The sequence below is a fragment of the Paenibacillus oryziterrae genome (genome assembly GCF_042610485.1).
Lineage (GTDB): Bacteria > Bacillota > Bacilli > Paenibacillales > Paenibacillaceae > Paenibacillus_AQ.
In genome coordinates, this window is record NZ_JBGJZO010000030.1 from 1 (window position 1) to 45,466 (window position 45,466).

39 protein-coding genes are annotated in these 45,466 nt (G+C 47.6%); 7 read left to right on the forward strand and 32 right to left on the reverse strand.

The features are described 5' to 3' along the window. Nucleotides 1-473: 473 nt before the first annotated feature. The 3 genes from ACAN55_RS21440 to ACAN55_RS21450 form a co-directional block, all read right to left on the reverse strand. Nucleotides 474-1,676, reverse strand: coding sequence for an Acg family FMN-binding oxidoreductase (locus ACAN55_RS21440; RefSeq protein ID WP_379137726.1), 1,203 nt, complete (start codon nt 1,674-1,676; stop codon nt 474-476). Continuing rightward, nucleotides 1,673-2,341 carry a TetR/AcrR family transcriptional regulator gene (locus ACAN55_RS21445; protein WP_379137729.1) on the reverse strand — a complete coding sequence of 223 codons (669 nt, stop codon included), beginning with the start codon at nt 2,339-2,341 and terminating at the stop codon, nt 1,673-1,675. The genes ACAN55_RS21440 and ACAN55_RS21445 overlap by 4 nt, the downstream gene beginning before the upstream one ends. A 107-nt stretch (nt 2,342-2,448) precedes the next feature. Further along, entirely contained in the window at nt 2,449-3,144 is a 696-nt protein-coding gene (locus ACAN55_RS21450; protein ID WP_379137731.1) for a pseudouridine synthase, read from the reverse strand. Nucleotides 3,145-3,240: 96 nt separating this feature from the next. Between ACAN55_RS21450 and ACAN55_RS21455 the strand changes: the two genes are divergently transcribed. Further along, nucleotides 3,241-3,369, forward strand: coding sequence for a DUF4023 family protein (locus ACAN55_RS21455; RefSeq protein ID WP_379137734.1), 129 nt, complete (start codon nt 3,241-3,243; stop codon nt 3,367-3,369). A 174-nt stretch (nt 3,370-3,543) separates the two neighbouring features. Here ACAN55_RS21455 and ACAN55_RS21460 read toward each other — a convergent pair whose 3' ends face one another. Further along, nucleotides 3,544-4,248 carry a stalk domain-containing protein gene (locus tag ACAN55_RS21460; RefSeq protein WP_379137737.1) on the reverse strand — a complete coding sequence of 235 codons (705 nt, stop codon included), beginning with the start codon at nt 4,246-4,248 and terminating at the stop codon, nt 3,544-3,546. 106 nt (nt 4,249-4,354) lie between these two features. Continuing rightward, entirely contained in the window at nt 4,355-5,218 is an 864-nt protein-coding gene (locus tag ACAN55_RS21465) for a gamma-glutamylcyclotransferase family protein (protein WP_379137740.1), read from the reverse strand. A gap of 499 nt (nt 5,219-5,717) precedes the next feature. Between ACAN55_RS21465 and ACAN55_RS21470 the strand changes: the two genes are divergently transcribed. From ACAN55_RS21470 to ACAN55_RS21480, 3 genes are read left to right on the forward strand one after another with little or no spacing between them, the layout of a single operon-like run. Next, nucleotides 5,718-6,017 (forward strand): lasso peptide biosynthesis PqqD family chaperone, encoded by a 300-nt coding sequence (locus ACAN55_RS21470; RefSeq protein WP_379137743.1) that lies wholly within the window; start codon nt 5,718-5,720, stop codon nt 6,015-6,017. Further along, entirely contained in the window at nt 6,014-6,472 is a 459-nt protein-coding gene (locus ACAN55_RS21475) for a lasso peptide biosynthesis B2 protein (RefSeq protein ID WP_379137745.1), read from the forward strand. The genes ACAN55_RS21470 and ACAN55_RS21475 overlap by 4 nt, the downstream gene beginning before the upstream one ends. Before the next feature lie 29 nt (nt 6,473-6,501). Further along, nucleotides 6,502-6,831 carry a helix-turn-helix domain-containing protein gene (locus ACAN55_RS21480; RefSeq protein WP_379137747.1) on the forward strand — a complete coding sequence of 110 codons (330 nt, stop codon included), beginning with the start codon at nt 6,502-6,504 and terminating at the stop codon, nt 6,829-6,831. Between the two features lie 157 nt (nt 6,832-6,988). Here ACAN55_RS21480 and galE read toward each other — a convergent pair whose 3' ends face one another. The 19 genes from galE to ACAN55_RS21575 form a co-directional block, all read right to left on the reverse strand. Further along, nucleotides 6,989-8,023: a UDP-glucose 4-epimerase GalE gene (gene galE / locus ACAN55_RS21485; RefSeq protein WP_379137749.1), complete on the reverse strand. Its 1,035-nt coding sequence runs from the start codon at nt 8,021-8,023 to the stop codon at nt 6,989-6,991. Further along, nucleotides 8,024-9,574: a lipopolysaccharide biosynthesis protein gene (locus ACAN55_RS21490; RefSeq protein ID WP_379137752.1), complete on the reverse strand. Its 1,551-nt coding sequence runs from the start codon at nt 9,572-9,574 to the stop codon at nt 8,024-8,026. A gap of 17 nt (nt 9,575-9,591) precedes the next feature. Beyond that, nucleotides 9,592-10,776, reverse strand: a complete 1,185-nt coding sequence (locus ACAN55_RS21495; protein ID WP_379137827.1) for a glycoside hydrolase family 88 protein — start codon at nt 10,774-10,776, stop codon at nt 9,592-9,594. 19 nt (nt 10,777-10,795) lie between these two features. Beyond that, the gene (locus tag ACAN55_RS21500; RefSeq protein WP_379137755.1) at nt 10,796-11,986 is read right to left on the reverse strand and encodes a glycosyltransferase; all 1,191 of its coding nucleotides are present in this window, start codon (nt 11,984-11,986) and stop codon (nt 10,796-10,798) included. Between the two features lie 13 nt (nt 11,987-11,999). Continuing rightward, complete coding sequence (locus ACAN55_RS21505; protein ID WP_379137758.1) at nt 12,000-13,196, reverse strand: glycosyltransferase; 1,197 nt, start codon at nt 13,194-13,196, stop codon at nt 12,000-12,002. A 7-nt stretch (nt 13,197-13,203) separates the two neighbouring features. Further along, nucleotides 13,204-14,361 carry a polysaccharide pyruvyl transferase family protein gene (locus tag ACAN55_RS21510; protein ID WP_379137760.1) on the reverse strand — a complete coding sequence of 386 codons (1,158 nt, stop codon included), beginning with the start codon at nt 14,359-14,361 and terminating at the stop codon, nt 13,204-13,206. A 16-nt stretch (nt 14,362-14,377) separates the two neighbouring features. Next, complete coding sequence (locus ACAN55_RS21515) at nt 14,378-15,409, reverse strand: glycosyltransferase family 2 protein (protein WP_379137762.1); 1,032 nt, start codon at nt 15,407-15,409, stop codon at nt 14,378-14,380. Further along, on the reverse strand, nt 15,399-16,622 hold the full coding sequence (locus ACAN55_RS21520; protein ID WP_379137764.1) for a glycosyltransferase: 1,224 nt from the start codon (nt 16,620-16,622) through the stop codon (nt 15,399-15,401). The genes ACAN55_RS21515 and ACAN55_RS21520 overlap by 11 nt, the downstream gene beginning before the upstream one ends. Next, nucleotides 16,619-17,806, reverse strand: coding sequence for a nucleotidyltransferase domain-containing protein (locus tag ACAN55_RS21525; protein WP_379137767.1), 1,188 nt, complete (start codon nt 17,804-17,806; stop codon nt 16,619-16,621). Before ACAN55_RS21525 ends, ACAN55_RS21520 begins: the two co-directional genes overlap by 4 nt. 96 nt (nt 17,807-17,902) lie before the next feature. After that, complete coding sequence (locus ACAN55_RS21530) at nt 17,903-19,057, reverse strand: glycosyltransferase family 4 protein (RefSeq protein WP_379137769.1); 1,155 nt, start codon at nt 19,055-19,057, stop codon at nt 17,903-17,905. Continuing rightward, nucleotides 19,054-19,929, reverse strand: a complete 876-nt coding sequence (locus tag ACAN55_RS21535; RefSeq protein ID WP_379137773.1) for an NAD-dependent epimerase/dehydratase family protein — start codon at nt 19,927-19,929, stop codon at nt 19,054-19,056. The genes ACAN55_RS21530 and ACAN55_RS21535 overlap by 4 nt, the downstream gene beginning before the upstream one ends. Further along, a complete protein-coding gene (locus ACAN55_RS21540; RefSeq protein WP_379137829.1) occupies nt 19,930-20,556 on the reverse strand; it encodes a sugar transferase in 627 nt (208 codons plus the stop codon). Between the two features lie 31 nt (nt 20,557-20,587). Further along, nucleotides 20,588-21,322: a glycosyltransferase family 32 protein gene (locus tag ACAN55_RS21545; protein WP_379137776.1), complete on the reverse strand. Its 735-nt coding sequence runs from the start codon at nt 21,320-21,322 to the stop codon at nt 20,588-20,590. 14 nt (nt 21,323-21,336) lie between these two features. After that, entirely contained in the window at nt 21,337-22,410 is a 1,074-nt protein-coding gene (locus ACAN55_RS21550; protein WP_379137779.1) for an EpsG family protein, read from the reverse strand. A gap of 5 nt (nt 22,411-22,415) precedes the next feature. Continuing rightward, nucleotides 22,416-23,312, reverse strand: coding sequence for a glycosyltransferase family 2 protein (locus ACAN55_RS21555; RefSeq protein ID WP_379137782.1), 897 nt, complete (start codon nt 23,310-23,312; stop codon nt 22,416-22,418). Nucleotides 23,313-23,331: 19 nt separating this feature from the next. After that, nucleotides 23,332-25,164, reverse strand: a complete 1,833-nt coding sequence (locus tag ACAN55_RS21560) for a polysaccharide biosynthesis protein (protein WP_379137785.1) — start codon at nt 25,162-25,164, stop codon at nt 23,332-23,334. Between the two features lie 22 nt (nt 25,165-25,186). Next, the gene (locus ACAN55_RS21565) at nt 25,187-25,870 is read right to left on the reverse strand and encodes a CpsD/CapB family tyrosine-protein kinase (protein ID WP_379137788.1); all 684 of its coding nucleotides are present in this window, start codon (nt 25,868-25,870) and stop codon (nt 25,187-25,189) included. Then, entirely contained in the window at nt 25,836-26,591 is a 756-nt protein-coding gene (locus ACAN55_RS21570; protein ID WP_379137790.1) for a YveK family protein, read from the reverse strand. Before ACAN55_RS21570 ends, ACAN55_RS21565 begins: the two co-directional genes overlap by 35 nt. A gap of 87 nt (nt 26,592-26,678) precedes the next feature. Then, a complete protein-coding gene (locus ACAN55_RS21575) occupies nt 26,679-28,802 on the reverse strand; it encodes a right-handed parallel beta-helix repeat-containing protein (RefSeq protein WP_379137794.1) in 2,124 nt (707 codons plus the stop codon). A gap of 318 nt (nt 28,803-29,120) precedes the next feature. Between ACAN55_RS21575 and ACAN55_RS21580 the strand changes: the two genes are divergently transcribed. Then, nucleotides 29,121-32,408, forward strand: a complete 3,288-nt coding sequence (locus tag ACAN55_RS21580) for a right-handed parallel beta-helix repeat-containing protein (protein WP_379137797.1) — start codon at nt 29,121-29,123, stop codon at nt 32,406-32,408. A 30-nt stretch (nt 32,409-32,438) separates the two neighbouring features. Here ACAN55_RS21580 and ACAN55_RS21585 read toward each other — a convergent pair whose 3' ends face one another. Both ACAN55_RS21585 and ACAN55_RS21590 read right to left on the reverse strand, forming a co-directional pair. Beyond that, nucleotides 32,439-33,320, reverse strand: a complete 882-nt coding sequence (locus ACAN55_RS21585; RefSeq protein ID WP_379137799.1) for a beta-1,6-N-acetylglucosaminyltransferase — start codon at nt 33,318-33,320, stop codon at nt 32,439-32,441. A 139-nt stretch (nt 33,321-33,459) separates the two neighbouring features. Continuing rightward, complete coding sequence (locus tag ACAN55_RS21590; RefSeq protein ID WP_379137802.1) at nt 33,460-33,831, reverse strand: hypothetical protein; 372 nt, start codon at nt 33,829-33,831, stop codon at nt 33,460-33,462. A gap of 240 nt (nt 33,832-34,071) precedes the next feature. On the opposite strand from ACAN55_RS21590, the gene ACAN55_RS21595 reads away from it, so the two are divergent. After that, nucleotides 34,072-35,775: an ABC transporter ATP-binding protein gene (locus tag ACAN55_RS21595; protein WP_379137805.1), complete on the forward strand. Its 1,704-nt coding sequence runs from the start codon at nt 34,072-34,074 to the stop codon at nt 35,773-35,775. 142 nt (nt 35,776-35,917) lie between these two features. Here the strand turns inward: ACAN55_RS21595 and ACAN55_RS21600 are convergent, their stop codons facing one another. The 5 genes from ACAN55_RS21600 to ACAN55_RS21620 form a co-directional block, all read right to left on the reverse strand. Further along, a complete protein-coding gene (locus tag ACAN55_RS21600) occupies nt 35,918-36,052 on the reverse strand; it encodes a paeninodin family lasso peptide (protein WP_379137808.1) in 135 nt (44 codons plus the stop codon). A gap of 175 nt (nt 36,053-36,227) precedes the next feature. Next, entirely contained in the window at nt 36,228-37,136 is a 909-nt protein-coding gene (locus ACAN55_RS21605) for a hypothetical protein (protein ID WP_379137811.1), read from the reverse strand. Then, nucleotides 37,129-39,141: an asparagine synthase-related protein gene (locus ACAN55_RS21610; RefSeq protein WP_379137815.1), complete on the reverse strand. Its 2,013-nt coding sequence runs from the start codon at nt 39,139-39,141 to the stop codon at nt 37,129-37,131. The genes ACAN55_RS21605 and ACAN55_RS21610 overlap by 8 nt, the downstream gene beginning before the upstream one ends. 62 nt (nt 39,142-39,203) lie before the next feature. Then, nucleotides 39,204-40,286: an acyltransferase family protein gene (locus tag ACAN55_RS21615; RefSeq protein WP_379137818.1), complete on the reverse strand. Its 1,083-nt coding sequence runs from the start codon at nt 40,284-40,286 to the stop codon at nt 39,204-39,206. After that, entirely contained in the window at nt 40,279-42,048 is a 1,770-nt protein-coding gene (locus tag ACAN55_RS21620; RefSeq protein WP_379137821.1) for a class I adenylate-forming enzyme family protein, read from the reverse strand. Before ACAN55_RS21620 ends, ACAN55_RS21615 begins: the two co-directional genes overlap by 8 nt. Before the next feature lie 368 nt (nt 42,049-42,416). Here ACAN55_RS21620 and ACAN55_RS21625 point away from each other — a divergent pair, with 368 nt between their 5' ends. Continuing rightward, a complete protein-coding gene (locus ACAN55_RS21625; RefSeq protein WP_379137832.1) occupies nt 42,417-43,949 on the forward strand; it encodes an acetate--CoA ligase in 1,533 nt (510 codons plus the stop codon). 93 nt (nt 43,950-44,042) lie between these two features. Here ACAN55_RS21625 and ACAN55_RS21630 read toward each other — a convergent pair. Beyond that, nucleotides 44,043-45,466, reverse strand: a 1,424-nt coding sequence (locus tag ACAN55_RS21630; protein WP_379137824.1) for an S-layer homology domain-containing protein, incomplete at its 5' end; no start/stop codon positions are given.

Genomic DNA, 45,466 nt, shown 5'->3' on the forward strand with positions numbered 1-45,466 from the left:
AGTTATTGAAAAGAGCGATAGCTCATTTTGAAACATCTGACGAGAATAGTTATATTCTCTATTTTTGGATTTTACTTTCGTAAAACCCCACTCACTCGTTGTTCAGTTTTCAAAGATCAAGTTCTCGTTGTCGGTGATCATCTCGTCACCAGCAACTCTTATAATATATCACATCCAGCCGTTCAATGCAAGCTCTTTTTTTCAAGTTTCTTTCGAGCGAAGCATCCGTATTTCTTGGCCGGAATAAGAATATACCATGTATTCAGATCTTGTGCAAGCTTTTTTCTTAAAATAATTATTCAGGCTTTATCGGATGATTACATCCATAACATCCCGTCTCATTGTAAGCGGAGTATCCTTGGCCGGTTGGCCTAAACGAAGAAACATTTGAATGGTTGTTCCCATCATAGCGTACTCACTGTGTATGCTGCTGTATTGCTCATTCATCTCCNCTTAAAATAATTATTCAGGCTTTATCGGATGATTACATCCATAACATCCCGTCTCATTGTAAGCGGAGTATCCTTGGCCGGTTGGCCTAAACGAAGAAACATTTGAATGGTTGTTCCCATCATAGCGTACTCACTGTGTATGCTGCTGTATTGCTCATTCATCTCCGGGTATTCTTCCAACACCTGACTCACCGGCTGCATAACTAAACCCATTTCATGAGCTGTAAGCACAAGCCTGCTGTAAAGCATACCGGCTCCAACCTGTTCTTCACGGCTATTCCCTTTCGATATGATCATAGCGTATGCAGGCGTATGTTCTATTGCAGTCCGGGTTGATTGTACGAAAAGATCCGCTGAAGCTTTCTCGCTATTTATAGAAGGAACGATTGTAATGAGCCCTTGCATGATATGCTTCATGAAACCTGAGGTGCCCTGTCCTTCCAGTGAAAATCCATAGCGATACTTGTTTTTCTGAAATTCGTTCGCTCGAAAAATAGCTGCGGATTCTTCATTGATCCGGTGAACCCTAGATTCAATGTTCGCTCCCTCCAATACGTAGTTCTCCAATTTCCTTATATCCTTCGTATCTTGGTATACCCTTATTGTCATTGTAATATCACCAACACCCGAAATCCCCGCGATTTGGCTGACCTGCTCATTAGTAAGTCGGGCATCGAGGTAAGCATTGCGGTTCGTGTCGGGTAGAAACATATAACTATACAGCGGACTGTTCAGGGGGGTTGTCTTCGTAAGGATTATTTTAGCCACCGGTTTGGAATCCATACTTCCGGTTAAGTTCTTTTCGTCATAGTCCCCCTCAGGAAATAGCTCTATAGCAGTACTGTACCCGAGCTTCTCACCCGCCACTCTAACATACTCCAGAAAGGTACCTTGTGAAATCATGGTTTGTCTGGCCCAAGGATCAACCTCCCTCGCCAATCGCCGGCTGTCGGCGTACAAATAAAATACCTTGGGATCTTCTTTATCCAATCTGATATGCCAGGGCTGTAGATTATGTCCATTCGCGGAAAGTAATCCGTGTGCTGCAAGTTGTATTCTGGGATCATCAAATTGCTGTGAATAACCAGGCGTCCAAGGCTCCAGGTATTTGGAGGCGGTAAATACACCGCTTGAAGTAAATATCACAGCAAGAATCAGCAGGGATATTGCGGTAATGCTTGCTAACAGCAGAAACATGATCTTTTTAATCCCCCTCTTCCTCATGCTCTGACTTCCCCCTTCGTACTTGCGATGGATTTGATCAATAACTCAAACGCCTCGAACACAAGTTTCTGCGAGTCTCTCTGGTGAACATTCTTGATGTATTCCTCTTTTTTTCTGACGGTACCGAACACACCTATAATGCACGCCCACAAAATCAGCGTTGTACCTGCCACATCCAAATCCTTGCGGATCACGCCTTCGGCAATACCCGCGGTTAAAGCGCCGGATAAGAATTCCGACAACCTTTCTCCCAAAGCGTAACACTCCTCCCGGGATTGATCAGGTATAGGGCTGTTGAAGTCCAATTCACTGTTCTCATAATCTACTATGGCTTTAAAATAGTCCGGGTGGGCGATGCTGAAGGTATAGATCGTGTTGCCAATTCGTCTGATTGTGTCCAGCGCATTACGGGGAGTGGCATCTGCGAGACCAGCCTCCACCTCTGCAATTAATAACTTATATCCACGCATCATAATTTCAAATAATATCTGTTCCTTACTATTGAAGTAAACGTACACCGTTCTCTTGCTGAAGTCAGCTTCTTTCGCCACATGATCCATCGTCGCGGCTGCATAACCATCCCTGAAAAATAGTCTTTCCGCAGCGTCGAGGATATCCGTTCTCCGGATTTCCTTCTCCCTCGCCTTACGCTCCTGATTTCCCATAGTTCTCCTCCTCAAAAATTACACCACAGTGCACGAAAGTAAACTATTAGTTTACCTAAAGACATCATAAAAAATATCCCTTTTTCAGTCAATGCTCTTTCTGACAATTAAGCTTCGTTAAGCCGCAAAAGCAGCTCCTTCAATTCTTCCGGGGTAAGATTACGCCACTGCCCCTGTTCAAGCCCCTCTGTGGTAATATTCATAATCCTCTCGCGTTCTAGCTTCAATACTCTATATCCCAGAGCCTTACACATTCTGCGGATCTGAAGGTTCAATCCCTGGGTCAAGATGATGCGGAATTCACATTCATCTAAAAAGAAAACTTCGCACGGTTTTGTCGTGACCTCGAGAATCTCCACCCCTGCGGACATTTGATGCAGGAATTCCGGTGTCACCGGTTTATCCACTGTTACCCGGTACTCCTTCTCATGCCCATTCTCCGAACGCATCATTTTATTGACAATATCACCATCATTAGTCAGCAGAATGAGTCCTTCTGAATCTTTATCCAGTCTTCCTACAGCAAATATCCGGGAAGGGTAGTTCACAAAATCAATAATGTTGCCCGCAACCTGCCTTGCAGCCGTACAGACAATACCCTTGGGTTTGTTCAGGGCCAGATATACTTGTTCTGTTCTGCGGGGAATCTCGTTACCATCAATAAGCACCACATCTTCAGACTCCACTTCTGCTCCCGCAAGGCAAGCGACGCCATTCACCGTTATTCTCCCGGCTTCAATTAACCGGTCCGTTTCCCTTCTGGAGCAAAAGCCTGTCTCACTGATATATTTATTAATTCTCATACTCTCCTGCTTTCTTGACCCATGGTCACACATGATTTATGCCCGATATGGTTACATTAACAACCAGATGATCTATTTAAGGGAGGATTCACTTTAATGGATAATACCCATGAGTTTGTTGAGAAGCTGCATGACACCCAGAAGAAAGCCGAAAAAAACAAACATTCGGGCAAGGGCTCCCAAAACAAAGTATTGCCCACCAAGCAACACGGTACTAATAAATAGTACACCGAAATAGCGGGAAAAGGTAAGATTGCACACCACAGCCTCTATTGGATGATTACACGGTAAAGAGAACAGCCCGCCGATCCCAAGGGATTGGCGGGCTGTTTGCACGATGTTAGTTAGAGCTTTGTTATTCGGGACAAGTGCTGATCTGAGCTTGAGCTGTTCCTAGTTTTACTTAGCCATCTTCGCAATGCTCACTGCTACTTTTTCCATCTGCGCTTTAGTCAGAGCTTTGTCAGGTGAGCTGATGGTCACAAAACGGTCGTCCAGACTGAAGCCCAGCATTTGAGTATCTTCCGATGGGCTGTACCATTTGGCTTTGGTGCCATTTGATAACTGCACAGCCTGACTTGGATAACCTACCGAGTAATCACGCGGTGAAATGACTACTCTCATATGGTCGAACAGGAAATTCACTCCATCCTCGGATGCGCCAATTTTTTGGAAGGCATCGCCTTTTACCATCTGGGTTGGTGCATAGGCTGTTGTAAACCCGTCAAATTGTCCAAATGCTGCGATGATGGCCTGCTTCTGTGCCGTAGTATATTCAATCGCCGTCAGAGCATTTTGGGATACTCCGCTGCCGGTAGTGCCGATAAGCACTTGGTTGCTATTCTTATCAAAAGTTACCGGTACATTCAGAGCACCTGAAACAGAGCGGATCGGCAAGTAAGTTGTATCATTGTAAGTAATAGGTGCTAACGCCTTTCCATTAGCGTCAACCAATGTGTAGGCCGCTCCATTTACTTTAATATCAATACTGTGATTAAGGTATGCGCTGATCTTCTGCATATTGGTGCCTGCATAAACCCCAGCTGAGCCTGTTACCGCCATTCCGAACACCATTGTGGATATGATTAATTTTTTGCTTTTCATTTATCTCGTCTCCTTATAAGTAAGTTGGTCTTGTGTGGCTTGGTTCTATTAAAACATCAGGATGTTTCCAAGTTGTATCGTCATTGTAAATAAGTGTGCACATAACTTAAAACGATGATTCAACATAACCGTAACTCGTCACAAACCGCGTTAGGAGAGCTTCATGATACTCTGCAGAGACCACTGGACGGGCACCTCGCAAAATTTCCTTCATATAATGTGCGGGAGGCGCTATCTCGGATTGCTTGTCCACCACAATAAAAGTTACTGCCGGTACGCTGTCCCCATTATCCAGCCTGACTGGAATAACCGCTGGGCGGTATTGGTTGCTGTCGACCCCTTCGCGGAGATAGAGATATTGTTGCAGACATTCGGCGGATATGCGATAAAGTTTACCTTCTGTACGGCCCCCACACTCTACCAGGTCGGCACGTCCGCCGTCCTCCATAACATACGTGAATTTCAAGCTGAACCCTTCGGCTACGCCTCGGCCCACAACCATTTTGAAGTGATCATGCCATCCCGCTTGCGAAATCCGCTCTGTATCCATGCAGCTTCCATAAGCAAAATATAGTACATTTCCCGTACGCTGCATCTGACTTAGCCGCCAATCTCCGTGTACAGCCGCTAAGCCAGTTTCCCGGTTAAAAATGTAGGCCCAAGCCTGAAACTTTCCTTTATCTGTCCACACTTCGAGTTTTACCCGCTCATATTCATTATCCAAATGTCCGAAGCCGTAGAAATCCTCAAACTCGTCGATTTCTCGAAGTGTCTCTGCTGTCATAGAATATAGTTCACCGTTTACGGTACCAGTCTCTTCTTCTCTCAGCATGGCTGGATAGCCTAACCCTGTATCTATAAGTCTTCCTTGCGTCCAAGCCAATGCTGAAATTCTTCGGGCGTCCCGCAAATATCGATTATTCTCTTCACTCCATAAGAGTGAGCCATATACAAATACTAATTCCTCCATAGGTCCCTCCGTACACTGAAATATCCCCCTTCAGGAGACCCTTCGCACCTTCTCTTGTTGATCCGCTATCAATTAATGCGATCATACATGCCATGGGCTAAACTTTCAATTAACGTCTGTCCACTACAAAGTGACATTTTCTCATAAGATTGAACAAAAATCTCTTAAGTAGGTTGACAATAAAGCGAAAGAAGTGTATTTTAAATTATGACTGTATGTTCTTTATTGAGAACATACAGTCCTATGGATCTCGTAACATTATACGCAATCGTTCTTTCGTAAGAACGGTATTAACTATGAAGGTATTGCTTAATCAGGTGTTATGTTTTAAGGTCTGATTTCCCGCAGATATAGCCTGATTATTCCCGAATATTTCAAATAAGCTTTGCTTCCTCCTTCCCTCATCGATTGTATTCAGCGAAAGTCTGGCCTTCCTTTATTTTTAGTAGATTACTTTCTTCATACATGTTCAATTCATTTTCTTAAGGAGAATACTCAGATGACAAAAAACTCGGTTATATTCCCAAATACCGTGCTGGCTCAGTGCGAAGGAAACGTTGTCAGTGATATGGACGGGGAGAAAGTCATGTTCAGCCTGCAGCAGGGCAAATATTACAATCTGGGACAAGTTGGCGGAGATATCTGGACCTTGCTAAATACACCTAAATCACTGCAGGATTTGATAGCCTCCCTGCAGCAACAGTATGACATAGAACCTGAGGCTTGCGAACAGGATGTAGTACCATTTCTACAGCATTTGCTGCACGCAGGCTTGATTCGAATCGAAGTGGCCCCATGAGCAGCGTTGGCGGTAAACTTCGAACACTACTGCATCTGGAACACCCTTATCGCCGGCTATACCTGGAAGCCTTCTTCCAGTTGGGATGGTCACGAATTCTGATTACCTTCAAATTTTCGAGAGTGGCACCTTCTCTAGGAGAACGCTGGAAAGAAACAGATGCTGAAGTCGCCCACGATCAAGTCCGGAACATACGTGATATTTCTCAGGCCATTCAGTTGATGAGCAAGTATACCCCATGGGAGAGCAAGTGTCTTGTTCGCGCGATCTCTGGCATGAAAATGCTGCAGCGGCGCGGAATCGAAAGCACACTCTATCTAGGAACCGCCAAGGATGAGAACGGTGCTCTAATTGCCCACGCATGGCTGCGCAGCGGTCCTTACTATGTATCGGGAGCAGAGGTCATGGAGAAATTCGTTACAGTTGACAAGTACGCCAATACCATTAAGGCATAGTTGGGCAAGTCATTTTTTGGAGGTCAGAGATGATCGGTGAACGAATTCAACAACTTCGCAAGAAGAAAAACTACTCTCTGACAGAGCTGTCCGAGAAAGCAGGCGTAGCCAAATCCTACCTAAGTTCCATAGAGCGAGGCATTCAACAGAACCCATCCATTCAATTTCTTGAAAAGGTCGGTGGGGTGCTCGGTATCTCTGCGGAAGAATTTCTACAATCGGAGCATTCTTTTGATAAAACAAATGCGCTGGACAAGGAATGGAACGACTTGGCGCAGGAAGCGATGCTGTCCGGAATTAGCAAGGTTCAGTTTAGAGAATTCTTGGAATATAACAAATGGAAGCTTAAAAAGGAATAACTTCTTCTCCCAGATGCCGGATCGCTTGCGATTCGGCTTATTTGTATTCTCCAGACTACTTCTATAGGCAAAACAAAACGGCGACCTGGCTCCGATACATTACCGGGAACAGGTCGCCGCTAAGGGACTTGCGGCTGCAGACGACGTTCTATACTCTCTATGGGAGAACTCTGATCTCACTGTCTTTGTACCCATGGGGATTCAATTGTTGCCAACGCCACGTATCCTCGCACATTTCGTGCACACCCCGAATTGCCGCCCACTGCAATTCCCGGACCGCTTTCGACGTATCCGCATAGCAGACCGCAATGTCGCCGGGCCGCCGGTCAGTCAGCGTATACGGGATGACCTTGCCCGTTGCCGCCTCAAAGGCACTAATCATGTCCAGAACACTATAGCCTTGACCAGTTCCCAAATTGTATTCTTCAACGCCTCTGTGCTCCTCAAGACGCTTAAGTGCCTTCAGATGGCCTTCAGCCAAATCGACCACATGAATGTAATCGCGGACACCGGTGCCGTCAGGCGTGGAATAGTCACTGCCAAAGACCGCTACCCGCTCAAGCTTGCCGACAGCAACCTGAGAGATATACGGCATCAGATTGTTAGGCGTCCCATTCGGATCTTCACCAATCCGACCGCTCTTATGGGAGCCGACAGGGTTGAAATACCGGAGAATCGAGATTCCCCAGCGAGAATCGGAGACTGCCAGATCACGTAAGACTTCTTCAATCATTAACTTGGTGCGCCCGTATGGATTCGTCGCTCCAAGCGGAGACTCCTCTGTTATCGGTACCTGCTGGGAGTTGCCATATACAGTGGCCGAGGAGCTGAATACCAGACGAAACACCTCATGTGTGGTCATCACCTCACAGAGGTTCAGTGTACTGAGAAGATTCGTTTGATAATACTTCAACGGGAGCCTTACCGACTCTCCTACCGATTTCAAACCGGCAAAATGAATAACAGCCTCGATATGATGCCGTGTGAACACCTCTTCCAGAGCTTCCCGGTCTAGCAGATCCAGCTCATAGAAGTCAAAGTTCCTGCCCGTGATCTCCTTAATGCGTGATATCGCCTCCGGATGGCTGTTCGAGAAATTGTCGACCACCACAATCTTATATCCAGCCTCCAGCAACACGACTGCTGTATGACTGCCTATGTACCCCGCGCCGCCAGTGATTAGAATAGACATTTAATGAACCTCCCTTTTCTTGACCGGACTCATTTTGGTACTCACCCTGCCTAGAATACCTTTTGCAACCGACGCCAGATAAGTAAACTCTTCTCTCCGACGGAAGATTAGAACGTACACTAAATTTACCACAATAAAGGACAGCAACGCTTTAAGAACTACGCCTGCAAAACCGCCCGGAGTAATCCATTCACCTGCATACCATGCAACTCCAAGTGCGGCAAATCCAGTTGCCGTATACCCCAGATACGCCCGGTAATAATGGGACACCGGGAGCCGGAATACTTTTGTGTAGACGAGATAAGGTGTTGTCCAGAATGGCATCGCTAAGGTACCCATGAGAGAGCCTGTAAAAACGCCTGCGATTCCGATCTGCTGAACCAAAATAATGGACACCGTTAACCCGATTCCTGCCTGAGCAAGCGGGACAAACCGGTCTTCATGAAAAATTCCGGCCGTTGTCTTGATCGTCGTAATCGGATTACGCATTCCGCGTTCAAAGAAAAGTAACAGAAGCAACATCAATACATAAGAAGGCAACAGAAATTTCTGTCCAATCCAGACTTTAATAAACGGCTCTATCGTAACAAACAAAACGATTGCAAGCAGAGAATATAGCCAAAAGCTGAGCAACTGCATAACTTTATACACACTATAGACCTTTTCCTTACTCTCACTAGATACGAGATTCCCGACGCTGTGATAGAGGTTCTGAAACACCTGGTTAATGAAGGTTCTGGAAATATCGATCAGCATCTTGTAATTCGAGTATAATCCGACGGCGGATACACTGACAAATATAGAGATGAGAATACTCTCGGTTTCCAGAATCAAAAAGCTTCCAATGTTCTGAATAACAATCGCTTTGACGTTCTTGACAATATCACTCTTCGTCTCCGGATCCAGCTTACCGGCCGCTTTCTCCTTCAAGTACGGGTACTTGCGGTTGGCAATCATATTCAGAATGGCTGCCGTTGAGATGGTCATGATGCTGTCCACAATCAGGAATAAAATATAATTGGATGTAAAATACAGGATGCTGATCTTGATCAAGGCGGACAAAATGGAGTTGATGGAGAAGGCGGCGGTTACGATATAGTTTTTCTGGTTAACACTCAGGAAGGCGTTTTTGTAAGAGAAGAAATAAGGTGCGACTGTATTTACGAGAAATATCAGGTAGATCACGTGCAGATGCTGTACGCTCTGATCTCTGACAATATCATTCAGGAAAGGCAGAACAGAGAGTCCGAGCAGCATAACAACCAGTGCAATCACCATGTAGGCATTGCGATACAGACGCATGAGACGTTTTATTCTCTCGGTGTCATTCTCCGCTACCGGTTTGTACAGGCTGTACATAATACTGGCACCAATACCCGCCTCCGACAAGGTAAGCATCATGAGGATATTGGTGAACAAACTGTTGACGCCCAGGTATTCAATTCCCAGACTATTAATGAATACGGTTCTGGAGACAAAGCTCAGCAGGGTAATAATAAGCTGGTTGCCGATCCCCGTTATGATGTTGATGATGGAGTTTCTGACTCTCATGCGTATCCCCGCCTTACCTATTTCTGAAGCATAGCCGCTATACGGATGCAGAATCCTTGAGTAAAGGGAAGAAGCTCGAACAACGTCGAGTAGACGCCGATATCCTTGGTGTCACCCTGGGAGAAATCGACTGCACCATTCCTGCGTGTTACGGACATCAAATAGGTTACTGCCCGGTCGAAGCTGGCCTCACACATCTGAGAGATTTCCGGTATTTGCGAGGCCAGACCCATAAACCAGGCCAGCATTGCTGTAGCAGATGAGTCTGCTCTGGACTCAGTCCGGGTGACCGTCCAATTCCATTGGCCTCTCTCCCCTTGAACGGAGACAGCGGCATGTGCGAATCGAACAACAGCATCCTGAAGTACCTTCTTGGCCTCATGTTCCTCGGGGAGTTCGTTCCAGGCATCAATGAGTCCAATCGCGTACCATCCGAGACCTCTACCCCAGCCGTGCAGCCCCAGCAAATAGTTGTGCTTAATAGAATAGGCATGAAAGGGAACGCCGAGTGTTGGCAGCATCCCGTGTTGCTCATACTCTAGAATCTGACGAACTGCCAGATCCAGGCACTCCGGTTTGTTATAGTCAAGGCCATAACGTACGAGAAACGGACAGATGAAGCCAATAGTATCTACATACCGGTAACCAGACATCGCCTTACGGTACTGAACGGTACCCTCTTCGCCGATCCGGCTGCGGAGGAGCTCCCAGACCTGATCCATGGCCGGCTGGCAATTGACAGGCTCCAAGCGATTCCATTTCAAAATGGAATAGGCCAAAATCGCTCCGTCTACCTCCCCGGGAGCCTTCTTCCAGTCTCCTGAAGCATTTAAATGTACGGAGAGCTTATTCTTTGCCCTTTCCCGAATCTGAATGTCATCTTGATTGTTGCCGCGAGACAATTGTTCCTGCATGCCGAGCAGCAGCGCAGCTTCCTGCCAATGCTGGATCGCTGAGCGGGAATAATTCCCTCTGAGCATATCCATAACAATCAGCCTTGTATTGTCAGTCACCTTAATAGTAGGCGTTCTCCGAAGCCAACCGAGGCCGATTCCGGTAATTGCCTGGCTCCAAACCCGCCGGTCGCCATAACGGCCAATATGTATTCGTGCCAGCCAGCTACCAAAGACGGGCAATACATCTATAAGCACGACAACAAGAATTAACGCGAGAACGGCAAGACTAAATATTTGAAAAAAAATAAGATCTCCCCCCTCCGCTCTAGCTTATCCACTGATACAGTTTCCCGATTTCCGCTTCAGTTCCGAGTTCTTCCTCCGCCAGATGGCGGGACAGCCTTTCCTTCAGCCCGTTCTCTTCAATTAGTCTTCGGATACCTTCATAAATGGAATGGCCATCCTTCCCCACTACAATTCCGTTAAGACCGTCGGTAAGCTGATCATAAATGACTTCAAAATCGGTAGAGACAATCGGTTTGTTCAAAATCTTGGCTTCCGTAATGGTTAGACAGCGCCCTTCAAACAACGAAGTCTGAACGTAAATATCACACTGTTTGATGTAGGGGTAAGGGTTCTCTTGCAAGCCGGCAAGGATAAGATGGTCCTCCACCCCCCGTTCCTTAATCAAACGCTCCAGCTTTGGCCGTTCCTCCCCATCCCCTACGATGTACCAGCGTACGTCATAGCCGTTCTCTACTAGCAGGGAGCATGCCTCTACCGCCAACGCGAAACCCTTTTGATAGTTTAGCCGGCCCACTGAGACGATCGTCGTCCGATCTTTGCGCGGAATGGAAAGCTCTACGTTCGAAAGACCGATGATAGCTGAAGGAGAAACGATATTATGCATAAGCTCGATTTTATCTTCCATTTCCGGAAAACGGCGCTTCAAGATCCTGACACATTCCTCCGAGACGGTCGCAATCCGATCCAATCGCTCAAATACCGGACGATCCAATTCCGGATTCATTCCCAGCTTGTCATAATCATTATGAATAAAACCAATTTTGACGCGCGCCTGCACTTTATCCATTACATAATAGATTGGCGTCTTTTCCAGGAATCCGATTGCTGCATCATAAGCTACAGGTAAAGGTCTCAGAGCCTTCGCGCTGTATTTCCATAAAGCCTGTTCGCGGGTCCCCGGATTATGATCGTTCCTAAATAACAATCCAGTACGAATCCGTCCTATGGCAAGATCAACTCGCCCAGCCGACAGACAGTTCCTCAAAGCCTCTCTAATCGGCATATCGAAATACTGATATTGGGGCGGCTCCGGCAGTAGCCGGACTTCATCGGGAATTTGACCCATGAACATTCCTGTATGGCTAAGCAGCATTAAATCCACTTCATAGCTGGAATAATCCAAGGATTGGAGCAGTGATATCAGCGATTTCTCTGCCCCGCCGCATACCAGGCTGTTCATAACAAACAATAGTTTCTTCTTGTGTATCATTTCGGTCTTCCTCCTATCCTAGGAGATCGTAGAATTTATACACTTCATCCTCAGTTCCCAAATCCAGCCGTCCGAGATTGTCAGACAACTGCGTGCGCAGCTTTCTGTCTTTGATCAGAAGCGAAACCGCCTCCGCAATTGCGGAAGGATTCATTTCGGCAATCAAGCCATCCACCCCGTGGCGGATTTGATCGGCAGCCGTTGTGAAATTAGTGACGACAATTGGCTTACTCAAAATTTTGGCCTCATCAATCGCGATTGACTTCCCTTCGAACCGGGAGGTCTGCACGTACAGATCTGCCTGTTCGATGTAAGGGTACGGATTTGACCGGAGACCGAGCAGACGAAAGTGTTCCTGAAGGCCATAACGGGTAATAAGCTCTGTTAGCTTCTGCCGTTCGTCACCTTCTCCAATCACGCTCCAACGGATATTGAAGCCCTTGTCGACCAGCTCTTTGCATGCCTCAATCGCCAGATCGAACGCTTTTTGAGAATGGAGTCTGCCAATCGACAATATAGAAATCTCATCTTCTCCGGAGGAAGAGGTGTCATCTACCTGGATTTGACCGGCCAATTGCCGAATCATAACCGGCGATACAATATTATGAATGATCCGCACTTTATGCTTCTGCTCTGGAAAGCGCTTCGTCAGCTTGCTTGCGCACTCATCGGATACGGTTATCAGGTGCAGAAGCTGTTCAAAATAGGGCTTATCGAACGCCGGGTCCATCCCCAATTCGTCGTAATCGTTATGAATCCATCCCACCTTGCTCGCCGCTTGAACCTTATCTACACAGAAATAGATAGACGTCTTCTCCAAAAAACCGATAGCAGCATCATAGGTTTCAGGCAGCTCATCTAAGAATGGCGATAGATGCTTCCAGCTGTACTGTTCCTTAACTGAGTCGTTACCTCTTCTCCGGTTTGTTAGGCTGAATAACATCCGGTGACAAGCCAGAATCGGCTTGCCTGCCGCGATCAAGCCCACCATGGCTCTTGGCAGAGGAAGCGCAAAACGTCGGTAACGTTCAGGTAGCGGGAGAACTCGCACTTGCGGAGGAATGAACTCCATGAACATCCCTTGATGATTCAGGATAAAGAGATCTACTTCATAAGCGTTATAGTCAATCTGGCTCAATAAGTTGACCAAGCTGCGTTCGCCGCCACCGGAAGTCAGGCTGGGGATGACAAAAAGAAGTTTTTTCTTCATATCGGCCTCATGCCAGTTCCCTGAGATAGTCAGCCGCCTTATACGACATCCGCTGAATGCGCGGAATAGCCTCTCTCAGTCTTGCCGTGATATCTTCTTCTTCTGCCCGCATTTCATCGAACTTGGAGATGAGGACATTGCCGCTTGAAATATCGCCAATACCGAGCACCAGCTTCTCCTCACCAAACAAGTCCTTGGCGATTCCCTTGGATTTCACACTGTATCCGAGTACCAAGGTTGGAACATGATTCGAATATGCTGCAATCGTGGCATGGGTACGCGCTCCGATAAAGAATCGCATCCTGGCGATATAGCCTTTATACTGGATAGCCGTCAGGTTATCAGGCAAGAGAATGACTCTTCCGGTATGCTTATATTCCTGATAAAAAGTCTCCAGCAGTTCATGATCGTTATTGCCGTCAACCATCACATGCGGGGTTAATGCGATTGTCATGTCCGTCTGGTCCAGAATATAACGGATGAGTTCGTGCACCGCAGCATGAGCCAACTTGTTGCGCCCGCTGACCAGCGGACTGAAATTTAGGCCGATGGTGTTACCCTCCTGCCATCCATCCGGAAGGGCCAATTCTTCCTTCTCCATCGTAAACGCCGGGTCAGCACATAGCTTGACGCTCGTGAGTCCCTTAGCTCTCAGCATTTCATAGGTAAGACTTTCCCGCGCCAAGATCAAATCAAATTGTCTCAGATCTTCAAGCTTGGGATCGGACATATCCTCTTCACCGATGGAGCAGCCCCAAAGTACCAGCTTTTTACCCTGCTTCTTAATTCTCCTGTCGATTTCATACCAGTTAGGCTGTTCGCCATAACAGTAATTGTCACCACCAATGGACAAGCACACGTCGACATCTTTGATTCTGCTGATCGTCCTCTGTTCCACCCTGGATATCGCATAAGACTCATCCTTCAGCAGCTTATAACGTAGTGCGGATATGAACCACTCTAGGGACAGTCTTTTCAATTCTTTTTTGGATCCGTCGTAAATGCCATCCAATGTGGTAATCACAGTGTCGGTATCCGGTCTTTCCGAAGCCAGGTATACACGGGCCTCACTTATCTCTTTCTTGATAATACCCGCAGAGGAACGCACAATGGCCTCGCACCCCCGGTTTAAGCTTCCGCCATGCGCAAACATCATAATCTTCATTGCAGATCCCTCCAGTTTACTTATTACGGATACGGCTATATAACGTCATCAGATAAATGCCACCAATATTTCTACTTCTCATAAAATCGGTCATTAACCGTTGATAGCGTCCCAGCTTGGGATATTCAGATTGATAAAAGTGAGGAAGAGCCGCCCGCACCTGCGGGCTGTTCAACATGCGGCGAACATAAGCGGCTCTGGTCCGAAAGTTCAATTGGGAGTGCGGCTCCATGTACATGTGGAGAATCGCCGTAACGGTACGAATGAAACGAACCGCCTTAAGATCGTGAAGATTCAGTTCCCGAAGCCGCTCCTCGAACTTGTACGGTAATGGCGACTCCAACACTTCAACCGCCCGGGCAAAATAGTCGCTCGCGGCAATATTCCGGGTTGCACTCCCCTCGCTCTCCCGGTAGTGGTAGCCGGTGTAATCCACATATATTACGCATTGCGCGTGGCTGAAGACTTCCATATTGAAAATCCCGTCCTCACCCAGTGCAACACGAAGCGGAAATGACAGTTCATGCATGGCTAACATCTCTCGGCGATACAGCTTGTTGCAAGAGGTATGACAATCGTCAGATCGGACGAAATGCGGCAGAATCACGGCATTTATCTCTTCGCTGAATAAGACTTTCCCTGCTTCAAAAGGATATTTGACCACCACTTTATGTGGGCCGAATTGACTTTCAAAGTTAGTGATCACAATATCGCAGCCGCTTTCAAGCGCAGCTTCATACATAATTTCATACATGTCTGAATCTACCGTATCGTCAGCGTCGACAAAAGCTACATACGTTCCTGAAGCAGCCCTGATACCCGCATTGCGTGCGCTACTAACCCCTTGGTTATCCTGATTCAGCAGAATAATCCGGCTGTCCGTCTCCATGTAGGATTCAATAATCGCACGGCTGCTGTCGGTGGAGCCATCATTGACAAAGATAAACTCGCATCCCCGCATCGTCTGGGACAAAAGTGATTCCACACAGGGTTTCAGGTATCGGGCCGCATTGTAGACGGGAATGACGATGCTTACATTAGAGGGCATTCCGCACCGCATCCTCCCCGCTGTTCATTCGGCTGTACAATTTACGCAACTCGTCCGTATTGACGTGATTGTAATTCGCGCAATAATCGGCAATTCTCCGGCGGAGTGCTTCGTCATGATAGAGCCTCTCGATCCCATCTGCGATCCCCTGCACCGACAATTCCGCGATGCACCCGTCTACACCATCTTCAATTTGACTCGGAGCCGTAGCATAATTCGTAATTAATACTGGCTTGCCCAGAATTTTGGCTTCAGTTACGGTAACAGCCTTTCCTTCATACCTGGAGGGCTGCACATAAAGATCACAGGCCTTCACGAAAGGGTACGGATTAATATGCTTACCTAGCAGAATAAAATCTTCCGTTAAGTTGTTCTGTGCAATGAGATCGCGAAGAGCAGCCTCATCGCCGCCGTAACCGACTACATACCACCGGATATCGGTGTATCCTCTGTCATGAAGCAGGCGCAGTGCCTGAATAGCTTGATCAAAACCCTTTTGATAGGAAAGTCTCCCCACGGTGGCCAATTTGAAGGAATTGTCGCTGTTCATCGGGTTGTCCATATTCTCTTCTGCCATGGAATGAATAAACTCAGGAGAGGTAATATTCTCAATTACAATGACTTTGTCTTTTAGTTCCGGATACTTATCCAAAAAGGAAGCTTGACATGCATCCGAAACGGCAACAATCCAGTCGAATCGGCTCCACATGGCATAATCCATAGCTTTGTCGGTTTCGATGGTGGAATAATCGGTATGAATCCAGGCGATTTTGACTTTGGCCTGCACCTTATGGGCTACAAAATCATGCGGCCACAAATAGCTGATTGCAACATCGTAGGAACGCTCCAGCCTCGGCAGATGGGCCAAGGTATACCGCCACATCAGCTGCATTTGATAATAGCCGGACTCCGGCATATTCCGGGTCAGCCGTACGTACTCTCCGTGCACTTTAGCCAGAATACGTCCCCAAGCGATTCCATAATGTTTTTGTCGGATGATGGCGGGTATGGACTGCCGGAATGTAGCATAGGCCGGGTTCTCCGGCAGCAGGTTTACTGCATCGGATATCAGAGGAAGCAAATCCCCTTGATGCCGATACAGCATCAGATCAACGGCATAACGCGTATAGTCAAAATGCTCCAGCATAGCGGCCAAACTTCGCTCAACCCCGCCGACTTCCATATCATATGAAGCAATCAGAACATCGCTCATTGCGGACCTCCTATCTTCCTCCACATCCAAAGGACAGGTCTTAGGGGGAAATATAAAAAATGAAGTGATTTAGGAAGCGGCAGCCTCTCCGCATCTTCCGGGTAAGGAAACAGGGTACTCAGCAGAAACAGAATTTTGCGGCTGGGATCAAGAAGAGCGTACTGATGTTTTTTGTGATAGCGATCTTCCTCTTCTGGCAGCGGACCGGAATGCAGGTTGATCATCCGCTCCACGTAAAACATGGCCTCTTCCGCAAGTTTCATTGATTTCTCACTTTGACGCATCGGCTTGAGCCCCTGGTCAATTGGTGCCGCCAGCAATTCCTCCGCCAAAGTCAGCGCCTGTCCTCCAATGTGAAAAAAATGGTTATCTTTCAGCAGTTTCATAAGTTTGCGGGCGTCCAGACTCTGCAGCAGCAGTTGCTTAATATCCAGCAGCCAGCGGATCCGGGACCAACCATGTCTTGCCCCATGTGCGACGAGAAATAGAAAGAGATCCTCTTGTCCCAGATAGTAGATCGGATATTTGAATAGCGTACTGGTACGTCTGCGGCTCCACAATTCTCCAAAGGACGGTTCAAGTGACGGAGCCGGGTTAAGTCGCCAGTGTAGTTCAACTTTAATCCCCTTGTCTGGATGATTGTAGACAAAATGATGATGCCGCCATTTCCAGTCATTTAACACCGTTCGGATATATTCGTCCTTGATGTACCCTTGCTGTAGCAAAAGCGCCTCTGCCCTCTCAAGTAATTCGAGAGGCAGCAGCAAATCCAAATCGCAAGAGGTTCGCAGCGACAAGTCGCCATATAAATCACGCGCGAGTACAGGCCCTTTTAAAAATAGACACTGGATGTCATTTTCCGCGAACATACGCCCGAGAAGTTCCATTTCACCGGAGAAATACAGCATTTGAAAAGTGTTCCGGGTATACAGTGCCTGAAGCTCCTGCATAATCTCCACAGGAACGCCAAGTGACTCTCTATTCTTCTTCAAGAGCGGATACAAATAAGGATAGATGCGGTGATGCACAGTAAGTTCGACAAACAAATCCCAATTTATATTCCGGGTATCAGTTGGCCGGTCTGCTGCTTCCACCATATAGGAAGAATAGTTTGACAACAGATTGAGCAGAAGCCTCATTTCTCCGGACAAGGTCTTCATTCTGCTTTCCAATGTAATTTCCATTATTTTCCCCTCACCCAGAACAATAACGAACGATTTTAATGTTTTTGTTCTATTTAACGAACGCATCTAAAGCGTACCATTCATTCGCAAGGATTGTCAAACACTTCTGGCAGGACTTTGATAAATATTCATCATATGAGATTTTACCGTGTCTACACTGAAATGATTGGCGTATTCCCGATTGAAATCACCGAATTTCTCTCTCGTAACCGGATCTGAGATCAACCCTTCAAGGCTTTCTCTAAATCCGTCTACATGTTTAGAATCAACAAGATATCCACCTTGTGCATCCCGGATTAAATCTACATTGCCCCTGATTTTGCTGGCCACACACGGCAGTCCTGCAGATAATGCCTCCATCAGCGCTACAGACAATCCTTCTCTTATAGAAGGAAGACAAAATACATCCGCCGCCTGCAAGATATGCTGAACATCGTTCCGGTACCCTGCAAAAACTACCTTGTCTTGAACTCCGAGTCTTTCCGCAAGCTGCTGCAGCTCCGCTTTTTTATGACCGGTTCCACAAATGACATATTTATAGGGCATCTCGATGGAAGCCAGTGCTTTAATCACTACTTCGTGATTTTTGTTAACATTGAGTTCACCAACAGACACAATCATGCACTCTTGGGGTTCAACCCCAAATTCACGCCGGAGAGGTTCTCGAAGCTCCCGCTGAGCCTCGCCCCCACTCTTTTCAACACCGACCCCAGGCACATAAGAAACGGCACCGGCCATAAACCGCTTAGCCCGTTCATAGTCTTCCTGATTGATGGTGATCAGAACATCCGTGAAGCTGGCACACAACCGTTCAATGGGATAATAAATCATCCAGTTAGCAAGCGGAGCGTTCTCATAAAAATGGAATCCGTGAGCGGTATAGATCATCCGCATCCCCTGTCCCCGATGACTCCGGCCGGTCAGCCGGGCGATTACTCCGCCGATAGGAGAGTGACAATGCACAAGATCATAGCTATTATCAGAGAGTAATTGCCGGGTCATTTGATAGGACGTTCGAATATCCTTAATGGAATGGATTTTACGGGGAATGGGGATATGGTAGGTTGATACACCGCTCGCCTCCAGCTCTGAGCGTACCAGCTCTACACGCTCTTGCGAAGTCGTGCTTCCGAATTCAAAATTACAGGCGACATCAACCTTGTAGCCCAATTCTTGCAACCAAAGAATATGATTCCGATTAAACTGATCGATCATCGAGGCGACAGAAGCCAGAATCAATGCACGTTTCATAGTCTGCTACCTACGCTTCCGTTATACTTGGGGAATCCTGTAACACAGTAAGCCTGGTCATTATATAGAGACAAACTTTTATCATACGTCAGATTCCCGAACATTTTATGAACCGTACCCACTTTAAGGCCGAGCAGCCGAATTGCGGGATTAAACAGCCGGACGAGCCTGACCGTTCTGCCATTGACCTGTGCAAGCAACCGGACCAGCTCACTGGTCTTCACATACTCCCTATCCTGGGGAAAAAAGAGGCCTTGCTCTCTGTTATCCACCAGCATCCGGATGCATTCGCAAAGGTTATCGACATGCAGCATGCTCCGTTCATTATCGATGTCCGGAAAGATCGGTGTAATTCTTGCGATCGATTCCAGTCTGGAGAAATTCCCTTTGGATCCGGGACCATAAATCATCGGCGGGCGGATAACGGCCACCCTGAAGCTATCGCAATCCAGCCGATTGATTCCTTCTTCTGCCTGCAGCTTGCTCATTCCATAGAAATTGGCCGGTTCGGGAAGCGTATCAATCGTAATGGTCTTTCTTTCATTGATTCTGCCGCTGTCTCCATAGACAATGATGCTGCTAAGGAAGATAAATTGCCGCACACCATCCTGTTTCGCTTTTTCTGCCACCGCAATGGTCAAATCCCGGTTCACCTGATAGTACAGCTGTTCCAGCTTGGGATCTGTCGACACGTGGGCGATTCCAGCAACGTGCAGAACGGCATCATAGGCGGAGAAATCAACTTCCTTCCAAGCCTCGCCCCGTACAGACAATTCATCAACTCTGTATTTACCAGCCCATTGCCCGACCCAGTCTTTAAATCTAGTTCCGATGTAGCTGTTAGCGCCGGTGATTAGAATCCGCTTCCGCATTCAAGAACCAACTCCTTTAGCCTTAACCGCCGTTTCGGTATTTCCCCCTTCTACAACCCCTTCGGATCGCAGAACATTGGTAATGGTCTTGAAAAAGATTCGAATATCCAGTCCGAATGACATACGCTTCGTATAGTCACCGTCGAATTCGGCCTTAATGGCATTCGGCAGCTCGTCACGCCCATTGATTTGCGCCCAGCCCGTCAAACCCGGCTTGATGTTGTTAGCCCCATATTTATCGCGTTCCGCAATAAGATCATACTGATTCCAAAGAGCGGGGCGCGGCCCGACGATGCTCATTTCGCCTTTTAGAATATTAATGATCTGAGGCAACTCGTCCAGACTCGTTTTCCGGAGCAATCGGCCTACTCTTGTGATAAAGATTTCCGGATTCTGCAACAGATGCGTCGGCATATCTTTGGGCGTATCGGTTCGCATGGTTCTGAATTTTAATATAAAAAACTCTTCCTTATACCTGGCGATCCGCCGCTGTTTAAAGAAAACCGGGCCTTTGGATTCTACTTTAATCGCAATGGCGATAATCAGAAAAAACGGCCATAAGAGGAGCAGAGCGACAAACGCAACACCGGCATCCACAACCGTTTTTAGTTTTATGTAAGCTTTCATTGCCACACCCCGCTCTCCTTTAATTCTATATTCAAGTGAATATTTTTCGTATTTTGGCAATTCCTTCGACCCCAATGATCCGGCTGATTCTCCGTTTCAATTGGCTTTTGAGGCGCGCCTTGAGCGGCAGCCAGGACTGGGCGAAATGATGAATCGTATAGCTGTCATCCGTGATATAATTCCCGCCATTGATATAATCAAAAGGGCTAAAATACTCTCGTGGATAGAACGCTACTCCATTAGATAACAACTGAAATTGACCGTTAAGCGTAAGACCGTGTTTCTCGCAAATCTGGCTGATCACCATCGTGTTCGTCGTCGTGTCGTAAGAACCGTCTGGCCTGATAAAGCTTCGGCCCTCATAATAATCCAGCAGCTCCCTGATCCAGGGATGTCCTTTAATAGCTCCCATTGTCCCGGATTGCAGAAAGCTTTCGTCTTCAAAGCCAGAGAACGCTTCATGAGTCAGAAAGGAATCCAGAGGCTTCAACACCTCAACATCCGTATCCATATAAATACCGCCCTGAGAATAAAGTGCGTGTAACCGTACATAATCGCTGACAAATGCATATTTTCGGGCCGCGTATGCTTCCCTTACATAGGGATTGGAATTGATGTCAAAGTTGTCTTCCGTCCATTCCACAAATGTATACTCAGGCAGCCGCTTCGACCAGCTTGCAAGACACTTAAGCGCAATCTTGGGCTTCTCCCCCCGGCCGAACCAGCAATAATGTACTACTTTGGGAATCGTCATAGGCTCTTCCATCTTTTATTCCCCCCTCACCAAATCCAGGTTAAATAGTCGCTTCGATACTGAATATTCAGCACCAGTACATTCTCGTAAAAAAAGTAGAGCAGATACACGATCATAATAATATAGTAGACAAGCTTCCGGTCCTTCTCCCTAAAGATGTTCACCAGCCATGTGGTAAGGATGATCTGGTACATGGAAAAGTAAATGGCCAGCCGAGCAAAAATCCAGTTCTGGGTAGAAATGATCATCAGCGCCAAACCGATCAAAGAAAGATTAACGAATATATCGATTTTCGGTGACAACTCGCGCAGTTGGTGCCGTCCAAAATAAGCAAGGACAATCGGGAAGGCATAAAACAAGACGCGGATGATATTGGCTCCGCCTTCAGTGAAGCTGCTGTAATCTCCGTACTGGGTATCCTTGATGGTCTCAAATAGCAGCGTTGAGAACTGGTGGAAGCCGAATACAATCGCAATGGCCAGACCAAGCAGAGCAAACGTGGTTCCCGTCCAGGCTTTGCGGCGTACGATAAAATAGATTGGAATCATAATCAGTACGCTCTGATGGAACAGGGAGGCAAAAAGAATGACCGCGATATATCTGTTCCGGTTGCCCTTCAGCAGATAGCCGATTGCCGCATAGACTATAGACGCCGTAAAATATTGCCGTACCCCGTTCATGGATACGATGAATGCACCCGACGTAAAGTACAGAAATAAGCCCAGTTCAAACATCCGGGAATATTGATAGAGCAAACGGATCAGCAGCGCGTTGGTTATTAGTGCGGTAACTAGAATCAGAATTTGAGGATCGTCACTAATCATCTTCAAAAGCTTTTGCAGCACATTGAAACCAAAATCTTCGCTATTCAGCGTTTCCTGCCAAGTAAAATCATTAATGATGTAGGAATGAATGTAGAATACGGTGTCGCCGATATTATTACGAAGTCCGGAGCAGATGATTATCGTTACCGCAGCAAGTGCCGCCATAAAGGCGTTCGGTCTGATCGTAATGAAGCTTCCGGGTACGGACACGGAAAAATATCTGGCGAAAAACGCAAACAGAAAGCTTGCAACCAGTGTCAGCCAGATGATCTCCATGCAGCCTATCCCTTTCTGTTCATATTCTTGGTCTTATAAAGAATGTATAAATGAAGCAATAATCCCGGCGGGAACGCCAAAATAGTTAGCAGCTTCTCAGGTGATTCTGTGAGCATGCGTCCATTCCTGGAGAACATAGAACTGGAATTGTAATGAATCGCCTGCCTGTACTTAAACTTCAAATCCGCAAAGGGCAGTTTCATCAACTCCGTCCGGTAAAAGGCAAATCCTCTCGGATTTTTTCGGTACTGGCGGAACATATTGCGAGTCGATCCGTCATCAAGATACTCCACACAGCAGAGAACCTCATTTAAAATAAGCAGTTCGAAATGAGTGTCCAGCCAAAACCACTTATAGGCCAGTCCTACATAGTTCTCTCCTTCAAACAGCGGATAGGGATAGTCCTTAATGACTGCTGTTCGGTAGACCAGCTTCTTATCTCCCCAGACTCCGTGCTTGTAATAGAGATCGAACAATGTGGCCTTTTCCAAATTTTCAGGAAGGAGGTTACCAATGATATCGCCGTTGAAGTAGCTGTCCAGAGCAATAAATCCGCTGACTTCCTCACTGCCCTTTTCTCTCCAGAATGAAATGATTTTTTCGACGGCGTCATCCGGCATGTAATCATCGGAGTCGATGCATACATTTAACTCGGTATGAATGTTCTCGAAAGCCGTGTTGTGGGCACCATGCATTCCCTGGTTCTTTTGCCGTACGTAGCGGATTGCTATCCGTGAATCCTTTAACCAGGATTCCACCAGCTCCGGGGTATGGTCAGAAGATCCATCATCCACGATGAGCCATTCGAAATCCTGATTGGTCTGCCGAACCAGACTGTCATAGAGCACATTCAGGCAATAAGCCCGGTTATAGGTGGGTGTAAAGACGGTTAAGGTTGTCATCGTCGCCCTCTCCTTCATCCTACTTGCCAGACACAAGCGGCATTTCCAGGTTAAACCGGTTGTTGGCGATATCCAGCAGCATACTTCTCAATTCTTCAATTGAAAGCGCGTCATAGACCTGCAATAAATGATCAATACTTTGAATGTTAACTTCGTTCGACTTACCTACATAGATCTTCGGATAGATTTGCACATCCCCGACCTCAGTATCCTTAAGGAGTTCCTCGTACAGCTTCTCCCCGGGACGCATTCCGGTGAATTCAATACCGATTTCTTCAATGGAATAACCCGACATTTTGATCAGGTTTTTAGCTAAATCCACGATTTTAACGGGCTCTCCCATATCGAGGACGAATATTTCTCCACCTTTGGCCAATGCTCCCGCTTGAATTACGAGCCTGGAGGCCTCCGGAATAGTCATGAAATAACGTACCATCTCCGGATGCGTGACCGTAACCGGCCCGCCGTTCTCAATTTGTTTGCGGAACAGAGGAATTACACTTCCGCGGCTTCCAAGCACATTTCCGAAGCGAACCGCCACAAACCGTGTCTTGCTGAACCGATCCATATGCTGAATAATCATTTCTGCGATCCGTTTGGTAGAACCCATGACACTAGTTGGATTCACCGCTTTATCCGTCGATACCATGACAAACGTGCCTACACCGGCTTTATCAGCAGCATTTGCCGCATTCCAGGTGCCCAGTATATTATTTTTGACAGCTTCTTCCGGATTGCGCTGCATCAGCGGCACGTGCTTGTGGGCTGCAGCGTGGTAGACGACATCCGGTTTGTGGAGCTTCATCAGATTAAGAATCTTTTCTTCATCCTGCAAATCTGCAATCTCCGTATAAAATTGAATACCCTCATCCCGATACATCGCTTTAAGTTCGATTTCAATCGAATAGATACTGTTCTCGCCATGACCGAGCAGAACCAATTTCTTAGGATGGAACTTGGATACCTGCCGGCATACTTCGGAACCAATCGATCCTCCTGCACCCGTCACCAGAACAACTTTTCCAGTTACATAACCTGAAATTCGATCCATATCCAGCTGTACCGGTTCCCGGCCCAACAGGTCCTCCACCTGAACATCACGGAATTGACTGACGGAGATCTTCCCGCTTGCAATATCTTCAAGCATAGGGATGATTTGCGTCTTTGCTGGAGTTTTGAGACACTCATCATAAATTTTTTTGAGTTGCAGCTTGTTAAGCGAAGGAATCGCAATAACGATATGTTCGACTTGGTATTCCATGACAATCCGTTCAATCGAAGTAGTGCCTCCAAGCACCGGCAGACCCATAATGTCCAGACCGCGGATATTAGGATTGTCATCGATGAACCCGATTGGCTTCAATTCTTTGACTCTTCCAGTGAGAAGCTGCCTGGCGATCATCGTGCCTGCAGCGCCGGCGCCAACAATTAACGTTCTTGTGCAATTCTCGACCGTCTCTTTGTGTAACAGGCTGCCGCGAACAACCCGCCAGCAGAAACGTGAGCCCCCGATCAATAGAATGTGGAGCATCCAGGTTGTCATCAGCAGCCGAAACGGAATCTGACCCGAGATCACGTATTGTACGATTGAGACCGTTATGATGGAGTAAGTAACAATCTTCGCAATCAGCATCATTTCGTTAACGCTGGCATACTCCCATGCTTTTTTGTAGATGTGATAAACAACGGCAAAGACATGATGACTAAGGAGCAGGGTAATTGATCCGGCAACAACGGGCACCGTGAACACATGCAATGACGCATTTACCAGAAAAGAACTAAAGAAAATGGCCGTCAGAACAATAAGCGAGTCCATGATCATCAAAATTGGTAAACGACGTTTTTTAATCAATGACTTCTCCTCCTTCAATAAATCATCTATTTGAGCGGTTGAGTACAGTTCCAAGCAGATTAACCTTGGCGAACTCCAACCGTCTTACGGCTTCCTTTACTGCTTTTTGTTTCGTCTTACGGCTGACCACCAGCAGGGTGCCATCGGCTTTACTGGCGAGTGATATGGCATCTGCTGCAAGCACCGACGAACAATCCAGCAATACTGCATCGTAGCTGCCAGCCGCATGTTCCAGCAACCCGGCCATGGCCCGGGAGTCGAGCTTGTCGATTGTATTAAAGACAGTCGATCCGCTTGGCAACACGGAGAGGTTGTCGATCACGGTGTTCTGAATGACCTCATCCAGAGTATTGTGGTTCGACAACACATCGGAGAGTCCCGGCCATGACTTGATGTTAAGAATCATATGGATTAGCGGATTCCTCATATTGGCGTCTATGATTAATACCCGCTCACCCTGCAAAGCCAATGTAATCGCGAGGTTAACCGCTACCGTCGATTTCCCGTCCCCCTCAGCAGCGGAGGTAATGGCCAGCATCCCGATGCTTTCACTGCCGGAAGCGAAACGGATATTGTTTCGGATACTGCGGTAATGCTCAGCAACTTCCGATTGCGGATTATTGAAAGAGAGCAAGCCTGCATTCCTGATACTTTCCTCGGGTCTTTTTTCTCTATGAGCCAATGCTTTCACCCCGCGTGTATTCATTTTTCCGTTTGTTTTTACTGAACCAATCCTTCCTGCGGATGGAAGGAACTTCGCCGAGACACTTGATACCAAGCTTGCTTTCTAGGTTTCTGCCTGATCGTACAGAATCATCCAGGGAGTCCACCAAGAAAATAAGTCCAATACCGAGAGCGATACCGCCCAGAATCCCAAGATACAGCGCGCGATTGCTCGCTGGATTGATCGGGAGAGCACTCGGATCAACGGTTGCGGGGCTCATTAATTTGGCTCCATCGTAATACAGCAGGCCCTTTGCTTCCTCGATGAAGGCATTCGCAACCGCGTTGGCCAACATCGCCGCGGCTTCGGGATCGCTATCTATAGCCGAAACTAATGTAATAACCGAAGTATCCACACTCTGCACCGCGATTCGGGCCCGAAGCTGATTTTCGGTCATTTGCAGTCCAGACTCCTGTATCGCACGTCCCATAACCACAGGCTCTTTGATTAAAGCCCTTAAAGTTCCTATCAGTTCGGGAGTTCCGGCTGTCAGCATAATTCTGGCGGATGCGCTATACATCGGAGTCACGGGAATTGCACTAATCAATCCTCCTAAGCTACCGAGCAGGATGGTTGATACAATCAGAATCCACAGCCTCCTGGTCACGGTGCCGACTAGTTCTTTTAGATCAATTTCTTTCGACGGCCCAGCTGCTACTGTGCTTCCACCTGACTGCAGTTCCTTCACCATTGGTTCACCCATTTCAACATTTTATCTTCTATAAAGAACATTATTCGTCAATTTTAGTTCTTTATATAGAACATGTCAACCTTGACTTCATAGCCTCTCCTATGGAGTAAGCTTATTGTTTTGATTAATGTCATTTTCCTTCAACAAGATCTTGGCTTTAACAAGTGTATTGTCTTCCACTCGATAAACCGGCGCTCCCAAGCCTGCATACTGAAGACTAATTCCATATGCCTGGAGGTTGCTGGATATCGAATTTCCGCTGATTACCGCATTCAGAACTTTCGCTACAGCTTCCCTTTTCCAGTAGGTACTGATCCGGATCAGCTCGACCCCATTTTGGGTCTGACTGAGCGCTTTCACCTCATTGTTACGAATGGATACGCTTCTTGCGGATTGAATATCCACGGCTGTAGCATTGCCCTGCACCTCGAACGTCGAGTTCTTGATTGCCACGTTAGCCGTTTCCTGTTCGATATAAACTCCACCTGCACCCAGCTTGTTTGTGGCAAAATAACTTCCGTCAAACACATAGTTGCCGGCTAGGAGCGCGCTGACCGTCCCGTTCTTACTGGTTTCCGACGGAACAAATCGGCTATTTCGGTATGTTCCCACCGGCAACTGAAGGCCGTAGGCCGAATTGTATCCCAGAACCTGCAGGTTCTCGAAGATACTCCCTCCTTCTCCGCCTCCAACAACCGACCTAAGGGTTCCTTCTCCCGAAATATTAAGATTAGTTACCTTGACCGCCTTACCCCATACTGACAAGCCTGTATCCCACTGTTTGTTGTTGTCCATCGTAATATTGGCCACCTCAATACCGAATGCGACTTTGGCATTGAGCGCCAGCTTCGAGTCCGTAAACACCATATCGCGCAACACAACGCGCGGCCCGATAAAAGTCGCAGTGCCACCGTTCATTCTGTTGTATTGCAGCGTCGTATCATGAGTCACGTTAAGACTTGTTTTATCAAAGTGATTATTGAGTATTTCCGCACCGGTAAACGGCGCTGACACAATCAGGCCAACTTTTCCTTCGGATGCTAGATGATTGTCCGCAACGATTGCTCCTCTTCCGTCATAGAGTACAATATCGAAAGATTTATTATTATAGAATTCATTCTTGCGTATCGTTACGTTCGTGTTCAGGAACCCGTTCACATCATATCCGCCTTCAACATCAATGCCGGCCTCAGGAGCCGTTCCTTTGATATCGTGAAATATGCTGTTCTGGATCAGCACCTGATCGGCACCACCAACCGTAATGCCCTGCCGCCGATTAAAAGAGAACTCCGAATTCTGAACCACCACGTTCGAGGTTTGCTTCCGGTACCAGATTTCCAGATACGCGCTTTTCGCGGAAGCCTGATTAAAAACAAGATGAAACGAGGCCGCTCCAGTTGGAATTTCTATTTCCTGCCGCGCTTGGGCGTATACCTTGGTCAGGAATGAACCATCGGATTTATAGAAATCGAGTTCAAACCCCCTCGTAAGCTTCATCATATTGGAAAGCTCGAACGTTCTCCCATGGCTGAAAAGAGGATCTGACAACGATATGCTGGTCTTGGTCCGGATTTTCGTCTTGCTGACAATCGGCTTGCCATGCTGATCAATCCCTCCGGAAACAAAACCTTTCTCATAGATGTCCCTGATCATCTGACCATACCCGCCCAACATCAGGCCGTCCCCGGTAAACCCAGATACCTGTACACCATCAACTACGACATCACTGGCTCCTTCCATGATGATGCCATACCCGAATTCGTGGGTCCCCTTCTTCCCATAATCGTGCGTATCCTTGTCTCCCACATATTTCCCGCCCGACAAAGCCACATTTCGCACTTGGGGGCCTAGATACAAGAGATCGTACCGTTCCTTGTTATTGCTCTCCTTGACCAGCGTCGTACCGGATGACAGCTCCCATTTCAGGTTACTTACCATCTCAATCCGGTTATCCTTGTCGATCAGATAAGTACCATCGGGCAGCGTTACCGCCTTGATATTGTTCGATACCGCCCATATTAGCGCCTTATTAATTCCCTGTGTGGTTTCAACAGGATGCGTACCATCATTGAATATCCCCCACTTCGACAACTCCAGTGTATACGGAGGGAGGGCATCCATTGGGATTTCTCCTTTAACCTGAGGGGATATCTTAAGCGACAATACCTGTATAAGCAGACCAAAGGCGCAGATCAACATTACGTTCTTCCATTTTCCGTTCAAATTCATACCTCCCGAGAAATCTCAGCAATAGATTTCTGTTCTTTAAAACGAACTGTTCTCTATAAAGATTACCATCCTTCTTTAAAAAATAAAAGTTCAATCTCGCTTTTCATGAACATTACTTGCTCCTCCCCATTAAAAACGCCTAAAAAAATAGAACTTTTGACCCCCTCTATTTTCGTGATAATTTGCAAAAAACAGCTAAAGATTAAGGTTTTTGTTGTCGATAAAAAAGACGAGATGCAATTGGGTTGCGGTTACATTCACATCACAAATGACTTTGCATCACGAATACACCAACAGAAAGGATCGTTTTTTATGAAGAAAGTTTTATTAGTCGTCACTTTACTCATCAGCAGTTGGCTTACCCCTCTTGCTACATCTGCCAACGTCGCTGTCACCAATATATCCCCTCTATCCGCAGCAAGCCTTTCTCAATATAGTGACATTCCCGTTGACCATTTAGCTTTTTCTGAAATCTCCAAATTGAAGCAAGATAATGTGATGGGAGGTTACGCGGACGGAACGTTCAAACCCGACTCCCTCATTACCCGCCCCGAGATTGCCAAGATTGCCGAACAACTAGAGAAATTGCCCGCATCCGGGACGAATACAGCCGTAAACAAAACCGCCTTGCAGCAATATGCGCTAGGCTTCTCCACCGGAGCATTCGGTCCAATGAATACGTTGAACAAAGCAGATATGGCTCTTCTGCTTGCCAGCATCTTCTACCTGAATGCCCCCGGGGGTAATATTACGCTTCCCGTTGATGTAACCCAACAACACTATGCTGCGTCTTCCGTGCTCACACTTTTGGCAAACGGAATTGCTGATACGGATGCGAGCAAGAAGTACTATCCCACTAAGACCATAACCCGAGCTGAATTCGCCATCTTCCTGGCAAGAGCTCTTTACCCCGAATTCAGAATTCAACAGCAGCCTGCATCTACTTCACAGCCTACGGTCAGCGTAGCGCCTACTTCAGTTAATACAGCAACTCCTGCAGCAGGTTCAGGTTCTACAAACAGCCCAACTCCTACTCCTACACCAAGCGCGGGACTGGATGTTACGGCACCGAAAGAAGTCCTGGAACCGACCGCCACCGATGACGGCAAATCCATTACTCTGACATGGTCTAATCCACCTGACGAAGACTTTAACAGAGTCGAGGTTTATCAAGAAGATAGTCTGCTGGGTACAAGTAAGAGTGGAAGCTATGCCATCGTGAACGTCCTGAGTGAAACGACCTATGAATATACTCTCAAGACCGTTGATAACAGCAAAAACATTTCCGCCGGCGCTGTAGTAGCAGTAACGACCAAGGATATTACACCTCCCGCCGTGCCTGTCATTCAGCGTGTGACGGATAAGCTGAATTACCCGACGATCGAATGGAACGATGTCGCAGATAAAGATTTGGCCGGATACAATATTTATGTGAACGGTGTCCAAGCGAATACGAATCTTATCGCTGCCCCCACTTACGATATCCAGGACTTGGAGATCGGTGTGAATTACAATTTCAAAGTTGAAGCAGTTGATAAAAGCGGCAATAAATCGCCTTTAAGCGAAGCAGCCAGCTATAAACTAACCAAGTATATGATTGATCTAAGTAAATTCAATATTTACAAAGATGGCACCCACCCGGTAGAGACTACCGCCGGCCTGAACAAAGCTCTGGAATGGGTCGCTGAGAAGAATATCAAAGTGGTCACACTACCTGCCGGAACGTATCTTATCGATAAGAACAGCCAGATCAATATGGTACCGAATATCACTTTAGATCTTTCAACGGATGTCATATTCCAAAAAGAAACCAATGGCTATGAATTCTACTCACTTCTATTGCTGGACTATGGTGATGACAATGTTACGATTAAAGGTGGCACTTTTGTCGGTGATCGCCTGACTCATGATTATTCGAAGAAAGTAGCTCCTTATTCGGGTACTCACGAGCTCGGATACGGGATTTTAAGCAAAGGTGTAAAGAACCTGACCATCGACGGAGTCAAATTGACAAACTTTACAGGCGATGGAATACTGCTTGGCGCCTCAGGTATAACCAAAGATATGTATGAGAATGACTTTACATCCGGAGGACTGAGCAGTACGGGTCAGGCGATTGCCGATACGAGCAAGATTCGCACCAAGAACAAGATCCAATTGACGAATCCGCGGTTTCTGACAGAGCGCTATTTCGAACTGGCAAGCGCGATGAACATCCCAGGTATCTTTGATGTTTATTTGTACAAAGCAGACGGATCCTTTGTATCCAAGCTGCAGGGTAAAAAACTCCGGGATATCATCAGTATTCCCGATGGAGTAACCCAATTCGACCTTGTCTTTACGGCAACTACGTATAAAGGAGCGTATCTGGAGCTTCTCAACCGGGCCTTGACACGTGACTCCGTGATTATGAATTCCGAGTCTTCCTTTAACCGCCGTCAGGGCATCAGCCTTACCGGGGTTGACAACGTCCTGGTACAGAATAACTCCCTGCACGACATTAAGGGGACGGCTCCTGAATCCGGGATTGACCTGGAAGGCGGATTTGGAGAGAACGGAGACCGGGTAATTAACGTAACGATCAAAAACAACGAGTTCTATAACAACAGTGCTTATGATTTGATTCTCTACGACGGCAACGGTGCTAAAGTTGAAGGCAACCATTTCGCCTCGACTGGAAAAATAGGGGTCTATGTCTCCACGCCGTACCGGAATGCATGGATTTCAAACAATCATTTCGACGGTACACGGCTGATGGCAACCCATGATTCCACCTTGCTGAATAATAAGCTGAACGATTCCAGCGCTACGGTCAATGGACCCAACGTAATCATCGACGGACTCGATATCACTAACGGATCGTTAATCTCGTCAGTCACTTCACCTGCGGGTGTTTCGATCTCGAACGTTAAGATTACGATCAACAAGCCAGTCGAAGCCGGCTTCAGCGTATGGTCCAATCCTGTTACCGTGAACAACTTGGCTATTAATGGGCAAGGCAGCACTAAAGTCATCTCCGGGCAGGCTACTGCCGGAAGTGTATTCAATAACCTGAAGGTCATCAATTATTCGTCCACCGGAATGCAGCTGCCAGCCGGAACCTACAACAACAGCACGTTCCAGGCCGCAGTCGGCAATGCAATGGGTGCTGTTACTCTGGCCGGAGGACAGTATGTGTTTAATGGTTGCACATTTATCTCAAATGCAAATGGCGCAGTGCCTCTGTATGGAGAACATGCGGATCTGAATTTAACGGTCCGCAACTCGACATTCACCATACTTGGCGACTCTACCGCCATCTCTGTTCAGAAAGCAAAGAGCGTACTGCTGGAGAATAATACGATTTCTGCACTCAATATGAAACGGACCGATCTTCCGTTAATCGCCATTAATGATTACTGGAAGCGGAGCGAAGCAGCCGATGTTATGAGCGCCACGATTTCCGGCAATACGATCAACAGCAACATTGCTGCAATCGGGATATCCACGATATACGCAGGTACTGGAGCCCCGGCCTATACCATCACCAACAATAAACTGGTAAAAGCCAAACTGGCTTTAAAGACAAATGATGTGAGCTCCGGAAATACTTTAAATTGACCTAAGGGATACAAATAAGAAGGATCTGCCTCAGTATGAGGCAGATCCTTCTTTCATTTCGTTATCAGCGGCGATTCTCCGAATAACCGGCTCGTCAACAGACATATCAAATTTTCTTGCGAATAGTTTCGGACTGGATTTCAGCATTTCATAATCATCCACCCGGTATATTCTTGGACTTCCATTCACCGCACTGGCCCAATCAATCTCCATTAGATCATTATTTATAATGTTGTGCTTATAAGGGCCATTGTACGCCAAGATATGAAAGAATGATTCCTCCGGACTGTAGGTATATCTGAAATCAGCGAGGAACTCTGGATGAAGGCGGATATACTCCAGCATATCCCCCGCACATTCACCGGTAACCGTGAACCAGGATGAGCCTTTGTACAGTTCAAGTCCCGGCAAATTTTTTCTTCGAACCAGGAGCTTTTGCGGAAGTCTAAACATTTGATCCAAGAGTCGGACCGGGAGCGATCGGTTATGTTCGTTCTCAGAGAAGAAATTGTAACATTTCAATCTCCAATAGTTTCGACCGATAGGCCCTCCTTCCAAGAATTGCTTGCCGTTGTTTTGCTGCAGATAATCCAGTATCTCTGACATGCCCTTGATCGGGAGACATTGTCCGCTTATTAAAGCTACATAGTCATAGTCCGCTTTTAAAGCTTCTTCCATCAATAATAGTGTGGCCTGAATTTGAGTAAATCCGCCCCTGTTAACGGCGACCCGCTTTGGAAGGATAGTAACCGACTCTTCATTTTCATAAAAGTTCAAAAGTTCCCGAAATAACCTGTCATTTTTCCCATCTACATGGATGTAAGCGTGTATCTGCTCATGCTTTAGTGTATGAATCAGCAATTTAATTTGATCCGCCTGCTTATGTGCCAGAACAAGAACGGCTAATTTCATAGGCAACTCCTCATTCATTAAAAAATACTTTTGCTGTTCATTATAATGAACGCTAGAATAGAATACAACCCATCCTGCATTTACAATCTGATACAGAAGAGCAGCCTCCGGCTGGAAGCTGCCCTTTGTTCGTACTCCATCAATAGCAGTACCACTTCTCCCAAATCTTATTGGAGTCGCTATTCCACCAATCACCAAGATCATCACACTTGATACCCTTCAGCCAGTTCAACAAACTGTTATTGCTCGTGTTGTTATGTCCGCCACCTGAATTGTTGTTGTTGCCGCCTGAATTGTTCTTGCTGCCACCCTGTGAAGGATTGGGCGTATTCTTCGAAAATATGGAAGAAACCGCCTCAGCCAATGAAGATAAAAAAGATGTAGTGGTCGATGAAGAGTACTTAGATACCGCCTTGCTTGAAGAAGCGGAAGCAGATACCGGAAGCATGATTGCCCCCAGAATCAGGATGAGTGCCAGCATTCCGGCAACCCGTTTGACGTTGGTTTTCATAAAATCTTCCTCGCTTTCCCCCATTCTTGACAAGGTGTGGTTCTTTATAAAGAATAAACCTAAGCGTCCTATTTGTAAATAGAGTCCTGGGTCTTAAGTATCTATTTCCTGCTAAACTTTCCTTGATTTTTCGCTTGATTTTGATACACTTCATCTAGAAAGCACGTTCGATTTCACGACTTCTACAACCCTATTCGTTCTTTCGAAAGAACAATCCCTGCAACAGAATGGAGACTTGGTATGAGCAAATTCAAACGTCTTCTTAACATCGATGTTTATCATTGGCTGAAGAGAAGCATGAAAGGTAAATGGAGGGCATTTGTCACCATCATCCTGATTAATGTCATTCTCTCTGTAAGCGGAGCTGCACAGGCTATTGCCTCCAAACATGTCATTGATCATGCGGTGGCGACCAATTTCGGGGAGAGCGCCGTCTACCTCGCTGCCTTTGCTCTCATCCTGATCCTCCAGCTTGTTCTTTCTTCACTTGTTTCTCTTCGAATCGTCCGATTGCGCGAAGCCTTAAACAACCAGCTTCAGCAGGATTTCATGGCACGCCTGTACCGGACGGAATGGGGCACCGCCAGCAAATATCATAGTGGTGACCTGCTGACCCATTTGACCAGCGACGTGTATAGCATATCGGAAGGGCTGGTCATTACACTTCCTAATATCATTGCCTTGATCGCTCAGTTCGGAGTCGCATTCATAACCTTGCTATATTATGACTCCACTTTAGCTTTTCTGGCCTTCTTACTAGGCCCTATATCGGTTGTCGCCAGTTGGTTTATCGGAAGAAGGCTGAAGTCACTCCAGCATCACATTCAGAGGGCAGAAGGCCGCTACCGCTCCCTGCTTCATGAATCCGTTCAGAATCTGATGATTGTCAAAACCTTTGAATATGAGGAACAAAGTCTGAAGCAAATTCAAAGTTCCCAGCAAAACCGCTTATTCTGGATCTTAAAACGCAACCGTTTCAATGTCGCGGCCGATTTGACGATGGGGATAGGTTATCGAATGGGCTTCTTTCTTGCCTTTCTTTGGGGAGCTTACCGCATTTCTACAGGCGCTGCCAGCTTCGGTATGTTCACCGCTTTTCTTCAACTCGTAGGGCAGATCCAAGGCCCTCTGGAGGGGCTGGCCCGCATGTTCCCGGTACTTATCGGCCTTGTCGCTTCATCGGAGCGTTTAATGGCCTTTCAGAAGCTGGAAAGTGAAGTTAGGCAGACTCGTCACTCACTTAAGGACACTGGAACCGCAGGGCTCCAGCTCAACCATGTAGCATACAGTTATGAAGCCGGCAAGCCCGTTCTTACCGATGTATCCCTGGATATCCTGCCTGGCAAGCTGGTGGCCCTGATTGGCACCTCCGGAGAAGGCAAAACAACTATGCTGAGAATTCTGCTGGCTCTGCTGAAGCCTGATAGAGGAAGCGTTACACTTGAGAGCAGCGAAGAAGGCTCCATCCACTTATCCGCCGATACCCGGGCTTACTTTTCCTATGTTCCTCAAGGCAATACTTTATTTTCCGGGTCCATTGCCGATAATCTTCGGATCGGATATCCCGAAGCTTCCGAGGCAGAAATAGCAGATGCCCTGCAAGCCGCCTGTGCAAGTAACTTCGTAGAAGAACTTCCGCAGGGAGTTAATACCATCATCGGCGAGCATGGAGCAGGCCTTTCGGAAGGACAGGCCCAGCGTATCGCGATTGCCCGCGCGCTGATCAGGCCAGCCCCCATCCTGCTGCTAGACGAGGCAACATCAGCGCTGGATATGGATACCGAATGGGCGGTGCTGCAGAATATCCGTAACTTCAGGCCCGCCCGAACATGTATCGCCATCACCCACCGGTTGTCTGTATTTGATGTCTGCGATCATATCTACCGTTTATCTGACGGACGTTTGGAAGAATACCGCATGGAGGCTGCCCTTTCTGGCAAGTAGCTGAAAAATATAAAAAACGGTCCAGGAGACGCGATATCTCCTGGACCGTTTTTTTGGGAATCTTTCCAAAACAAAAGGGGATACTCAGTAGCCAATGCCTCGGCATACTGAGTATCCCCTCCTTACTTTAAGTAGCTATTGCCTAGGAAGGGAAGGAGTACCACTTTTTGCCGTTCTCCACATAGACAGCGTCCGGTATTGACGGTTCGCCCATCCCTGCTGCTGTTGCACCCACCTTTAATTCTTCCAGCGTCGGTGTAGCCCAAGTTTTTTTCATACTCTCTTTCACCTCCTGATTTTAAAAAATATTGCCTTTTTGTGTTCAGCAATATTTTGTTCTAAACATACAATAGTTTTTTCCGTAAAGCAAGCATTTTCGTCCTTTATAAAGAACAATATTTTTCAAGTCTATCTTTTACAACAAATGAATACGAGCCGTTTATCCAGTAAAATCAAAGCTTTTCTAACTTTAACAGCAGATTTTCAATCTGCTCATTAGTGGTAAACCCTTCCATTGGTCGTTCGATATGAAAAACAGGAAGCGACGACGCAATGCGGGTACATTTAGTAAAATGCTGACTTTGGCGGCCCATTAACTCAACCAGCTCGTGCCGGAAAACGTTACGCATAAGCAGCATAAGCTTATCTGTTCCTCTTACTTCTCGAATTCGAACTTCATGTCCGGAATACGTACTGAGCTCAACAAGAGCGTCAAGCTTCCGCGGCTCGGCGATAAACTGATCATCCATGACCACACGGTATTTATCACGGTATCCGGGTATGCGTCCTGCGACGTCTACATTCCCCCAAATCCGCTCTGCTGTATCGCGCCATAGTTTCTGTCTCGGAAATGCCGGAATGATCCAGGCCGCCCCCTGTTCGTCCTCCTGCAGCGCTGCAATATCATCTGCCAAAAAGGCAGCACCCTGACGGCCAAGAGAAGCCGCGAGTGTTGACTTCCCCGCTCCCGATTGTCCGCTGATAATAATATGTCTGCCATTTACCGCCAGCGCGCTGCCATGAACAGGCAGCAGGCCGCGCTGCATCAGCAGTGCGCCCATACAGGTGCCGAGCAGATATAGAACAAACGCATCAAGCTCACAGTCCTCGTGCTTGTCCGCAATGATTGAATTTCCTCCGGTAATCAGAAAGGCTCCGATATCGCGGACACGAAAGGCAAATCCATCCGTCCCAACCATGACATATGTATCCGTATTCGGAGAACCGGAAAAACTCACAGGAAGAGACTCATTCTTAATTTCGATCTCGGTCAGTCCGTCCGAAGGCAATAAGCCCTCCAGAACAAAATCCGAAGCGATATGGAGGCCGAAAGCCTTGTATTTATGCCTTTGATTATCCATTGCGTATCTCCCCGCTTAGTTCTCGCGTCATTATCGTATCCTGCACCCGGTAGTCCTGCCGGAAGCCTTCCACAAAGCGCTGCATAATGATGGCTACGATGATATCCCATAGTGCCCGTGCATTCGGCTTAAAGGTATCTCCCGAGCCCATTCTATCCAAATCATCACGCAGCCTTGAAATATTCAAGAATGGCGCCACCTGGTCGTTAGCCAGCAGCCGCTCCGCTTCATCCATCATTTGCGGGAGCTCTGGTTTTAGCCGCTCAAGCCAGTCAAAGCCTTGCCGGCCCATATTTCTGAAATTGAGCCGGATCGGATCGGGCAATCTTCCTTCCATCGCCCGTCTTAGCAGGTAGCGATCCTGCCCATTCCGGACAAACTGTTCCGGTGGAATGGCCAGACAAAATTCATACACCCTTTTATCGCGCGATGGATCTCGGATAGTAATCCCATCCGCCAATGAAAGCTTCGTCTCCATCGCTCCAATGTGAGCTAGCGGCAGCACACTGCTACGCGACTTTCTTTCTTCTTCATAATCCAGCAGCCTGTCAAACCGCAATTCGATTTGCATTTGCTCCATCCGCTCCAGAGTGCCTCTCTGCTTAGCCTTTGACGGACTGACCAGAGCATGCTGAAAAGGATTGTTGTCACGTTTTCTTTGGCGGTCAAGTCGCTCCTGACGGTGGTATGAATGAACCAGAGTAAGCGCCTGCCGGAACATCCGCTTCTTCGACGCTTCCGCGAGCTTACTCGATTTGCTTACTTCCCGAGCCACCGACAGCAGCTTCCCTTTTTTGTACAGAGTTAGCAAATGCACAGTGAAATGTCCGTATGAAATCGAATAATTGCCCCATTGGCCATTTAACATAACCGTGCAGCCGTTCTTGGCGGCCTTCTTCAGAAGCGGATGATACCAGGTCATATTCTGAAATACTTTATAAGGCTGTTCAAAAATATCCACCAGCTCGTCAAGGTCAGTTAGGCAAGACTGGCTCTCCAAGCTGTGAAATTGAACGTCGAGATTGGAATATGCCTCTTTTACCAGTTCCACTTCTTTCGTCTCATCGTAAATGGAATTGCCGCTGCTTGACTTGAAATCCGGTAGTGGAATTGATGTGTATCCATACAGCTGTTGTCCCTGTGCGGACAGCATGGGAGCCGCTGTGGAGGCAATCGAAGTCGAATCCATCCCCCCGCTTAGAAGTATTCCCGTCTCCCCCGTCGTCCGCAGCCTGCAGGCAACTGCCTCGTCAAAAATCCGGCGGAACGCCTCCACATACTCCTCATCGGTACGATACCGGATTGGCTTGATATCCAGAGCAGGATCCCAATATCTGACCGTTCGAAAGTCCATGCCGTTCCATACTCCATAGTGGGCGGGCGGCAGCTGATAAATTCCTTGATACACGGTTTCTACGCACTGTGTTTCCTGAGGGATTCCCGGGATAGCCAGAAAGTCGGTCATCCAGTTCTCGTTCAGCGATGGCTGACTGCCGAACAAGCCGAGCAGAGGCTTTTCCACAGTACAAAAGGCAAATCTGTTCTCCGCATGGGTGTAATACAGGGTTCTCGCGCCCATAGCATCACGTGCCAGATACAATTCCTTGCTGCCTGCCTCCCAAATCGCAAACGTAAAGTCCCCGATCAGATAGGATGGGCAGGAATGTCCCCATTTCTCATATGCCTTCAAAATCAATTCACTGTCCGTGATCTGCGGCCATACATCCGGTTGGATTCCAAATTCACGCATCAGCTCAGCCCGGTTATCAATGATGGCATCCGCTGTAATGGCATACGCCAGATTATCACTGCTGCGGGGAAGACGCTCTATTCTTGATTCTGGAGTATTGTAGCGAATTCCACAGCCCATGTGGGCATGCCTGTCGCTCCATTCTCCTTTGTGGTCAAATTGATATTTGGCCATTCGCTCAAATACTGCTGTTCCGGTTACCGCACAGTCCTCACCCGTGATGCCTGCATCAAATACTCCGCTTATTGCGCCCATATCGTCCCCCCTAACTGCCTTATCATGAACAAATCGTCAATAAATCAATACTAGCCTTGCATTCAGAATGCAAGCGGTTTGGTCTGCTGGGTGTCGCGGCCCCGTCTACTCATCCGGTACATCAGCAGAGTAATAAGAACAATCTCCACCAGTGTCACCGCTATGTAGGCCAACCCATCACCGATTCCCGTGGAGGCCGACGCTCCGTCGCTGCCTACCAGCAGATTGAGTCGCATCAGCGGAATATGTCCGAAAAAAGTCACCATGCTGAACAGATTGATGAACGGATGATAGGCCTTTACGAATCTTGCTTTAACGCCAAGCACACCACGGAACAGCAGCAGAGTACCTGGCAACATGCTGATCGCAAGCGCATATTCCGGACGCCAAGGCACGAACAGATAAAGCGGCAGTGCTTCGAGCAGTATTACAAGCACCGTCAGTGCAAAGAGCCTGCCCGGTGAGTAACTAAGAAACCGCTCTTCCAACTTGCCAATCCAAATACCAAGCGACACAAAGGTTATCCCGTAGCCCAAATACCGCTCAGCGAACTGCTCTACATAGCCACCGTAGCTGTTTTGCAATAAGTGAATGCCTCCCGTTACTTCGTCCAATCCGATGCGCAGTGTCCCAGTCAGCAATTGGCCCGCCGCGAAAGCCAGCACCATAACCACAATGGAGATCCGCGGGTTAAACCGGCTGTGCAACAGATAACTAACCCATACGGCGAAGAATAAAGGTGGCATGAACCATAGCTGAACATAGGGGCCTTTCAGGAAAAAGACAATAAAGAGAATCTTACTTTGCAGTAGCATTCCTGCCGGTGTCAGTCCATCCCGGATCAGTACAGGGAGCACATGCTCCAGTGCGAAGGCCAGGCAGAAGAGTGCATACACTCCGCCAAAACGAATCAGATATCTGCGGACGTACGCCCCGGCATCTTCTGCATGCGACCATCCCTTATAGACCAAAAAACCGGAGATGACATAAAAGCAGGGAACGATGATCTTAAGTACGTTGAAGAAATAGTACAGCTGGGTCTGAGGCAGATGGTCCGTATAACGGAACAAAATAACATGAGCAAGCAGAACCAGCAAGCAGCCGCCGACTTTGAATAAGGTGATACCCGGATAGTAGTTACGCATTTTTGATATCCTCTATTCGATTCCGCAGCAGCAACCGGACATCAGAAACAGCGATTTTGCCAGTTGCGGACATTGGAAGAGCCGGTACAATCACGATATGCCGCGGAATTTTGAATGCGGACAAGTAAGGCGCTATTGCGCTTCTAAGCCCTTCCTCGGACAACATCGCGGCCGCAGAAGGCACCACGCAGGCATAAACTTGCTCGCCGTACAACTCATCCGGCAGCCCAAGGACAAAAGCATCCTCCACGCCTTGCTGCTGTGCCAGAACATGTTCTACCTCACCCGGAGAGATTTTCTCTCCTCCGCGGGAGATAACGCGGTTCAACCGGCCGGTAATCATTAGATTTCGGCGTTCGTCCGTAAAGCCCAAATCGCCGGACAGATAGAACCCATCCTCCGTATACCGGCCCCGCGTCTCCTCACTGTTCAGATAGCGCATGACCCGGTGGCTGCGGATTGCAATTTCTCCATGCCCGCCATAGGGCAGTTCTTGGCTTGTTCCCTGCTCAACAATCTTTATTTCCACACCCTGGTCAATTTTTCCGCCAAAACTGAAGCCGTTTCTCTCCAGCTCCCGGGGATCGACCATCCCGCTTAAGAACGATGTCGATTTAAGCAGAATGTAGAGCAGCGACCAGAGCGGATTTTTGCGCCGATTCAGAAAGCAAATACCGTTGGCTACTGCCCCGGCTTCAGAGGAGCCATAACTAACCATAAAGAACACGAGCCGAAGTCCCGGATCGCTACTAACCTTGCGGAGCAAGGAACTATTCATGGGAGCCGAAGTGAAGCTGATGCCCAGTAGAGAGGAAAGATCGAATTCGGCACGTCGAGGCGACGAGAGCATCTGCCGGATCATAAACGGTGTGCCGCTCATAATCTGACACCGCTCTCCTGCCAGTACTGTTAGGGCATGAATGGGGTTGAAGTAATTCAGCATCACGATTCGAATATTGCACACCTTGAGTGCAGTGAACAACGTTGCGAAGCCACCAAGATGATATAGCGGAAGCAGATTCAGCAGTGAGAATCGCCGGGCCACCCGGTCGGTCAGTGCCTCAACAAGGGTGGCCTCCCCTTTGTTGTAATTCCCGCCGCTGCGGACCAGAAAAGATGAGGTTGTCCGAAGTACACCCTTCGGGCGTCCAGATGTTCCAGAGGTGTACAGCAGAATAAGCGGATCTTCTGTACGCACGGTTCGGCAACGCTCTTCAAATTCCTCATCACGTACGCTCTTCCCTCTCCGGGCAAGCTCCGAATAAGGCATAAGCGGCGAAGCAGACTCCTCACCATCTCCCAGGACAAAGATTGAAGACGGCATCCAGCCGCTTATGTGTTCTTCTTCGGAAGACTTCTCTTCCTCAACTAGTTCTCGCATTAGTTGCGCATAATGAAGCCCGTGTCCCTCAAGGCCGACAACCATGGCTGCTGGTCTTGAGTCCTTCAGAAGGACGCGCAATTCCTCCTTCTTAGAATAGGAGTTAAGCGGAACGATGATCGCACCGATGCAGGCGGCAGCAAACATTGAAAGTATTAATTCCATCTGCCCCTGTATCAACACCGCAACCCGATCCCCTTTGACAATACCCGACGCCATAAATCCCCTTGCAATCCCCGATGTCTCCTCCCAAACACGGGACCATGCGTAATGTTGTCCAAGTTCCGGAAAGCTGAAGGCAATATCCTTGGTATTTCGAGATGCGCGCCGCTGTAGCAGCTCCGAAATCGTATGACGATGACTCTCTTCCTTGGTAGTCATAGCTTCCCTCCTCTCAGCGTTCCACAATAACGAACGAAATTTAACATTTAGCAATCTGCGCGTCAAAAACGGACTAGTATTCCCTACGTATTTTTAAATTTATCATTATTATTGTACTTAATAAAGAACAAAATAAATTTTGAGTAAAAATTGTAGAATAGTTTAACCTGTCAAAGTTGGATTCGATTGAACAAGAAAAGTGCATGCCTGTTAATTTGATGAATGTTCATGTTTTTAGTATCTGGTCCTAAGGGTTCGTGTTATAATTACATCGTAACAGTGAGACCTAACCTTAACGATTATAGGAGATGAAATGATTGACTATAGACAGATGGATTGCTCCAGAACGTTATAATCTGACCTCGGAGATGGAATGTCACCCCGCTGATAGACTCGCGCTCAAATGGATGGGTGAAGACGGCAGACGGGAGGAAATCACCTACGGCGATCTTATGAAGCAAGCCAGCCGGCTGGCTGGAGGACTTGCGGAACTGGGACTCGTTAAAGGAGACCGCGTGCTCGTAATGGTTCCGCGGCGAATTGTAGCTTATGTAATATACTTGGCCTGTTTGAAGCTAGGACTTGCCGTGATCCCTTCCTCGGAAATGCTCAGAGCGAAGGATTTATCCTACCGGCTGCGCCATTCCGAGGCGCGGGCTGTTATTGCCTGGTCCCGTGTCGCCGGCGAAGTGGACAAGATCAGCGACGACCTGCCCGCTCTGAACTATCGTCTAAGCGTGCTGGAAGACGGCGATGAGCCTAATGAAGGCTGGTTGTCTTTAGAAGCGCTGATGGATGATCAGCCTGATTACCGCGAGGCTGTGGATACACACCGCGATGATATGGCAGTTCTGGCTTATACCTCGGGAACCACCGGAAATCCAAAAGCAGTTGTGCATAGTCATGGCTGGGGATATGCCCATCTGCGGATTACGTCGTCTCACTGGCTGGATATCCATGAATCGGATATCGTTTGGGCGACGGCTGCACCCGGCTGGCAGAAATGGATCTGGAGCCCCTTCTTGGCCGTTCTCGGTAACGGGGCAACAGGATTTGTCTACAGCGGCTCTTTCCATCCGAACCGCTACCTGCAGCTCATGCAGAATGAGGGGATACAGGTATTATGCTGTACGCCTACGGAATACCGCTTAATGGCGAAGACTACCGGCCTTGATACGTATGACTTATCCAAGCTCCGCAGTGCGGTATCCGCCGGAGAACCGCTTAATCTGGAAGTCATCAAGGAATTCCAGCGGCACTTCGACATTACGATCCGTGATGGCTATGGCCAGACGGAAAGCACGCTTTTGATCGGAACACTTAAAGATACGCCAATCCGTACGGGTTCGATGGGTAAAGCCATGGCACCGGGGCTGGTGGAGGTCGTGAACGAGCAAGGGGTTCCGGCAGCACCGGGAGAAGTAGGGGATATTGCCGTACATCTCACCATGCCGGCCCTGTTCCATACGTATTACAAGGACCCTGAGCGTAAAGCAAGCTCCACGCATGGCGAGTTTTTTATCACAGGAGACCGTGCATTCAAAGACGAAGACGGCTATTTCTGGTTCCAGGGACGCGGCGACGATATCATCATCAGCTCCGGGTACACCATTGGACCGTTCGAAGTAGAGGAAGCGCTCATGCGACACGCGTCCGTAAAGGAATGCGCCGTTGTAGCCAGTCCTGACGAAATCCGCGGCCATGTTGTGAAAGCATTTATCGTGCTGAAGGACGAAGCGGTAGGTACGCCGGAGCTGATTAAAGAGCTACAGGCCCATGTCAAAGAGTGGACAGCTCCTTACAAGTACCCGCGCAAAATCGAATTTATCAGTGATCTTCCTAAGACCAGCTCCGGCAAAATCCGCCGGGTCGAGCTGCGCGAGATGGATAAGGAAGTATAAGGAACTAAGTGGCAGAAGAGAAATAGCGCGAACACAAAGAGCATGTCCCTGACAGACTGGGACATGCTCTTTGGTTTAACTTCCTTAAGGGGATTAAATCAAATTGGATTTCTGTAGTAGCCTTTGTACAATTACAGCTACCTCTGCTCTGGTGATATGCTCTTTCGGAGCAACCAGATGGCTTGTTCGCCCTGATACAATGCCCAATTGTACGCAAGCTGCTATACTGTTTCTTGCGTAGCCCGCAATTCCCTCCGCATCACCAAAGCCAGAAAGCAGCTTCTCGGCCTCGGTTGCCGTTATATCTGATGCCAGACCTGTAATGCTCATCGCTCTCGTAATCATGGTCATTGCCTGCTCACGAGTCAGTGTATCGTTTGGACCGAACATGCCGCCGCTGTAGCCTTCAATAATCTTATACTCGGCTGCCGTTCTGATATAGCCACTGTACCATTCGGTGCTGCTCACATCCGTAAACGAGTGATTGCCAGTACCCGTTTTTAGCCCCAAGGCTCTGACTATAACCGCAGCGAATTCGGCGCGGGTAATGTTCTTATCCGGTTCGAACAAATCACTGCCTGTCCCGTTGATCACCATTCGGGAGCCCATGTTGTTTACCGCTGTTTTTGCCCAGTGATTGACAACATCTTTAAATTCGAGTGGATGCCACACTACTGAATAGGTGCTGTTGGTCAAGCTGTTGATTCTAGCAAAATATTTACCGCCAACCCGGATAACTTGTGTAGGGACATGTCTTACCGTTCCATCCGGGTCAATAATAATTCCTGTTGTAATCTTGTTTGGATCAACCCCATCAGGAATGGCAATAACACGCTCTACGTAGGCATTAAATGTACTGATTTCAATAGATGTGCCTCCGTAGCTGCCTGTAACTGTAAAGTTGAGTGGTGGAACTACAAGGCTAAACTCGCCTTTGGCTGCCGAATCTTCGACTACCTTCACCGTAGCCGCTGTTGGATCGGCAATTTGAATTTGAATTTTGATGTCTTGTAGCGATACCGTTTGACCCAATTGATCTGAGATTGCATTAATGTTAATCTGCTGTGCCGGCAATCGATACGTTGCGGTATCCGTCTTGATTTCAACAACTGCCTGCTTTTGTTCCATATTCTTGATCATTTGACCGTTCAGTTCTCCGATTACAACTTCCGAATTCGTACGTATTGCAATGGTAACCACCGCATTCTGTCCCTCAGCTTCCAGCTTAGCCTCAAGCTTCGCTGCATCGACTGCAATGGTAGTTACTGTCTGGTCATTCACCTCCGTAGTCGTGGCGGTTCCGGCATTCTCAACCTTGCCATTCACCAGAACTTCCGCACCGCCTCCTCCCGGCTGGGCCGATGGAGTTGGAGTTGGCGTACTAGGAGTGCTTGGAGGTCCTTCGCCCGAAGATGCCGCCAGCACCGCCGCTGTTCTCGCACTCTCCACTGGCGTTCCGGTTGTTGTCCCTGTCTGCGCCACCGGCGTCACTTCAAAGCTGATGAACTTCGCCAGAT

Bases quoted from the DNA above. Each gene is read 5' to 3' on its own strand.
- ACAN55_RS21450 (WP_379137731.1), bottom strand. From the start codon at position 3,144: ATGAGAATTAATAAATATATCAGTGAGACAGGCTTTTGCTCCAGAAGG.
- ACAN55_RS21580 (WP_379137797.1), top strand. From the start codon at position 29,121: ATGAAGAAAGTTTTATTAGTCGTCACTTTACTCATCAGCAGTTGGCTT.
- ACAN55_RS21475 (WP_379137745.1), top strand. From the start codon at position 6,014: ATGAGCAGCGTTGGCGGTAAACTTCGAACACTACTGCATCTGGAACAC.
- ACAN55_RS21505 (WP_379137758.1), bottom strand. From the start codon at position 13,196: ATGAAGAAAAAACTTCTTTTTGTCATCCCCAGCCTGACTTCCGGTGGC.
- ACAN55_RS21525 (WP_379137767.1), bottom strand. From the start codon at position 17,806: ATGGAAATTACATTGGAAAGCAGAATGAAGACCTTGTCCGGAGAAATG.
- ACAN55_RS21490 (WP_379137752.1), bottom strand. From the start codon at position 9,574: ATGAGAGTCAGAAACTCCATCATCAACATCATAACGGGGATCGGCAAC.
- ACAN55_RS21530 (WP_379137769.1), bottom strand. From the start codon at position 19,057: ATGAAACGTGCATTGATTCTGGCTTCTGTCGCCTCGATGATCGATCAG.
- ACAN55_RS21570 (WP_379137790.1), bottom strand. From the start codon at position 26,591: ATGGGTGAACCAATGGTGAAGGAACTGCAGTCAGGTGGAAGCACAGTA.
- galE (WP_379137749.1), bottom strand. From the start codon at position 8,023: ATGTCTATTCTAATCACTGGCGGCGCGGGGTACATAGGCAGTCATACA.
- ACAN55_RS21515 (WP_379137762.1), bottom strand. From the start codon at position 15,409: ATGCCCTCTAATGTAAGCATCGTCATTCCCGTCTACAATGCGGCCCGA.
- ACAN55_RS21565 (WP_379137788.1), bottom strand. From the start codon at position 25,870: ATGAATACACGCGGGGTGAAAGCATTGGCTCATAGAGAAAAAAGACCC.
- ACAN55_RS21535 (WP_379137773.1), bottom strand. From the start codon at position 19,929: ATGCGGAAGCGGATTCTAATCACCGGCGCTAACAGCTACATCGGAACT.
- ACAN55_RS21610 (WP_379137815.1), bottom strand. From the start codon at position 39,141: ATGGGCGCAATAAGCGGAGTATTTGATGCAGGCATCACGGGTGAGGAC.
- ACAN55_RS21510 (WP_379137760.1), bottom strand. From the start codon at position 14,361: ATGAAGATTATGATGTTTGCGCATGGCGGAAGCTTAAACCGGGGGTGC.
- ACAN55_RS21540 (WP_379137829.1), bottom strand. From the start codon at position 20,556: ATGAAAGCTTACATAAAACTAAAAACGGTTGTGGATGCCGGTGTTGCG.
- ACAN55_RS21520 (WP_379137764.1), bottom strand. From the start codon at position 16,622: ATGAGCGATGTTCTGATTGCTTCATATGATATGGAAGTCGGCGGGGTT.
- ACAN55_RS21465 (WP_379137740.1), bottom strand. From the start codon at position 5,218: ATGGAGGAATTAGTATTTGTATATGGCTCACTCTTATGGAGTGAAGAG.
- ACAN55_RS21480 (WP_379137747.1), top strand. From the start codon at position 6,502: ATGATCGGTGAACGAATTCAACAACTTCGCAAGAAGAAAAACTACTCT.
- ACAN55_RS21470 (WP_379137743.1), top strand. From the start codon at position 5,718: ATGACAAAAAACTCGGTTATATTCCCAAATACCGTGCTGGCTCAGTGC.
- ACAN55_RS21600 (WP_379137808.1), bottom strand. From the start codon at position 36,052: ATGAAAAAAACTTGGGCTACACCGACGCTGGAAGAATTAAAGGTGGGT.
- ACAN55_RS21455 (WP_379137734.1), top strand. From the start codon at position 3,241: ATGGATAATACCCATGAGTTTGTTGAGAAGCTGCATGACACCCAGAAG.
- ACAN55_RS21625 (WP_379137832.1), top strand. From the start codon at position 42,417: ATGGAATGTCACCCCGCTGATAGACTCGCGCTCAAATGGATGGGTGAA.
- ACAN55_RS21555 (WP_379137782.1), bottom strand. From the start codon at position 23,312: ATGACAACCTTAACCGTCTTTACACCCACCTATAACCGGGCTTATTGC.
- ACAN55_RS21445 (WP_379137729.1), bottom strand. From the start codon at position 2,341: ATGGGAAATCAGGAGCGTAAGGCGAGGGAGAAGGAAATCCGGAGAACG.
- ACAN55_RS21500 (WP_379137755.1), bottom strand. From the start codon at position 11,986: ATGATACACAAGAAGAAACTATTGTTTGTTATGAACAGCCTGGTATGC.
- ACAN55_RS21605 (WP_379137811.1), bottom strand. From the start codon at position 37,136: ATGGATAATCAAAGGCATAAATACAAGGCTTTCGGCCTCCATATCGCT.
- ACAN55_RS21545 (WP_379137776.1), bottom strand. From the start codon at position 21,322: ATGGAAGAGCCTATGACGATTCCCAAAGTAGTACATTATTGCTGGTTC.
- ACAN55_RS21585 (WP_379137799.1), bottom strand. From the start codon at position 33,320: ATGAAATTAGCCGTTCTTGTTCTGGCACATAAGCAGGCGGATCAAATT.
- ACAN55_RS21590 (WP_379137802.1), bottom strand. From the start codon at position 33,831: ATGAAAACCAACGTCAAACGGGTTGCCGGAATGCTGGCACTCATCCTG.
- ACAN55_RS21440 (WP_379137726.1), bottom strand. From the start codon at position 1,676: ATGAGGAAGAGGGGGATTAAAAAGATCATGTTTCTGCTGTTAGCAAGC.
- ACAN55_RS21460 (WP_379137737.1), bottom strand. From the start codon at position 4,248: ATGAAAAGCAAAAAATTAATCATATCCACAATGGTGTTCGGAATGGCG.
- ACAN55_RS21620 (WP_379137821.1), bottom strand. From the start codon at position 42,048: ATGACTACCAAGGAAGAGAGTCATCGTCATACGATTTCGGAGCTGCTA.
- ACAN55_RS21615 (WP_379137818.1), bottom strand. From the start codon at position 40,286: ATGCGTAACTACTATCCGGGTATCACCTTATTCAAAGTCGGCGGCTGC.
- ACAN55_RS21595 (WP_379137805.1), top strand. From the start codon at position 34,072: ATGAGCAAATTCAAACGTCTTCTTAACATCGATGTTTATCATTGGCTG.
- ACAN55_RS21550 (WP_379137779.1), bottom strand. From the start codon at position 22,410: ATGGAGATCATCTGGCTGACACTGGTTGCAAGCTTTCTGTTTGCGTTT.